General features: G+C 41.4%; 47 protein-coding genes and 1 pseudogene (1 of these 48 running past the window's edge). 8 read left to right on the forward strand and 40 right to left on the reverse strand.

The window, feature by feature from the left end; genetic code table 11:
- Positions 1-10 precede the first annotated feature (10 nt).
- Genes lolE through lolC form a run of 3 tightly spaced genes read right to left on the reverse strand, consistent with a single transcriptional unit; the run spans position 11 to position 3,154 of the window.
- Positions 11-1,258, reverse strand: coding sequence for a lipoprotein-releasing ABC transporter permease subunit LolE (lolE, locus tag M1F05_RS11735; RefSeq protein WP_206086395.1), 1,248 nt, complete (start codon positions 1,256-1,258; stop codon positions 11-13).
- Complete coding sequence (lolD, locus tag M1F05_RS11740) at positions 1,258-1,959, reverse strand: lipoprotein-releasing ABC transporter ATP-binding protein LolD (protein WP_206086394.1); 702 nt, start codon at positions 1,957-1,959, stop codon at positions 1,258-1,260. Before lolD ends, lolE begins: the two co-directional genes overlap by 1 nt.
- Positions 1,952-3,154 (reverse strand): lipoprotein-releasing ABC transporter permease subunit LolC, encoded by a 1,203-nt coding sequence (lolC, locus tag M1F05_RS11745; protein WP_206086393.1) that lies wholly within the window; start codon positions 3,152-3,154, stop codon positions 1,952-1,954. Before lolC ends, lolD begins: the two co-directional genes overlap by 8 nt.
- 276 nt (positions 3,155-3,430) lie before the next feature.
- Between lolC and mfd the strand changes: the two genes are divergently transcribed.
- Complete coding sequence (gene mfd, locus M1F05_RS11750) at positions 3,431-6,874, forward strand: transcription-repair coupling factor (RefSeq protein WP_206086392.1); 3,444 nt, start codon at positions 3,431-3,433, stop codon at positions 6,872-6,874.
- A gap of 51 nt (positions 6,875-6,925) precedes the next feature.
- Here mfd and umoD read toward each other — a convergent pair whose 3' ends face one another.
- The 22 genes from umoD to yceD form a co-directional block, all read right to left on the reverse strand.
- Positions 6,926-7,519 (reverse strand): UmoD family flagellar biogenesis regulator, encoded by a 594-nt coding sequence (gene umoD / locus M1F05_RS11755; protein ID WP_206086391.1) that lies wholly within the window; start codon positions 7,517-7,519, stop codon positions 6,926-6,928.
- Positions 7,520-8,091: 572 nt separating this feature from the next.
- On the reverse strand, positions 8,092-9,396 hold the full coding sequence (locus tag M1F05_RS11760; protein WP_206086390.1) for an NAD(P)/FAD-dependent oxidoreductase: 1,305 nt from the start codon (positions 9,394-9,396) through the stop codon (positions 8,092-8,094).
- Between the two features lie 416 nt (positions 9,397-9,812).
- Complete coding sequence (locus tag M1F05_RS11765) at positions 9,813-11,432, reverse strand: bifunctional metallophosphatase/5'-nucleotidase (protein ID WP_206086389.1); 1,620 nt, start codon at positions 11,430-11,432, stop codon at positions 9,813-9,815.
- 39 nt (positions 11,433-11,471) lie between these two features.
- Positions 11,472-12,824, reverse strand: a complete 1,353-nt coding sequence (locus tag M1F05_RS11770; protein WP_206086388.1) for an OprD family outer membrane porin — start codon at positions 12,822-12,824, stop codon at positions 11,472-11,474.
- Between the two features lie 1,353 nt (positions 12,825-14,177).
- Positions 14,178-15,200, reverse strand: a complete 1,023-nt coding sequence (gene nagZ / locus M1F05_RS11775; protein WP_206086387.1) for a beta-N-acetylhexosaminidase — start codon at positions 15,198-15,200, stop codon at positions 14,178-14,180.
- A 51-nt stretch (positions 15,201-15,251) separates the two neighbouring features.
- Complete coding sequence (locus M1F05_RS11780) at positions 15,252-16,124, reverse strand: phosphotransferase (RefSeq protein WP_206086626.1); 873 nt, start codon at positions 16,122-16,124, stop codon at positions 15,252-15,254.
- On the reverse strand, positions 16,117-16,695 hold the full coding sequence (gene lpoB / locus M1F05_RS11785) for a penicillin-binding protein activator LpoB (protein ID WP_206086386.1): 579 nt from the start codon (positions 16,693-16,695) through the stop codon (positions 16,117-16,119). The genes M1F05_RS11780 and lpoB overlap by 8 nt, the downstream gene beginning before the upstream one ends.
- A 2-nt stretch (positions 16,696-16,697) precedes the next feature.
- Complete coding sequence (locus tag M1F05_RS11790; RefSeq protein WP_241016899.1) at positions 16,698-17,111, reverse strand: YcfL family protein; 414 nt, start codon at positions 17,109-17,111, stop codon at positions 16,698-16,700.
- Entirely contained in the window at positions 17,111-17,461 is a 351-nt protein-coding gene (gene hinT / locus M1F05_RS11795; protein ID WP_206086385.1) for a purine nucleoside phosphoramidase, read from the reverse strand. The genes M1F05_RS11790 and hinT overlap by 1 nt, the downstream gene beginning before the upstream one ends.
- Before the next feature lie 47 nt (positions 17,462-17,508).
- Positions 17,509-18,300 carry a metal-dependent hydrolase gene (locus tag M1F05_RS11800; RefSeq protein ID WP_206086384.1) on the reverse strand — a complete coding sequence of 264 codons (792 nt, stop codon included), beginning with the start codon at positions 18,298-18,300 and terminating at the stop codon, positions 17,509-17,511.
- A gap of 12 nt (positions 18,301-18,312) precedes the next feature.
- Positions 18,313-19,305, reverse strand: coding sequence for a DNA polymerase III subunit delta' (gene holB / locus M1F05_RS11805; protein ID WP_206086383.1), 993 nt, complete (start codon positions 19,303-19,305; stop codon positions 18,313-18,315).
- Between the two features lie 12 nt (positions 19,306-19,317).
- Positions 19,318-19,944: a dTMP kinase gene (tmk, locus tag M1F05_RS11810; RefSeq protein WP_206086382.1), complete on the reverse strand. Its 627-nt coding sequence runs from the start codon at positions 19,942-19,944 to the stop codon at positions 19,318-19,320.
- A 6-nt stretch (positions 19,945-19,950) separates the two neighbouring features.
- Positions 19,951-20,973: an endolytic transglycosylase MltG gene (mltG, locus tag M1F05_RS11815; protein ID WP_206086381.1), complete on the reverse strand. Its 1,023-nt coding sequence runs from the start codon at positions 20,971-20,973 to the stop codon at positions 19,951-19,953.
- Between the two features lie 44 nt (positions 20,974-21,017).
- Positions 21,018-21,848, reverse strand: a complete 831-nt coding sequence (gene pabC, locus M1F05_RS11820; protein WP_206086380.1) for an aminodeoxychorismate lyase — start codon at positions 21,846-21,848, stop codon at positions 21,018-21,020.
- 149 nt (positions 21,849-21,997) lie between these two features.
- Positions 21,998-23,248 (reverse strand): beta-ketoacyl-ACP synthase II, encoded by a 1,251-nt coding sequence (gene fabF, locus M1F05_RS11825; protein WP_206086379.1) that lies wholly within the window; start codon positions 23,246-23,248, stop codon positions 21,998-22,000.
- Positions 23,249-23,326: 78 nt separating this feature from the next.
- Positions 23,327-23,563, reverse strand: a complete 237-nt coding sequence (acpP, locus tag M1F05_RS11830; RefSeq protein WP_206086378.1) for an acyl carrier protein — start codon at positions 23,561-23,563, stop codon at positions 23,327-23,329.
- Positions 23,564-23,718: 155 nt separating this feature from the next.
- Positions 23,719-24,453: a 3-oxoacyl-ACP reductase FabG gene (gene fabG / locus M1F05_RS11835; protein ID WP_206086377.1), complete on the reverse strand. Its 735-nt coding sequence runs from the start codon at positions 24,451-24,453 to the stop codon at positions 23,719-23,721.
- A gap of 7 nt (positions 24,454-24,460) precedes the next feature.
- Positions 24,461-25,393, reverse strand: a complete 933-nt coding sequence (gene fabD / locus M1F05_RS11840) for an ACP S-malonyltransferase (RefSeq protein ID WP_206086376.1) — start codon at positions 25,391-25,393, stop codon at positions 24,461-24,463.
- 18 nt (positions 25,394-25,411) lie between these two features.
- Positions 25,412-26,362, reverse strand: coding sequence for a beta-ketoacyl-ACP synthase III (locus M1F05_RS11845; RefSeq protein WP_206086624.1), 951 nt, complete (start codon positions 26,360-26,362; stop codon positions 25,412-25,414).
- A 9-nt stretch (positions 26,363-26,371) separates the two neighbouring features.
- Positions 26,372-27,412, reverse strand: a complete 1,041-nt coding sequence (plsX, locus tag M1F05_RS11850) for a phosphate acyltransferase PlsX (RefSeq protein WP_206086375.1) — start codon at positions 27,410-27,412, stop codon at positions 26,372-26,374.
- 11 nt (positions 27,413-27,423) lie between these two features.
- Positions 27,424-27,594: a 50S ribosomal protein L32 gene (gene rpmF, locus M1F05_RS11855; RefSeq protein ID WP_047755811.1), complete on the reverse strand. Its 171-nt coding sequence runs from the start codon at positions 27,592-27,594 to the stop codon at positions 27,424-27,426.
- A gap of 12 nt (positions 27,595-27,606) precedes the next feature.
- Positions 27,607-28,131: a 23S rRNA accumulation protein YceD gene (gene yceD, locus M1F05_RS11860; RefSeq protein WP_004911841.1), complete on the reverse strand. Its 525-nt coding sequence runs from the start codon at positions 28,129-28,131 to the stop codon at positions 27,607-27,609.
- Positions 28,132-28,274: 143 nt separating this feature from the next.
- Here yceD and M1F05_RS11865 point away from each other — a divergent pair, with 143 nt between their 5' ends.
- The gene (locus tag M1F05_RS11865) at positions 28,275-28,859 is read left to right on the forward strand and encodes a Maf family protein (protein WP_206086374.1); all 585 of its coding nucleotides are present in this window, start codon (positions 28,275-28,277) and stop codon (positions 28,857-28,859) included.
- A gap of 48 nt (positions 28,860-28,907) precedes the next feature.
- Here M1F05_RS11865 and rluC read toward each other — a convergent pair whose 3' ends face one another.
- Complete coding sequence (rluC, locus tag M1F05_RS11870) at positions 28,908-29,867, reverse strand: 23S rRNA pseudouridine(955/2504/2580) synthase RluC (protein WP_206086373.1); 960 nt, start codon at positions 29,865-29,867, stop codon at positions 28,908-28,910.
- A 541-nt stretch (positions 29,868-30,408) separates the two neighbouring features.
- Here rluC and rne point away from each other — a divergent pair.
- Together rne and M1F05_RS11880 are read left to right on the forward strand one after the other, a co-directional pair.
- Complete coding sequence (rne, locus tag M1F05_RS11875; RefSeq protein ID WP_206086372.1) at positions 30,409-33,642, forward strand: ribonuclease E; 3,234 nt, start codon at positions 30,409-30,411, stop codon at positions 33,640-33,642.
- A 198-nt stretch (positions 33,643-33,840) separates the two neighbouring features.
- Positions 33,841-34,140, forward strand: a complete 300-nt coding sequence (locus M1F05_RS11880) for a putative quinol monooxygenase (RefSeq protein ID WP_206086371.1) — start codon at positions 33,841-33,843, stop codon at positions 34,138-34,140.
- On the opposite strand, the pseudogene M1F05_RS22775 reads toward M1F05_RS11880, so the two are convergent.
- The 4 genes and pseudogenes from M1F05_RS22775 to M1F05_RS11900 form a co-directional block, all read right to left on the reverse strand.
- Positions 34,141-34,443, reverse strand: a pseudogene (locus M1F05_RS22775) (hypothetical protein); the annotation flags it as partial.
- Between the two features lie 530 nt (positions 34,444-34,973).
- Positions 34,974-35,792 (reverse strand): dimethyl sulfoxide reductase anchor subunit family protein, encoded by an 819-nt coding sequence (locus M1F05_RS11890; RefSeq protein ID WP_206082264.1) that lies wholly within the window; start codon positions 35,790-35,792, stop codon positions 34,974-34,976.
- 2 nt (positions 35,793-35,794) lie between these two features.
- On the reverse strand, positions 35,795-36,343 hold the full coding sequence (locus M1F05_RS11895) for a 4Fe-4S dicluster domain-containing protein (RefSeq protein ID WP_206082265.1): 549 nt from the start codon (positions 36,341-36,343) through the stop codon (positions 35,795-35,797).
- 2 nt (positions 36,344-36,345) lie between these two features.
- On the reverse strand, positions 36,346-38,676 hold the full coding sequence (locus M1F05_RS11900) for a molybdopterin-dependent oxidoreductase (protein ID WP_206082266.1): 2,331 nt from the start codon (positions 38,674-38,676) through the stop codon (positions 36,346-36,348).
- Between the two features lie 207 nt (positions 38,677-38,883).
- Between M1F05_RS11900 and M1F05_RS11905 the strand changes: the two genes are divergently transcribed.
- Positions 38,884-39,573, forward strand: coding sequence for a helix-turn-helix domain-containing protein (locus tag M1F05_RS11905; RefSeq protein ID WP_206082267.1), 690 nt, complete (start codon positions 38,884-38,886; stop codon positions 39,571-39,573).
- 57 nt (positions 39,574-39,630) lie between these two features.
- On the opposite strand, the gene tmaR is transcribed toward M1F05_RS11905, so the two are convergent.
- Both tmaR and M1F05_RS11915 read right to left on the reverse strand, forming a co-directional pair.
- A complete protein-coding gene (gene tmaR / locus M1F05_RS11910) occupies positions 39,631-39,963 on the reverse strand; it encodes a PTS system regulator TmaR (protein ID WP_004253179.1) in 333 nt (110 codons plus the stop codon).
- 124 nt (positions 39,964-40,087) lie between these two features.
- Positions 40,088-41,371: an MFS transporter gene (locus M1F05_RS11915; protein ID WP_206082268.1), complete on the reverse strand. Its 1,284-nt coding sequence runs from the start codon at positions 41,369-41,371 to the stop codon at positions 40,088-40,090.
- A 336-nt stretch (positions 41,372-41,707) separates the two neighbouring features.
- Between M1F05_RS11915 and sbcB the strand changes: the two genes are divergently transcribed.
- A complete protein-coding gene (gene sbcB / locus M1F05_RS11920; protein ID WP_206082269.1) occupies positions 41,708-43,135 on the forward strand; it encodes an exodeoxyribonuclease I in 1,428 nt (475 codons plus the stop codon).
- A 58-nt stretch (positions 43,136-43,193) separates the two neighbouring features.
- Here sbcB and dld read toward each other — a convergent pair whose 3' ends face one another.
- The 8 genes from dld to yieE form a co-directional block, all read right to left on the reverse strand.
- Positions 43,194-44,933 (reverse strand): D-lactate dehydrogenase, encoded by a 1,740-nt coding sequence (gene dld, locus M1F05_RS11925; RefSeq protein WP_206082270.1) that lies wholly within the window; start codon positions 44,931-44,933, stop codon positions 43,194-43,196.
- Positions 44,934-45,430: 497 nt separating this feature from the next.
- On the reverse strand, positions 45,431-46,813 hold the full coding sequence (locus tag M1F05_RS11930; protein ID WP_206082271.1) for an APC family permease: 1,383 nt from the start codon (positions 46,811-46,813) through the stop codon (positions 45,431-45,433).
- Positions 46,814-47,400: 587 nt separating this feature from the next.
- Positions 47,401-49,362 carry a catecholate siderophore receptor CirA gene (gene cirA / locus M1F05_RS11940; protein ID WP_206082272.1) on the reverse strand — a complete coding sequence of 654 codons (1,962 nt, stop codon included), beginning with the start codon at positions 49,360-49,362 and terminating at the stop codon, positions 47,401-47,403.
- A gap of 284 nt (positions 49,363-49,646) precedes the next feature.
- A complete protein-coding gene (locus M1F05_RS11945) occupies positions 49,647-50,435 on the reverse strand; it encodes an ABC transporter ATP-binding protein (protein WP_206083004.1) in 789 nt (262 codons plus the stop codon).
- Positions 50,429-51,523: a FecCD family ABC transporter permease gene (locus tag M1F05_RS11950; protein WP_206082273.1), complete on the reverse strand. Its 1,095-nt coding sequence runs from the start codon at positions 51,521-51,523 to the stop codon at positions 50,429-50,431. The genes M1F05_RS11945 and M1F05_RS11950 overlap by 7 nt, the downstream gene beginning before the upstream one ends.
- Positions 51,524-51,542: 19 nt before the next feature.
- Positions 51,543-52,679 (reverse strand): ABC transporter substrate-binding protein, encoded by a 1,137-nt coding sequence (locus tag M1F05_RS11955; RefSeq protein WP_206082274.1) that lies wholly within the window; start codon positions 52,677-52,679, stop codon positions 51,543-51,545.
- A 246-nt stretch (positions 52,680-52,925) separates the two neighbouring features.
- Complete coding sequence (locus M1F05_RS11960; RefSeq protein WP_206082275.1) at positions 52,926-54,416, reverse strand: amino acid permease; 1,491 nt, start codon at positions 54,414-54,416, stop codon at positions 52,926-52,928.
- A gap of 305 nt (positions 54,417-54,721) precedes the next feature.
- Positions 54,722-55,585, reverse strand: coding sequence for a DNA-binding transcriptional regulator YeiE (gene yieE, locus M1F05_RS11965; RefSeq protein WP_206082276.1), 864 nt, complete (start codon positions 55,583-55,585; stop codon positions 54,722-54,724).
- A 191-nt stretch (positions 55,586-55,776) separates the two neighbouring features.
- Here yieE and M1F05_RS11970 point away from each other — a divergent pair, with 191 nt between their 5' ends.
- Together M1F05_RS11970 and nfo are read left to right on the forward strand one after the other, a co-directional pair.
- Positions 55,777-56,856 carry a YeiH family protein gene (locus M1F05_RS11970; protein WP_206082277.1) on the forward strand — a complete coding sequence of 360 codons (1,080 nt, stop codon included), beginning with the start codon at positions 55,777-55,779 and terminating at the stop codon, positions 56,854-56,856.
- 97 nt (positions 56,857-56,953) lie between these two features.
- Positions 56,954-57,671, forward strand: partial view of a deoxyribonuclease IV gene (gene nfo / locus M1F05_RS11975; RefSeq protein WP_206082278.1) — the 5' portion only. 128 nt of this gene lie beyond the right edge of the window; 718 of the gene's 846 nt are visible here — the first part of the coding sequence; its start codon is at positions 56,954-56,956; its stop codon lies beyond the right edge, outside the window.

Here is a 57,671-nt window from a genome sequence, read left to right on the forward strand (position 1 = left end):
TATTATAGCATTATTGGCCGCTTAAAATACGAGCGGGGTCTAATTTACTTGCACGGCGTGCAGGATACCAGCTTGCTAATAAACTTAAAATAATGGTAGTAATTAATACATACACCACATCCATAATATGCAATTCAGAAGGCAAGAAATCGATAAAATACACATCCCCAGAAAGAATTGGATGCCCTAAAACAATCTCTAATCCTTTAATAATACTAGTTAAATTAACCGAAACCAAAACACCAAGCACGACCCCAATCAATGAACCAACTAAACCACCAAGCAAGCCATACCATAAGAAAATGGCACGAATTTGCCCGTCCTTCGCCCCGAGAGTCCGTAATACGGCAATATCGCTGCTTTTATCTTTAACTGCCATGACTAACGTCGATACAATATTAAAGCATGCCACGCCAATCACTAAAATCATCGCTAAGTACATAATACTACGTACCATTTGGATATCATTGTACATATAGCCATAATCACCAATCCAACTTTTCACAATAACGTGGTGCATTGTCTTTAGGCCAGCATCATAGACAACTTTATCCGCCTCAAAAGGATTTTCTGCTTTAATTTCAAAGCCACTAATACCATCACCGTAGTCCAGATATTGCTGAGCATCCTCTAATGGTATTAACGCTAATTGGTGATCAAGTAACCCACTGAGTTTAAAAATACCCGCAACTTGCACACGTATACGTTTAGGTTGTTGAATTTTTAAGCTTTCATCAGTATTGGGGATCATGATGGTCACCCAATCCCCTTGCTTCACATTCAATGCGTCTGCAACACCTTGGCCTAAAATAATCGATTGATTACCTGCGGCAAAATCTTTCCAAGCATCATTCAACACAAATTGCGGCAATGCACTGACCTGTGACTGAGTTTCTGGGGAAACCCCCATCACTTGAATCGCCTTTAAGTTTGCACCGCGCTCAAGCAACCCCGTAAAATTCACATACGGACTAACGCCTTCAACGCCTGGTGTTTTGCGAATAACCTGCTCAGCAAAATCCCAATCTTTATACGGCGGTTTTACTGCGTAAATTTGCCCATGAGGCACCACGGATAGCACGCGATTATTCAATTCGCGCTCAAAACCATTCATGGCACTGAGACCGATAATAAGCACCGCAACACCCAGCACGATCCCTAATGTTGAGACAATCGACACCAAAGATACCATGCCTGTACGCCGACGCCCGCGGCTAAAGCGTATCGCCGCAAGGAGTGTAAGAGGTAACTGAAACATTACCGCGCCCCCAACGTAATTTCCTGCTGTAAATGGCCATCACGCATTTCTAATTGACGAGATAACCGACGAGCGAGCGTCATATCATGGGTTACCACCAAAAATGCCGTGCGTTGCGTGCGATTCAATTCGCCTAATAGCTCAAAAATGGCATCTGCATTGCGCAAATCGAGATTCCCAGTCGGCTCATCCGCTAGTACCAACGCAGGTTCATTCACCAGCGCCCTTGCAATCGCAACACGTTGACGCTCCCCGCCAGATAACTCGGAAGGGCGGTGATCTGCACGATGTTCTAGCCCCACGGCTTTGAGCATTTCTTTCGCTTTAGTAAATGCAATCTCTTTTGCTGTAGCGCCAATCAACAACGGCATTGCTACGTTCTCAAGTGCAGTAAAATCAGGTAAAAGGTGGTGAAACTGATAAATAAAGCCTAAATCTTTATTACGAATGGCTGCGCGTTCATCAGAGGACAATTGATTAATATGTTGGCCACGGAAAATCACATTACCTTCTGATGGCGTATCTAACCCACCCAATAAATGTAATAACGTACTTTTCCCTGAACCTGAACTACCGACAATCGCCATCATTTCCCCTTGCCCCATAGAGAAACTGACATTTTTCAACACTTGCGTCGACAATGAACCTTCTTGATAGGTTTTACTTAAATGTTCACAGACAAGAAGTGGTTGTTTATTCATAACGTAAAGCCTCAGCAGGTTGAACTGCTGCTGCACGCCAAGAAGGATAAAGCGTCGCAAGCAGTGAAATAAGCATCGCAGAAACTGCAATAATTAAAATACCTGAATAATCAAGTACAATTGGCAAAGAAACCCCTTTGGGTAATAACCCAATTAACGGCATAATGACATTGAGTTGGCTTGACAAAAGCGTCCCTAAAACCGTTCCAATCAACGTACCGATAATACCAGCCCCTGCACCTTGGATCATAAATATTGCCAAAATACGCCAACGCTTTAAACCCAGTGTTTTTAAAATTGCCACTTCACCTTGTTTCTCCATGACAAGCAAAGAAAGTGAAGTGATGATATTAAAGGCCGCAACAGCAATAATTAGGCTCAGGAGCAAACCCATCATATTTTTTTCCATGCGAACCGCTTGGAAAAACTCCCCTTTGCGTTCACGCCAGTCCGTCCACACAAGTCCATCAGGCAAAACCTGTTTACTGAGTGTGTCAACTTTCAATGGTTCATTTAAATACAATCGCCACCCCGTGATATTCCCTGTGGGATAACGCAGCATTCTCGCTGCATCTTGAGCAGCAACAATCAATTCGCTAGTATCAGCTTCACCATTTGTTTGGAAAATACCTGCAACCGTAAATAAACGCTGGCTTGGAATACGCCCCATCGGAGTCAGTTGGCTAACACCTGGAATAATTAAACGGACATCGTCACCTCGTTTTACGCCCAATGTGTCTGCTAATTTGCTCCCCAAAAAAACATGGTAGCGTCCTTCTTTGAGGTCACTCCTGTTACCACTAATAAGTTTATCTAGTAGCAGTGAGTCCGCATCAGGTTCGATACCCGCCATTACCCCAACCCCAACATTAGTGCGACTTTGCAGTACCACGTCGGACTGGACGATGGGCGCAATATGGCTCACGCCTTGTAAATGTTGCAAGCCTGTAATAGGGTGTTTTGCTGGGTCAATATTTCCAGAAGCCGATGTTAAAATAGCCTGCGGCATATAGGCAAGTATGCTATCTTGTAGCGAACGTTCGAAGCCGTTCATCACGGATGTCACCGTAATTAAGGCCATGACCCCCAGAGTGATACCAATAGCCGATAAACTGGAAACAAAACGTCCAAATTTATCCGCTGCGCGCCCACGCAAATAGCGCAGACCTATAAATAATGAGACAGATTGGTGCATGAAATCTTTAATGCCCCTGTTGCCAAAGCGAAGTGTTCAGCGATAATAAAGGCTACGATTGATGAATGGAACCACTCAACGGTTTTTTTTCTGCTTTCCCCCCTTTTTTGTCTGAATTTCAGACAAATTACAGGCTAAAATGAGTTGTTTTGCTGTTAATTTTATAGTTTAACTATCGGTTAATTTATTTAAGTGTTAATTATCTAAAGACTGTCTATTATTGTTCTGATGTTTGTTTAACTGCTAACTAATCGCTGTGAGATACCAAAGATTTCTATGTCCTCAAAATTTCGTTATGAACTCCCTAGTCGTAGTGGCGATGTTCGCCATTTAGGTTGCCTTATTGGGGCGGCTGGTGCACTTGAATGTGGAGAAATGATACAACGTCATCACGGGCCTGTTGTCATTGTGACGCGAGATATGCAAAATGCATTACGCTTACGAGATGAAATTCAACAGTTTACATATCACCCTGTAGAGACGCTTTCTGATTGGGAAACATTGCCTTATGATAATTTCTCTCCACATCAAGAAATCATTTCTCATCGTTTATCAACACTTTACCGTCTATCTTCTTTGCAAAAAGGGGCATTAATTCTTCCTGTTAATACCTTGATGCAAAAAGTCTGCCCACCTGATTTCTTAACGAGCCATGCACTCGTCATGTCAAAAGGTGACAAATTATCACGTGACAATTTACGTGATGAATTGGATAAAGCAGGCTATCGTCATGTAGAGCAAGTGTTAGAACACGGCGAGTATGCAACCCGCGGCGCTTTGCTTGATTTGTTCCCAATGGGGAGTTCACTGCCCTTTCGCATTGATTTCTTTGATGATGAAATCGACAGTCTGCGTACCTTCGATGTGGATACACAAAGAACATTAGAAGAAGTCGCTCGCATCAATTTGCTACCCGCTCACGAATTTCCAACAGACAAGGACGCGATTGAACGTTTCCGAAGTCAGTGGCGTGAACGTTTTGAAGTACGCCGCGACCCTGAGCATATTTATCAACAAGTCAGCAAAAATACATTACCTACAGGTATTGAGTATTGGCAGCCATTATTTTTTGCTCAACCATTACCATCACTGTTCGACTACTTACCGTCCTCAAGCCTGATTGTTTCTCAGAATTTACAAGAAGCCGCTGAGCGTTTTCAAATTGACACTCAACAACGTTATGAAAGCCGTGGTGTTGACCCTATGCGTCCTCTGCTCCCTCCAGCAGATTTATGGCTTACCGTTGAGCAACTCAACCAAAATTTAAAACAATGGCCACGAATTCAACTTTCTTCTGAGGCGCTACCTAAAAAAGCGGCAAATACCAATTTAGATTATTTGCCATTACCTGATATCAGCACTCAAGCGCAAAGCAAAACACCATTAGAAAAGCTTCGCCAATTTAGTGAGCAATTTGACGGCACGCTCGTTTTTTCTGTAGAAAGTGAAGGCCGCCGTGAAACAGTAACAGAGTTATTAGCACGGTTAAAAATTCGCCCTGAAATCATTGAAAGCTATACAAGCCCAATTACCTCACGCTTTGCGATTACTATTGGTGCAGCCGAGCGCGGTTTTATTCAATCAGATGCGAATAAAGCGCTGATCTGTGAAAGTGATTTATTAGGTGAACGCGTAGTTCGTCGTCGTACAGATAACCGCCGGGCGATTAACACAGACACCTTAATTCGTAACCTCGCAGAGCTGCGTCCAGGGCAACCCGTTGTGCATATTGAACACGGTGTTGGCCGTTACCAAGGGCTAATCACCCTTGAGGCTGGCGGTATTAAAGCAGAGTATTTAATTCTCACCTATGCAGGAGAAGATAAGCTATATGTTCCTGTTTCTTCACTGCATTTAATTAGCCGTTATGCTGGTGGGGCCGACGAAAATGCGCCACTGCATAAATTGGGCAGTGATAGTTGGGGACGTGCTCGCCAAAAAGCAGCCGAAAAGGTACGTGATGTTGCTGCTGAGCTTCTTGACATTTATGCACAACGTGCAGCAAAAGCAGGTTTTGCATTCAAACATGACAAGCAGCAATACCAAGAATTTTGCCAAGGTTTCCCCTTTGAAACAACGCCTGACCAAGAAATGGCCATCAATGCCGTTTTGAGTGATATGTGTCAGCCACTGGCAATGGATAGGCTCGTCTGTGGGGATGTTGGTTTCGGTAAAACTGAAGTTGCCATGAGAGCGGCGTTCCTTGCTATCAATAATAATAAGCAAGTCGCTGTTTTAGTACCAACCACCCTGCTTGCTCAACAACACTATGATAACTTTAGGGATAGATTTGCAAACTGGCCCGTTCGTATCGAAATGCTTTCTCGCTTTAAAACCGCTAAAGAGCAACAACAAATTATTGCTGATGCTGCTGATGGCAAAGTCGATATTTTGATTGGGACACACAAATTATTGCAAAGCGATATTGTCTGGAAAGATTTAGGCTTACTGGTTGTCGATGAAGAGCACCGGTTTGGCGTTCGCCACAAAGAACGTATTAAAGCAATGCGTGCGGATGTGGATATTTTAACGCTTACCGCAACACCTATTCCTCGCACGCTGAATATGGCCATGAGCGGAATGCGAGATTTATCCATTATTGCGACCCCACCAGCACGTCGATTAGCCGTAAAAACCTTTGTTCGTCAATATGATGAGTTAGTTGTCCGTGAGGCAATTTTGCGTGAAACTTTACGGGGGGGGCAAGTTTATTATCTGTATAATGATGTAGAAAATATCGAAAAAGCCAAAGCACGACTTGAAACGTTAGTTCCTGAAGCCCGTTTTGTTGTCGGGCACGGACAGATGCGCGAGCGCGAGTTAGAAAGAGTCATGACCGACTTCCACCATCAGCGTTTTAACGTTTTAATCTGTACCACCATTATTGAAACGGGTATTGATATTCCAACGGCTAATACAATTATTATTGAACGCGCAGATCACTTTGGTTTAGCACAATTGCATCAATTACGTGGCCGTGTCGGCCGCTCGCATCACCAAGCCTATGCCTATTTGCTGACGCCTCATCCGAAGGCAATGACGACTGATGCCCAAAAACGCCTTGAAGCGATTTCATCTTTAGAAGATTTAGGCGCAGGCTTTGCGCTCGCAACTCATGACCTCGAGATCCGTGGTGCAGGCGAGTTGCTGGGCGAAGACCAGAGCGGCCAAATGACCACTATCGGCTTTACATTGTATATGGAATTATTAGAAAGTGCAGTCGATGCGTTAAAAGAAGGTCGTGAGCCGTCATTAGAAGACTTAACGAATCAACAAACTGAAATTGAATTACGAATGCCTGTCTTATTGCCAGATGACTATATCCATGATGTGAATATGCGTCTTTCATTTTATAAACGTATTGCCAGTGCTAAAGACAATCAGGAACTGAATGAATTACGCACAGAACTCATCGACCGCTTTGGTAGCCTACCCGATGCAGGGAAATTTCTACTGACCTCTGCTGCTATTCGTCTACAAGCACAATCTCTGGGAGTGAAACGTATTGAAGCCCATGAAAAAGGTGGCTTTGTTGAGTTTGGTGAAAAGAACAAAGTTGACCCAAGCTTCTTGATCAGCTTGTTACAAAACCAACCAAAAACGTATCGTTTAGATGGCCCTGTACGCTTGAAGTTTTTCCATGATTTAGCCGATAGAGTCACGCGCCTTGACTTTATCAAACAGTTATTGACTGATTTTGAAGAACACCTGCTTGCTTAACTTATAAAAATAGCGGCCATCAATTTGGTGGCCCTTGTCCTTAAATCGAATTTACTCAAAAAAGCCTAAAGTATTTTTATTAGGTTGTAGCCTCAAGACACCAGAAGTACTGGAGAGTGGCTGTTCGTTTTGGTGTAAACAATAGAATGGTAAAAGTTCTTTAACATCACTACGTACGGTTTCACAAATTGAATTTGAAGGCGATAAATCTAAGCGCCCATCTTCATTTAAGGGTATAAAAATCGAAGGTGCATAAGATGTTCTAACCTTACCAATCGTTTTACCTATCTGATAAACTACATCATAACCAACGGTCACCAGCTCCATCCTTTGTGTCTTCACGCATGTTTTATTTTGATTATCAAATAGAGATGGAACGCCTTTACCTTGGAGGGCTTCAATCATAAAAATTATTTTGCACTCATTTTGTGCAGGATGAAAGCGCGATAAAGACTGCTGATTAAAAGAACCAAGTACCCCCGTTAGCGTACAGTTTTCATATTCAACCAAACGATTCGCCTTTATTGGTTCAACAGATAGGACTGTGGCGAGCTTTGCTTCAGGCTCTCGAATAAACGATGAGACAGCAAACGAAACAAGACAAATCGCTACTACCGCTAATAACAACTTAAATTTTAGCTTCATCAATTTGCCCTTATTAAATACCCGTATATCTATTGTAACGACTAAGTGAGAGAATTCGAACGTTGCTAAGATAATTCACATTTTTTTAGAATTATCCTAACTTAGTGTCAATAAACTATAATGATTTTATTATTCTGATATTCATTATTAGTGTAATATTTAACAAAGTAAATTAACTAGCTGGCATTCAACGTTCATAAACTCGGCCTAGTGTTTTTTCAGTTCTATCTTTGTTTATAAACATACCGCTATATAAAATATAAATAATAAATTTAATAAAACTATTTGTTATTCATAATATATTTCTTAAAACAATTATTAACATTAATAATTTTAATTATTCAAACATCACCCATGATGCTTGTTACAATATTAAACGATTTAATCTTACTGAAGATTGATCTGAATAGGTTTAAATGCAAATACCACTTAACCACATAAAAATAAATAAATTGGCGATTTATATCAACTTCAATAAGCTGAATTGTCCTATCAAAAATTAATGCACTGGATCACCTTTGCAATCAAGTGCATTCTATTATTACGTATGTTTATTTTTCCACCAATAAAAATTAGTGCAATTTAAGCTTTGGCCTAATAATTCGGTTAATACTGCCGACTAACATCATCAAGCCTGTTTTAATATATCCATGCAGTGCAATTTGATGCATGCGATATAACGAAATATAAACAAAACGAGCAATACGTCCTTCTACCATCATATCACCACGCATTAGGTTACCCATTAGGCTACCAACAGTACTAAAACGCGAAAGTGACACTAAAGAGCCATGATCTTTATAGATATAGTCTTTAAGCGGTTTATCTTTCATCATGGCAAGGATGTTATCGTAACATAAACTGGCCATCTGGTGTGCAGATTGTGCCCGTGGCGGTACAAAGCCCCCCTCAGGTTTTGCACAAGATGCGCAATCACCAATAGCAAAAATCATGTCATCCAATGTCGTTTGTAATGTCGGTTTCACAACTAACTGGTTGATTCTATTTGTTTCTAATCCTGCAATATCTTTCATAAAGTCAGGCGCTTTAATCCCAGCAGCCCATACCATAAGATCTGCATAAATTTTGCCATCTTCTTTGGTATTTAACCCATCTGAATCAGCACTAGTCACCATAGTTTTCGTCAATACATTCACACCAAGCTTATTCAGTTCTTGATGTGCGGCTCCTGAAATTCGCGGTGGTAATGCAGGCAAAATACGTTCCCCCGCTTCAACCAACGTCACATTTAAAGCGTCTGTATCTAACCCTTTAAACCCATAACTCGTTAATTGTTCCACTGCATTGTACAGTTCAGCCGACAATTCAACCCCAGTAGCACCACCACCAACAATGGCTATATTCACTTTCTCCTCTGCATTATCACGCACAGAATAGCGCAGGAATAGGTTTAGCATTTCGTCATGAAAACGGTGAGCTTGATGAGGATTGTCCAAGAAAATACAGTGATCTTTCACGCCAGGTGTACCAAAGTCATTCGATGTACTTCCCAGTGCCATCACTAAAATATCGTATTCAAGCTCACGTAAAGGAACCAGTAACTCACCGTGCTTATCGTGCAATTCACCTAACACGACTTTTTTATTTTCACGATCAATATTCGTTAATGACCCTAATTGAAAGTTAAATGCATTATGCCTTGCATGCGCTAAATAACTGATAGCATCCACGCCATCATCCAATGAACCCGTCGCTACCTCGTGTAGTAATGGTTTCCATAGGTGGCTAGGATTACGGTCAACGAGCGTAATCTGCGCTCGTTTCTTCCTGCCTAGCTTTCGGCCCAAACGTGTTGCTAACTCTAAGCCACCCGCACCACCACCAACAACGATGATTTTTGGTTGAGATAAGGTCATAAATTCCTCGAACAAATATATTAAAATTATTTAAGATTTCTAGTGATAAAAACCTTAGATAACAATAATTAACACTCTCATTTGCCCCAAAGAAGTTCAGAATATCATGCTTGGTCTATTGGTAATACCAAATATTGATTCACATCAATTTACTTGATTATTATGATATCGACAACCTGCGTCAAATCATTTCTTATCAGCATATGAATCGAGTCAGCTCGAAACCATTAAATATCAATCATATGATTAAATTCATATCAGTATTAATGATAATAAGAATCATTATTCTATCATTTTTATTTTAATACAAACAATTGATTATCTTTAATTGGTAAGATAACTGGATGAATAACAAACAATAAAAAACCCGAAGCGCTTAGCACCCCGGGTTCCAATCATTTAAATATCAGTTTGGATTATTTGATTTTTTTGATACGCACGTCAGTTGGTACTGAAACTGGTGAGTTATCTTTGAAGTATTGCATTAATGCTTCGTTATCTGGCACGCTGTAAACACGGTCTTTACCTTCATTAAAGGCAGAGAAACGGCTACCCCCCGTTGCTAAAAACTCATTTGCTGCAACACGGTAGGTTTTCTTCATGTCTAACGGTTTACCATTTAACTTCATTGAGCTTTGGATGACTTTATCACCCACTGCGCGGCTGTCATCCCACTCATAATAGAAACCTTTAGACACTGGCATCACTTGTGGACGTGCACGATCCCATTGTTGTTCCAGTGCTTGTTTAATTTGAGCACCTGTCAGCGATTGAGTCACAACCACATTAGAGAATGGCTGAACAGTAAAGATATCGCCGTAAGTCTGTTGACCCGCTTTCATGTCAGCACGAATACCACCACTGTTCATGAAGGCGATTTGTGCCCCACCCGCATCTTTTGCTGAAGCAACATACAACTGACCATCTGCAATAATTTTACCTAACGTTGAGTCCCCACCAGACAATAATTTTTTGTCTGAATCCGCACTCAGAGACCCCATCACTTCTTGCGAAATTGGTAACGCAATTTTTTCGTATTTTTGTACGAAAGTGGTTAGCTCAGGGTTTTTCTCATAACGTTTTGTTTCAACTGGAATGTTTTTCGCTTTAATGCTAACAATATCTTTTGTTTTTCTATCAATTTCAATATTTAGCTGAGACAACAACGTACCGTTAGACTGTGCAGAAATAACCGTTTTACCATTAATTTCACAGTTATACGCCTGATGAGTATGTCCACTAACGACAAAGTCAACAGCACCATCTAATTGATTAACGATATCAACGATTGGGCCTTTGATATTATCACAACGGTTAATATCTTTGACTTTAGTATCAACTTGTTGGGTTGCACCTTCATGGATCAACACACCGATGCTGTTAATGCCTTGTGCTTTTAACAATTTAACTTGATTGTTGATGGTTTCAACTTCATTTTTGAATTCTAAACCTGCGGTGCCGCTAGGTGTCACGATAGCGGGGGTACCTTCTAACGTCAAACCAATAAACGCCATTGGAATACCATCAAACTCTTTAATAAAGTAAGATGGGAACAGGGTTTCTCCTGTTTCTTTCACAATCACGTTTGCCGCTAAATAGTTAAAGTCCGCACCAGCAAAAGAGTCTTTACCGACACAACCTGCAGTTGGGTGGCAGCCACCATTTTGCTTTCTCAGCAGCTCTTCTTTACCTTTATCAAACTCATGGTTGCCTACTGCGCTTGTTTCCATACCAATTGCACTTAATGCTTCGATGGTTGGCTCATCATAGAACATAGAAGACAATAATGGGCTCGCACCGACTAAGTCACCTGCACCTACCACGATAGTTTTATCGTTTTGAGCACGCAGCTGGTTAACTAAGGTTGCGATAGATTCTATCCCACCTAATTTACCATCACCTGGCGCTTGTAATGCACCGTGGAAGTCATTGATACCAATAACTTGTACTTTTACTGTGTCGGCCGTTTTGGTAGCACAACCTGCAAGTAGCGCTCCCGAAATCAAAACGGTCAGTAATCCAATTTTATGTTTCATTTTTCAATCCTTTTATTATAAACAGCACTCAACTACCGACTACATTTTGAAGCGATAAGTTGTGGTCATAGAGCCTGACAACGAGTGTGCACGACGTGAGTGGCCGTCATACAGCTTTGGTGTGGTATAGTCGTTTTCTTGCTGGTGGTGCCAACCCAGACCGCCACTCAGTGACACAGATAAGTTTTCTGTTGGTTTCCAGTAGCTAAACAGACCAAATTGACCTTGCTTTAATCTTTCGCCTTCATATTTGAATTCTGAATAGTTAGTACGCGCACCAACAGACAGCTCTTTGCTTACACGGTATTCTGCCGCTAATGCGACCATGGTTTCACCATCACGTACATAGTCGATATCTGCATATGCTGGTGAGTTAAAGCGGCCACGAGTATTACCAATCGGGTTGCGGGCAAATTGACCTACACCATTCGCTTTTTTCGCTTGGGTATAGGTTAAGCCAGTACTCAGTGTCCACGGTGTTTCTGGTACACGCCATTCAGCGGTTCCTGCATAGTGCCATGCACGTTTATCAAAGTTACGTTTGCCTTTTGCGTCGTTCGTTTCAGTCCGTTTACCGTCACTACCGTACTCGTGATTATAAATTTGTGTGCCGAGCGTTAAGTCAGAAGTCAGCTTATATTTTGCTTCAAGACCCTGCTGACGGAATAAATCGTCCGCTTGACCATAAAAATAATGCACTTTCAGTGGTTTTGTATTGTAGTTAATACCACCAGTGATCACGTGATTAACGTTATGTCGTACACCATTACCATCCGAAAAATACATTGCATCGATATTTGGACTATCACGACGCATGACTTTCTTATCGAGATATAATAAATCCAAGCTCCAATCATCAATCGCTGTATTGGTGTAATAACCACTGTAACTGTTTAAAGAGAGACGTTGTGAGTTAGTAAAAATACCCGTATTTTTTAGGGTAAACCAACCTGCTTTTGCATTAAATTTAACAGGGTCTAAATCCAGTTTAACTTTGGCATAACGTTGACCAATTTTGTTATAACCTTTCGCATGACCATCATCGTTATATAAAATTGCACGAGAGGCGAAGTCTTTACTCGCGCCTAACTTAATACCGCCGTAGTAAGATGCATCAAAGCCAATCACATCAGCAAAATAACCTGATTTAAAATCGGCTTGAAAGTTTTGCCCCCATGCATTAGCGACTTGTTTTCTGTAGCGTTGTTCGTCTTTATCAAAACGGTTTTCTGTTTTCAGGTATTTCCACATATTACGAGTAGACAGCTCTAACTCTGAGTCCGCAATAAATGCGTTTTCTTTGATTGAATTTTCCCAGTTGCTCGCATTTGCCATAGTAACTGCTAAATAGCAAGGAGAAAGCATTAATAGCGCAAGATTTTTAACTTTCATTGGAATTAACCTAGTTAATGATTATTTGAATTAATTTTATGTTGAGTCATGTTGCCATGAACAACAAATCACCATTTTTTATTTTTAGCTTAATAAAACAATTTAACTTAACGATAAACAAAAACGTCCATTTCAAACACTAAAGTCATTTTTTAAATAAAAAAATTCAATACAGCAATTTAGCCGCATGCGTGTTTACTTTTTGAGTTAATAAGGTGTTGCCCCTATTGTTAAAAATTAATTAACTTTAATTATTATCAGAATCCCTTACTCATTTTTAGCGTTTAATTTAGGTTAAGATCAAACAAGGCCAGTCAATTTTCAATCAACATAGAAAGTATTAATTGCACTTAAACTCGCAGTGTTACTTATTCTCTTTTTTTTGGGCAAAACTCCCCCTTGAGAAATAAACATCTCAGAATTTACAGCACTATTTGACTTAATATATTGTTTGCGAATGGCTTTCTTTTTCAATGCACTGTATTTATCAACGCATTGTCATAAAACTATCATAATAGGAATGCTATCGTAATTTTACGTCAATTAAAACGATCACTGTCACAACGTGTTACATAAGTTGCATTAAATATCTAATCAAATGTGACCAAAGTCACATATAAATGACATTTACCTTTTATATAAATTGAGCGACACATAAATAGGAAATCATACTCACCTTAAGGAAATAAGGAAAAAACCTTTAAAATCTGGAAGTAACAACAATCATATGCTCCCATTTTTTCATGTATAGGTTGTTATATCCCCATTCCTTCTGTCAATGCCTTATTGGATTTTGGAATATCAAATAAATATGCACCTTTAATCCAGTTTACTAGGTTGGATAATGTGTTTGGTTTTTATACAAAACGTTTGCGTCAATTAATAACTAAAAATAACAGTAGGTTAATGCACTCAATTTGATTCACTTAATTAATTTAATAATAAGTTAAGCTTATGAACAAAAATAAAATCAATTAAGAAAATAACGGAAGTAAACCTCAGATTATTTCAACCTTAAACAAAATTATTGGTTTAATATTCCTAATTTTGGCACCAGCTCTAATCGCCGTGCTTATAGTTTTTTCTTATTCTTAGTACTATATTGTTTCATTTATGTTCTTTTTCGGAAAAAATTAATTTTCAATATAAAATACGTTTTTTGTTTTTTTATTTATATATAATTTCAAAAAATTTAACCTATATAAAAATTATTTAATACGTTACGGGTAACGCATGAGATACAAAGTTAATACATTCTCCTATTTGAAATATTGCATATTTAGGTTAATTATTGTGCAAAAAAAAGCCAGTCAGATATTTCATCTCACTGGCTTCGTCCGTACTTGTTTTCAATTACTGTTTAAACTCTTGCCATCTATGATGTAATTCAACCAGTTTTTGATTGCTTTCCTGCCAACGTGCCGCACTTTGTAGTTCTTTCAGACTGTATTGCCGGCCACTGTGGTATAGCTTCGACGCTTGACTAGCTTGTTGCTTCGGTAGGTTATCCAATACACTCACTGCACCTTCGCGGTTATTACAAACAAGGATCATGTCACAACCCGCATCCAGGGACGCTTTTGCTCTTTCAGGGTAACTGCCCATAATCGCTGCGCCTTCCATCGATAAATCATCGGAAAAAATAACGCCATTAAAGCCAAGTTGCTCACGTAAAACGGACTTTAACCAGAAAGGCGACCCGCTTGCTGGGCGATCATCAGCCTGCGTATAAATAACATGTGCAGGCATGATGGCATCCAGTAATTCCCTTTGAATAAAATCTTTAAAAATCGACATATCTTTGCCACGGATCACATCAAGCGCACGATCATCCCTCGGTGTTTCTTTATGGGAGTCAGCTTTTACTGCACCATGTCCAGGGAAATGCTTCCCTGTTGTTTTCATCCCAGCGCTATGCATACCTTTAATAAAACGCTCAGCCATCATCATCGCCATGTCGGGATTTTCATGGAATGAGCGCTCACCAATAGCAATACTTTGATGACCTAAATCCAGAACAGGTGCAAAACTAATATCAATATCCATCGCTATCATTTCTGCGGCCATTAACCACCCCGCCTCTTCTGCTAGCTTGGCACCGTCATGCTCATTATTCAGTGCTGCAAATGCTTGTGCTGATGGTAACGCGGTAAAACCATCGCGAAAACGTTGTACCCGTCCACCTTCTTGGTCTACCGCAATCAAGAGCCGATTTCTTGATGCATCCCGAATTTGACGTACCAGTTCACGCAACTGCGCTGCATCATGAAAGTTACGGGTAAATAAAATTAAGCCGCCCACTAGTGGATGAGCTAATATTTCACGTTCTTCATTGTCCAGTTCATACCCTTGGACATCTAGCATTATCGGGCCCATAACCTGCCTCACTTATTTCATTCATTATCTGTATATAGGTTTGCCAGGCATTTAGCCTAACAAACTGAAATATTGTCGTAGTGGCTGAGAGTGTATCAAAAAGTCAGAATGCCGACTTTCATTCCACTGCACTTCATACCACATTAATGTCATATATTTTACCCAAGGAGACCATAAATTACAGTGATGCATTAACTGAAATTTATCATGGTAAGCGCCCTGAATATCACAATATTGCGTCAGAAATTGCTGACGCTGATGCACGGTCAAGTTATTGAATTGAAAATAAGTCTCCAGCGAAAACGCAATATCGGTATTTGCAGTATATTCCCAATCCAATAACATCAATTTGCCATCTTCTTGAATAAGAATATTTTTAGGATGAATATCCATATGGGCAGGTGCCAATTTCAACGTCTTTGGCATCTTTTTTTGTAAAAAGTCTCGGTGAATCCGCTTCCAGCGCGGAGAAAAACGTTGTGGGTCAATACGTTTCCCATAATGGGCAATTTCAGCCCTTAAGGGTAACGTGTAGGTCAATAATGGTGAACAATGCAAAGTAGCAATCGTATTAGCGAGTTCCCGCTGAAATTCGACTGAGCAAAATTTTTTATCGCTAGGGTGTCGTCCTTCACGCCAAGCTAAAACTAACCACTCGGCGTTATGTGCAACCACCGCCTGCGCAAAGGGTAAATGCTGAATTTGCCGTAAGATACGAGCCTCTTTACGCCGAGAGACATACAAGGCACTTTGCCGATGTGTATCCGCTCGAGCAACCAGTTTAAGCAGATAATTGGATTGATGACTTTCAACTAAAAAGCTGCCACCAGACAACCCCGCCAAGGGAGATATTTCCCAGCACTGTGCTGAAATTGCTGGGAAATGTGTCGAAAGTAAAGCAAGTAATGACGGTATGTCACTCAATATTCTTTTTTCCAGTCCAAATGATTTCACCTGTTTGCACTTCCATTAATTGCATCTCAAGGCGACGGTCTTTGTTTGAGCCTGACATCACACTATAAATCACATAATTTGCCTGTACATAACGACCCAAACCAATTGCTTTACTACGAGTCACAAGGCTATCTTCTTGAGATAAACCCAGTGTCTTACGTGCTGCGTTAACCACATCTTGTGGAACGACATTAAAACGCTGCGTATTTTCCACCGCGGACATCATATTTGATGTAATTAGCTGAACAGGAAGTGAACCATTTGTATTATTTTTAACTGAATCAACTAACAAAACTTTACCAGGTTCCACACCATCAGCTGCAACCATTTGTGCGACTAATGGTGATATCGCCGCAGACCAATCCGTTGTTTGTTGTTTAGGTGGTGTTGGTACCTTATCTGGCGGTGGCGGAGGTGTCACCTCTGGTTGTTGTGGCTCAATAGGGACAATCGGTGGTTGCTCAACCGGTTGCTGTGGTGGGTATGACGGACAGCCTGCCAAAATAAGCGTTGCCGCAGCAACCATTAAGATCCGTTTCATTATTATTCTCCGGCCTTAGGGGATAAAAATATATGAATGCGCAGATTATCTGCACGAGGTGAAGAGGTTATCGCACGAATTTGTTCTGTAGAGCTCGGCAATACTAATTGTTCTTCCACTGCCGATGTATCCACCCTCAACCCTTGCTTGTCGTACCAATACAAGCGATAAGCAATATTTACCGCTTTTGATCCCACATTGCTAACATTGATGGTGGCAACATGTTGATGGTTTTCTACTCTGATAATTGGGTTTTCAACAATGATCCCTTGAGCTAAAACAACAGGTTCCATAATCACACGCTGTTGTTCATTAAAAACCAAGCCTTGCGGTTTTTTATAGAGGCAACCACTCAGTGCGGCTACCACTGTAGCAAGTAATGCAATGCGGTTTATTGTTGCACCCAATATTTTCATTATTTTGCCAATAATGGGCCTAATGGGCGACCACCCACTAAGTGCATATGGATATGAAAAACTTCTTGGCCTGAATGTTCATTGCAATTCATGATTAAACGGTATCCGTTTTCTGCAATGCCTTCTTCTTTCGCAATTTTAGCTGCAACAGTAAATAAACGGCCAAGAGCCAGTTCATCATCCTGCGTCACATCGTTTACCGTTGGGATAAGCTTATTAGGGATGATTAAAATGTGAGATGGCGCTTGTGGCGAAATATCACGAAAAGCAGTGACCAGCTCATCTTGATAAACCACATCCGCAGGGATTTCTCGACGGATGATTTTGCTGAAAATGGTTTCTTCTGCCATGTTAATTTCCTTAATAATTCAAGAATGATTTAATTAGCGTGTATTGATTATGCGTTATTCACGCCGACATTTAAATGAAACAATCGATTGAAATTCTGTGTGGTGATATCAGCCATCTCCTCAACACTAACGCCCTTGAGTACAGCCATGTATTCAGCCACATCACGCACATAAGCAGGCTGATTTTCTTTTCCACGGTGAGGAACTGGCGCTAAGTATGGTGAATCCGTTTCAACGAGAATTCTATCCAACGGGACAATTCGTGCGGCTTCGCGAATTTGTTCTGCATTGCGGAATGTCACAATACCGGAAAATGAAATGTACATACCTAAATCAAGCAGCTCGATAGCCGTGTCTTTATCTTCCGTAAAACAATGCAATACACCGCCGCACTCCATCACCTTTTCTTCACGTAAGATTGCCAGCGTATCTTCCCGCGCTGAGCGGGTATGGACGATAACAGGTTTATTGACCTCTCGGCCAATACGGATATGTTGGCGAAAGGACTCCTGCTGTAATACTGCATTTTCTTGTTGATAATAATAATCTAAACCTGTTTCGCCTAATGCAACGACTTCTTGCCCAGCAGCAAGTTGCGCTAAACGCTCGAAATCGTACCCTTCATCCAAATTGAGAGGATGAATACCACAGGAAAATGCAATATTTTCTCGTTCACCAATAAGCGTTTTCATTTTTTCAAAACCTGGCAGCGTAGTTGCCACCGCTAACATAAAACCGACATCACGAGCGGACGCTTTTGCGATGACATCATCAACATTAGCATGTAATTTTTCATAATCTAAACAATCGAGATGGCAGTGTGAATCAACAACAAACATATTTAACTCTTTTTAAAATGAGGGGCTCGCCAGTAAGGCTTCCCATTGTAATAATTGATTAGCCAGAAGCAGTTCCTGATTTAATGCAGAAACGGTCAGTAATTGGTAGCGACAGTACAACCATTGCTCATAAATATCATGAAGTTGTGTACGGTTCATCATGGACGCCAATTGCATCACTTGAGCACTATAGTCCTGGTTAATGCAAAACTGCGCTGCGCCTTGCTGAACCTTGATAGCATCTGCTAATAAGCTCAATAACCAATTTAGAGACATCACTGCATCATCTATATTTAATGAGGGCAACAAACCTAGCATATCGCGATTTTGTAATGCTAATGCCATGTTATGGCATAATGCAGCGCGCTTTTGCCATAGATTATCATCAAGTAGCGCTAATGCCGCGACGGGTGCACCTTGGCAAAGCTTTAAAGCGGTAACCGCATTATCCATAACCAAATTTGGCTTTTGCTTTTGCAGCCAATATAACGCGATTTGTGAGTCTGGCGCAGGTAAAAAGTGGCTCAAACAACGGCTGCGGATAGTCGCTAACAAATTTTCCTGTTTTTCACTCACTAATAAAAAATAAGTATCTTTAGCGGGTTCTTCGAGGGTTTTCAGCAATGCATTCGCCGCTGCATCGGTAAGTGCATCAGTGCTGGGAATATACACCACCTTGCTACCGCCCTGCTGCGCATGACTACTCAAGGTTTCAATCAGTTTTCTAACCGCATCAACGCTGACCGTTGATTTACCTTTTTCCACCTCAATGACATGGTAGTCTGGGTGTGTTCCCGCTAACATCAAACGGCAACTATGGCACTCACCACAGCTTTTCATCCCATCACGATTTTGGCAAATTAACCAGCGGCTAACCCCATAACACAATGCATCTGCACCGTTGCCTGATATGGAATGAAGCAACAAGGCATGGTGACCCCGACCACTTTGGTAAGCCGCAATCATTTGCCGGTAAGGCTCATTTAACCAAGGATACCAATTCATGCCTTCAATACCTTATTTCGCTAACCATTTAAGTAACGCAGTACGAATATCGTTTTGAACTTGCTCAATATTTTGGCTTGCATCAATCGTTATTATGGATTTATCACTCGCTGCAAGTTCCAGATATCTCTCACGTGTTCTTTCAAAGAAAGCCAGCGACTCTTTTTCAATTCTATCTAATTCACCCCGTGAACGCGCACGTTGTAGGCCAAGTTCTGGTGATAAATCAAGATATAACGTCAGGTCGGGTTTAAAATCACCTAGCACTAAATCACGCAAGGACTGCATTAAATGGCGATCAATCTGGCGTCCACCACCTTGATAAGCTTGTGATGACATATCATGGCGATCACCGAGAACCCATTTTCCAGCGGCAAGTGCGGGTTTAATCACGGTATCAACCAATTGCACTCGGGCAGCATACAGCATTAAAAGCTCGGCTTTATCTGTGACTTTATCCCCTTCAATACCTTGTTTGATGAGCTCTCGTAGCTTTTCTGCTAGCGGTGTCCCCCCTGGCTCACGGGAAAAAACGATATCGTTGATACCTGCATGGTTTAAAGTATCAACTACCGTATTGATTGCGGTGGTCTTCCCTGCGCCTTCTAATCCTTCAATAACAATAAATTGGTTTTTCATGTTTTATCAGTTTTGCTGTTCAATTTGACGGTAAACTTTGACGGCACGGTTGTGGTCATTCAAGTTACGGCTAAAGGTATGCCCCCCTTTGCCGTCCGCGACAAAATACAAATAATCTGTTTTGGCTGGATGTGCAGCTGCTTTAATGGATGCAATACTTGGCATTGCTATCGGTGTTGGTGGTAATCCATCAATTTTGTAGGTGTTGTATTCTGTGTAATTATCTAAATCACTACGATAAATTTTACCACGATATTTATCACCCAAGCCGTAAATGACGGTTGGATCGGTTTGTAAACGCATTTTTTGCTTCAAGCGATTGACAAATACCGAGGCAACTTGCGAACGTTCGCTGTCAACACCCGTTTCTTTTTCAATGATTGATGCCATTATCAGCATTTCATACGCATTTTTATACGGCAGATCCCTATCACGCCCCTTCCATTCATCTTCAAGGCTAGCCTGCATGCGCTTATGTGCACGTTTCAAAATCTCAGTATCCGCCGTTCCAGCAGTATATAAATAGGTATCAGGATACAGCCAACCTTCTAAGGTTCCTTCGCCTTTAAAGTCAATCGCATTGTAGAGTTCAGTCGGTGTCATTTCCGTTGATTTATGCGCTAAGTATGGCGCATCACGCAGGATGTTACTCCAATCTACTAAACGATTACCTTCAATAAAGCGAATAGAAAACTGCGCTTCTTTACCGCTTACGATTAATTTTAGTAGCTGTTCTACATCCATGTCAGGTTGCAAACGGTATGTGCCCGCTTTAAGCTGCGCCAATTCAGGTCGCAATTTCAGTAACCATTGAAATTCATTGCCCTGCTCAATCAATTTTTCATTAATAAGCAATGCTTCAAAAGCCACACGTCCAGTCCCCGCAGGCACAGTGAAAATCTTTTCTTCCGTAAGGTTAATCGGTGTTTTAGCGTAATTCAGTACTTGGCGATATTGCAAATAAAGTGCAATCGCCACAACGGTAATCAGAACAACAGCAATTAAAATGATTTTTTTAGCTAATTTCATTTATTGACCACATCAATGCGTATTAGGACTTTAATTTATGCAAACTAGATTTTGCAGCGCAAAAATAAGTATTCGAACAGCTCCCGTGATGCATAATGCAACGGATTTTCTTGTGAAGCTATTTGGATGCTTTTAACGGGTAGAACAGGCATCAACGCATTACACATAATCACTTCATCGCAGTGAGCTAATACTGACGCGAACCGCTCAACTTCTTCAAGATGGTACTGACTCCCTACTAATAACGCTATGATCTTTTGTCTCATTAATCCGTTCACCCCACAATGCGATAATACAGGGGTATAAACAGTTTGCCCGATACGCCAAAATACATTTGCACTACAACACTCAATAATGATGCCATCTGTATCGAGCACAATCGCTTCATCCGCTTGAGCCTCATCGATTTCCTGGCGGATCAATACTTGCTCAAGGCGATTTAAATGTTTCATCCCTGCCAATAATGGATTTCGAGAAACAGGTGTTTGGCTCAATATCAGCTTAGCCCCTTGGCATTGTAACTGAGTATAGTGTGATGGAAAGGGGGAAACACTGACAATAATGGTAGGCTGAGTAAAGCCTATAGAACTATAACCTCGCCCACCTACACCACGGCTGATAATGACCTTTAGAACAAATTCTTCATCCACTTGTTGTGTACAAATTTCCGTTAAATGATGTTCTAATTCACCCCAATCAGGTGCGGTAATTTTTAATCTTAAGCAGTCACGTGTTAAACGCGCAATGTGTTCTTTGAGCATCTGCGCTTGCTGATTCACTCCATGAATGGTCGTGAAACAACCATCCCCGAACGCAACGGCGCGATCAGAGACACTAATTTGTTGACAAGGTTGGCCATTAACCCAATATGACATTGATAATACTTATAATAAAAGCTGATAAATCAGACAGTAATCAGGTAGAACTATCATAAACTAAAGCACAGAGCTGTGCAAAGAAGCTGGCAAAATAAAGCCCCAGTTGCATACACAACTGAGGCTGAATTAATGGTGGAACGATTTGATTATTCTGCGTGGTAACGGCGGAAAATCAATGAACCGTTTGTGCCACCAAAGCCGAAGGAGTTACACAGAGCGTACTCCATGTTCTCAACTTTACGTGCTTTATTCGCAACGAAATCTAACGTACAACCCTCATCAGGGCTGTCTAAGTTAATCGTTGGAGGGACAATTTGATCACACAAAGACAAAATCGTGAAGATAGATTCAACCGCTCCTGCAGCACCTAATAGGTGACCTGTCATGGATTTCGTCGAACTCACTAACACATTTGAATCTTCACCAAATACAGACATAACCGCTTGTGCTTCCGCTAAGTCACCTGCATTGGTTGATGTGCCATGGGCATTAATGTAACCCACTTCGCTCGCCTTAATGCCAGCATCTTTTAGCGCATTTTCCATTGCTAATGCAGCACCTTCACCATTTTCTGGCGGAGATGTCATATGGTAAGCATCACTGCTCATACCAAAGCCAGCAACTTCTGCGTAAATTTTAGCGCCACGTGCTTTCGCATGTTCATATTCTTCAAGAATAATGATACCTGCACCATCACCGAGAACAAAACCATCACGGTCTTTATCCCAAGGGCGACTTGCCGCTTGTGGGTCATCATTGCGAGTTGATAGAGCACGCGCAGCACCAAAGCCTGCCACACCTAATGGTGTCGTTGCTTTTTCAGTACCGCCTGCCAACATAACATCTGCATCGCCATAGGCAATCATACGTGCTGCGTGACCAATATTGTGAACGCCCGATGTACATGCTGTGGCAATAGAAATGCTTGGACCACGTAAACCGTACATAATGCTTAAATGGCCCGCCGCCAAGTTAATGATTGTCGATGGCACGAAGAATGGGCTAACTTTACGAGGACCACCTGCCATCAGTGCTTCACAGTTATCCTGAATTAACCCTAACCCGCCAATACCAGAACCAATCGCTAAACCGATACGAGTAGCATTGGCTTCTGTTACTTCCAATCCAGCATCTTTAAAGGCTTGGAAGCCTGCTGCAATACCATATTGAATAAATGGGTCCATCTTCTTCGCATCTTTGCGAGAGATGTCAAAATCTTCGTAATTGAAATCTTTTACTAAGCCAGCAAATTTAGTTGCGTGGTTAGTAGTATCAAAATGTTCAATGAGGCTGATACCACTCTGTCCGTCACAAACAGCTTTCCATGATGACTCAACTGTGTTGCCGACAGGAGATAACATGCCCAGTCCGGTTACGACTACACGACGCTTAGACACGTATTTCCTCCAAGGAGGGAAAAGTTACAAAAGGAACATAGGCGATCGAGTGATCGCCTAGACATGTTTTTCGTACAATTATTTAGATGCGTTCTCGACGTAGTCAATCGCAGCCTGTACTGTTGTGATCTTTTCAGCTTCTTCGTCAGGGATTTCGCAATCGAACTCTTCTTCCAGAGCCATAACCAGCTCAACTGTGTCAAGAGAATCAGCGCCCAAGTCATCAACAAATGAAGCTGCATTTACAACTTCTTCCTCTTTAACACCCAGTTGTTCAACGATGATTTTCTTAACGCGTTCTTCGATAGTGCTCATACTATTAAAATTCCTATCAAAACTCGCTTTCGCGATGGTTTTCGTAGTTTATGAAATACAGGAAAAGATACAACCCAATCCCGGCTGTTGGAACCATTATTTTGCATTATTTAGCGTTAGATAACACTAATAATGCAAGTAGTCCCATCATTTCTTTAGATCATGTACATGCCACCATTGACATGCAATGTTTCACCTGTGATGTAAGCAGCTTCGTCAGAAGCTAAAAACGCTACAGCACTGGCAATTTCTTGTGCATCACCCAGTCTATCTGCAGGAACCTGAGATAAAATGCCTGCACGCTGCTCATCTGTCAATGCTTTAGTCATATCCGTTTCGATAAAACCTGGAGCAACAACATTAACAGTGATACCACGAGAAGCGACTTCCCGAGCTAATGATTTACTAAAACCAATTAGCCCAGCTTTCGCTGCTGCATAGTTTGTTTGTCCCGCATTCCCCATCACACCCACAACTGATGCGATAGAAATAATACGCCCACAACGTTTTTTCATCATGGCACGCAAAACGGCTTTAGACAAACGGTAAACGGATGAAAGATTCGTGTCAATAATATCTTGCCACTCTTCTTCTTTCATACGCATCAATAAGTTATCGCGGGTGATACCTGCATTATTAACCAAAATATCAATTTCACCAAATTCCTCACGGATCTTAGTCAAAGTTTCTTCGATTGATGCTGCATCAGTCACGTTTAACGCTAAACCTTTCCCTTTACCATCAAGATAAGCAGTAATGGCTTCTGCGCCTTTTTCGCTGGTTGCTGTGCCAATAACGGTTGCACCGCGCGCGATTAATGTTAAAGCAATGGCTTTACCAATCCCACGGCTAGCACCTGTTACTAGTGCAATTTTTCCTTCAAAGCTCATGTCGTCCTCAGCTATTTTCTAAAGCAGTGCTTAATGATACAGGATCATTGGCTGCTACGGCAGTTAAATTAGAGACAATTCGCTTGGTAAGACCAGTCAACACTTTACCTGGCCCCATTTCGATAAGGTGTTCAACACCTTGATCTGCCATCAATTCTACTGTTTCTGTCCAGCGTACTGGATTATACAGTTGACGAACTAACGCATCACGAATATTTTGCGCCGATTGCTCAATTTTAACATCAACATTGTTGATAACTGGATAGACTGGCTCACAAAATTCGATTTTTTCTAACGCTTCGGCTAATTTATCAGCAGCAGGCTTCATTAATGCACAATGTGAAGGCACACTAACTGATAATGGCAGTGCACGTTTTGCACCCGCTTCTTTACACGCAGCACCTGCTCGTTCAACCGCTGCTTTTTCCCCTGCAATGACCACTTGGCCTGGGGAGTTAAAATTCACGGGTGAAACGACTTGACCTTGTGCCGCTTCTTGGCAGGCTTTTTCAATAGATTCATTATCTAAGCCGATTATCGCATACATTGCGCCTGTACCTTCAGGAACCGCTTCTTGCATCAATTTACCACGCAATTCAACAAGTTTAATCGCTTCTTTGAAGTCAATGACACCTGCACAAACTAATGCGGAGTACTCACCCAGGCTATGCCCTGCCATCATTGAAGGCATTGCACCGTTTTTAGCTTGCCAAACACGGAAAATTGCCACAGACGCGGCTAATAATGCGGGCTGTGTTTGCCATGTTTTATTTAATTCTTCTTCTGGCCCATTTTGGACTAATGCCCAAAGATCGTAACCCAATGCTTCTGATGCTTCAGCAAATGTTTGCTCAACCAGCTTATTTTCTTCAGCTAATGCCGCTAACATTCCTAAAGACTGAGAACCCTGTCCGGGAAATACCATCGCAAATTGTGTCATGTCTGTTTTCTCAATAAATTAAAAACGAACTAAGGCAGAGCCCCACGTGAAACCACCGCCAAAGGCTTCTAACAGCACAAGTTGGCCACGTTGGATACGTCCATCACGCACTGCTTCATCAAGTGCAGTTGGGACAGATGCCGCAGAAGTATTGCCATGACGGTCTAAGGTGATAACCACTTTGTCCATAGTCATATCAAGTTTTTTTGCCGTCGCAGAAATAATTCTTAAATTTGCTTGATGTGGCACTAACCAATCAAGTTCTTCTTTTGCAATCCCACTTTTTTCCAGTGTTTCATCAACAATATGCGCTAATTCGCGGACTGCAACTTTGAATACTTCATTACCCGTCATCGTTAAATACGCAGAGTCGTCAGAACAACGGCTACGATTAGGCAATGCGAGTAAATCCCCATAACGCCCATCAGCGTGTAAATGGGTAGAAATAATGCCAGGTTCATTAGACTCACCAACCACAACAGCACCTGCGGCGTCACCAAATAAGATGATGGTACCACGATCTTCTGGGTCTAATGTTTTTGATAATGCATCAGCGCCAATAACAAGGGCCTTTTTCGTCATCCCTGTTTTAACAAACTGGTCAGCAATACTGATCGCATAAGTAAAGCCTGCACAGGCCGCCGCAACGTCAAATGCCGCGCAATCATTGATTCCTAGCATTTGCTGCACTTGGCACGCTGCACTTGGGAATGCATGCGTTGCAGAAGTGGTGGCAACAATGATTAAACCTATCTCGCTGGCCTCAACCTGTGCCATTTCAAGCGCTTTTTGTGCAGCATGAAAACTCATTACAGAGACATTTTCGTCTTCGTTAGCAATTCTTCTTTCATGTATCCCAGTGCGGGTCACAATCCATTCATCAGAAGTATCAACCATTTTTTCCAGATCAGCATTGGTACGAACTTGCGCTGGCAAGTAGCTGCCTGTTCCTAAGATTTTACTGTACATAGCCATAGGTTATTGATCGCTCCTGGGTAAAACAATATTTAATCGCGCTGTTATTCTTTCTGGTACTTGTTTTTCAACAGCTTGCACTGCGCGGTCAATCGCAGCTTTAAATGCACTTTCGTTAGCCGCACCATGACTCTTGATCACAATACCTTTTAATCCTAACAGAGTCGCACCGTTATACTGGTCGGGGTTCATATCCCCAAAACGCTTCATTAAACGTTTTTTTAGCCATTTTTTCGCCAGTTGCATTATCCAACTGCGTTTTTTCTTTTCGTCGTCCGCCGATTTTAACAAGGAGAGAATAACGCGAACGACTCCTTCCATTGTTTTTAATGAGACGTTACCCGCGAAGCCGTCACACACTAATACATCGGTTTTACCTGTCAGTAACTCATTACCTTCAACGTAACCAATATAGTTAATGGACGCCGTTTCTTTTAATATTGCGGCGGCTTCGCGGATATTATCCAGCCCTTTGCTCTCTTCTTCACCGATATTGAGCAAAGCAACTTTCGGTTTTGTGATATTGACCACTTCTTCAGCCATCACTGAACCCATTACGGCAAATTGCACTAACATTTCACTACTGCAATTGACGTTTGCCCCTAAATCCAACACTACCGTTTGTTTTTTCTGCTGGTTAGGTAAGATTGTCATTAGCGCTGGACGCTCAATGCCATCTATCGACTTTAACATCAATTTCGCTAACCCCATCAATGCGCCTGTATTACCAGCACTCACGCACGCTTGTGCTTGCCCTGTTTTCACCAACTCTAAGGCCACTCGCATCGATGTTCCTTTGCTTTGTCTTATTGCGTTTGATGGTTTGGCATCGTTAGCAATAATTCCATCCGCAGGGATAATTTCGACACGCGAAATTTGCTCGGCACTTAGATGTGCAAGCAAGGGTTGAATGGCTTCGGGTTGACCGACAAGCAGTAATTTGAGTGCTAAATTAGATGCCAGAGCCTGCAATGCAGCAGGCACTGTGACGCGGGGACCAACATCCCCGCCCATAGCATCTAACGCAATGGTTAGATTAGCCAAGGTACCAACAATTACTTGCTGATAACCTTACGGCCACGGTAGAAACCGTCTGCAGTCACATGGTGACGCAGGTGAGTTTCACCTGAAGTTTTATCTACAGAAACTAGGGTAGCAGTCAGTGCATCATGTGAACGACGCATACCGCGTTTTGAACGAGTTGGTTTATTCTGTTGTACGGCCATTGACCTTACTCCTTAAGTACTTTTCTTTAAACTGGCTAATACGGCAAATGGGTTTGGCTTTTCTGCCTCAGGAGGCAGTTCACCATACACCATGTCCGCTTCGGACACTTCACAGTGTTCAGAATCATGAACCGGAACAACTGGTAAGGAAAGAATTATTTCATCTTCTATCATTCCCAGCAAATCTATTTCACCAAATTCATCAATTTGAATTGGCTCGTAGAGCTCCGGTAATGCTTCGGCCTTTTCGTCATTGACGACAGGACTAAAACAATACGATACGTAGGCATGATGCTTGAAATTTTTTCCGCAGCGTTGGCATTGGAGGGTGAGATCCACATCGGATTTCCCTTCGATAACCGTGAGACGCTGTTTATCAATATTAAATGATAATTCGGTTTCTACATCACTGTCTACACTGACTACTGATTCTGCAAGACGTGCAACTTGCTCAGGTGTATAACTCCCGACATAGTCGAGGTTTTTCTGAGCTGCACGCTGCGCATCGATAGTCAGGGGTAATTTTACCTTTTGCATAAGGCGCGCATATTAACTTTGTAATGAGCTATAGTCAAAGAAAAAGGCGGGGTAAACTCGCCTTTTCACCAAAAAATCGCAGGTTTTGCGGTTTATAGTTTAAAATGAGTTAACCCTTTTGGCTACGAGTTTTGAGAAAAATCATGAAATCGATTATTTTGGCGTCAACTTCACCCTATCGGCAATCCTTATTAAAAAAATTAGGTTTGCCGTTTTTAGCCTCACCGCCGAACATTGATGAATCACCTGTTTTAAATGAATCGGCTCAAGCTTTAGTCCTGCGGTTATCTCATGCCAAAGCCGCTGCACTGACAGAACAATACGCTCAACATTTAATTATTGGTTCTGATCAAGTGTGTGTTATTGATGGAAAAATTGTCGGCAAGCCCCATACCTTTGAAAATGCATTCAAACAATTGAAAGCAGCCTCTGGTAATAAAATCACATTTTATACTGGGTTGTGCCTATTAGATTCCGCGACAGGAAAATTTAATCTGCAATGTGAATTGTTCGATGTCTATTTTCGAAACTTAACTGACCAAGAGATCACCAACTACTTGTATAAAGAAGAACCGTTCCAATGTGCAGGAAGTTTTAAATCCGAAGGGCTAGGTATAACTTTATTTGATAGGTTAGAGGGACGTGACCCTAACACTTTAATTGGCTTACCGATTATTTTGCTGTTAGATATGCTACGCCAGCATGATGTTAACCCACTATTGGGTTAATAAAAATAATTGGCGGGTAATGACCTTCTACCCGCCAACGAGTGATGCTTACGATGTGGTTTTACGGTTACGTAATACTTTTAAACAATGGTTTAGCTCTGCACCCATTGGCGCTTGCAGCCGCATCTCTTCCCCAGTTTTGGGATGAGTGAATTTTAATGCGCTTGCGTGCAGGAACAACCGATTGAGGCCTGTATCTGCTAATTGGCTATCGAATAATTCGTCACCATAACGGTTATCAAACGCAATTGGATGACCTGCATATAAAGTGTGCACACGAATTTGATGCGTTCGCCCCGTGACAGGACTCGCTTTTACTAACGTTGCATTATCAAAACGTTCTTCGACTTTAAAGCGCGTTTCCGATGGTTTTCCTTCGCTACTCACTTTGACGACTCGCTCACCACTTTGCAAAATATTTTTCAACAACGGTGCTTGAACCACTTTAACATGAGATTGCCAATGACCACGCACTAAGGCCAGGTAATCTTTTTGCATAGTTTTCAAGCGCAACTGCTCATGCAATGCTCTTAAGGCAGAACGTTTTTTCGCAACTAATAAAATTCCTGACGTGTCCCTATCGAGGCGATGAACCAGTTCAAGAAAACGAGCTTCAGGCCGCAAGGCCCGCAGCCCCTCAATAACACCAAAGCTCAAACCACTTCCGCCATGTACTGCTGTACCAGAAGGTTTGTTCAGTACAAGTATGGAATCATCTTCAAATATAATGCAGTTAGCTAATGCCGCCACTTTATCTAATTTAGCGGAAACTGCGGGCACCTCACGCTCAGCGACTCTGACTGGCGGAACACGAACTTGATCCCCTTCGACAAGTTTATACTCAGGCTTAATCCGCCCTTTATTTACACGCACTTCCCCTTTACGGATAATGCGATAAATCATGCTTTTTGGTACGCCTTTAAGTTTAGCGAGCAAAAAGTTATCGATGCGTTGCCCAGCCTCGTCATCGCTGATGTCTATAAATTGAACTTGATTTTGTGTATTCATTCGAAAATGCGTTAACTCTAATTGATTAAAATATGCGCTTATTAACTCTCTCTATCATACCGACTCCACGAATTTTTTTATGTTTTTTTTTATTTTGGTTATTTTCTGCATGATTTTTCCTATTTCTAAATAAAATTTCCATATAACTTCCTTATCGACTTGCTATAATGCACATGGCAATGGAATAATATGCAGTTGCCAAGATGTTTAAAAAACGAAAATTGGCGTTTATAGGATTTCTTATTTGATAGCGTAACAATGCAGCAATGGCGTAAGACATTTAGCAATATCAAATAAATTAGCGAGCAACGAATTTTGGCTTATTGGGTTAGGTACTTCCGTTTTAATGATAATCAACGGCACCCTAATTAAGAACGCTGAATTTTTAATCTAAAAATCAGGTTCACCGAATACTGCGCGTCTCTATACGAACGACTGCCGCGAGGCAGACGGTTTTGTAAAAATCACGAGGCCATCGGTTTACAGTAGCTCTTTCTTTCGCTGCTCTTTATTTAAAAGAAAATAATGAGTAAGTAATAACATGAAAAGAATGCTAATAAACGCAACTCAACAGGAAGAGTTGCGTGTTGCCCTTGTTGACGGGCAACGTCTCTATGATTTGGATATTGAAAGCCCAGGTCATGAGCAAAAAAAGGCGAACATTTACAAAGGTAAAATCACCCGTATCGAACCTAGTCTTGAAGCTGCTTTTGTTGATTATGGTGCAGAAAGACACGGTTTCCTTCCTATCAAAGAAATCGCTCGTGAATACTTCCCAAGCAACTACCACTCTCAAGGCCGTCCTAACATTAAAGATGTGTTAAAAGAAGGCCAAGAAGTTATTGTTCAAGTTGATAAAGAAGAACGTGGTAATAAAGGTGCAGCGTTAACTACTTTTATTAGTCTGGCAGGTAGCTATTTAGTGTTAATGCCAAATAACCCACGCGCAGGCGGTATTTCTCGTCGTATTGAAGGTGAAGACCGTACGGAACTCAAAGAAGCACTGTCTTCTTTAGAAATTCCAGATGGTATGGGTCTGATTGTCCGCACGGCTGGTGTTGGTAAGTCTGCAGAATCCCTACAACAAGATTTACTGTACCGCTTACGCCACTGGGAAGCCATCCAAAAAGCCGCTGAGAACCGCCCTGCACCTTTCCTAATCCATCAGGAAAGTAATGTTATTGTGCGTGCGTTCCGCGATTATCTACGTCCAGACATTGGCGAGATTCTAATTGATAATCCGAAAGTCGTCGAAATGGCTCGTAATCATATCGAAGCGATTGGCCGTGGCGATTTTGCTAGTAAAATCAAACACTACAGTGGTGATGTTCCATTATTCAGCCATTACCAAATCGAATCTCAAATTGAATCTGCGTTCCAACGTGAAGTACGTTTACCTTCAGGTGGTGCGTTAGTCATTGATACAACAGAAGCATTGACTGCGATTGATATCAACTCATCACGTTCTACTCGTGGTGGTGACATCGAAGAAACTGCGTTCAATACTAACCTTGAAGCGGCGGATGAAATTGCCCGTCAATTACGTCTACGTGACCTTGGTGGCCTAATTGTCATTGACTTTATTGATATGACGCCAGTTAGACACCAACGTGAAGTGGAAAACCGCTTACGTGAAGCCGTTCGCCAAGACCGTGCACGTATTCAAATTGCCCGTATCTCTCGTTTCGGTTTACTCGAAATGTCCCGCCAACGTTTAAGCCCATCATTAGGCGAGTCAAGCCACCATGTGTGCCCTCGTTGTATGGGAACTGGGACAATTCGTGATAACGAATCACTGTCATTATCGGTTCTTCGTTTAATCGAAGAAGAAGCACTGAAGGAAAATACGCATGAAGTTCACGCGATTGTTCCTGTGCAAATCGCGTCTTACTTGCTAAACGAAAAACGTAAAGCCGTCAGCGAAATTGAACAACGCCAAACTCACGTTCGCGTTGTTATCGTACCAAATGACCAGATGCAGACACCTCATTTCCATGTAATCCGTATCCGTAAAGGTGAAGAAGTGAATACTCTGAGCTATAACCTAGCTCAATATCACGAAACTGAAACCTTAACTCATACCGATGAAACAACGTCTGAGCGTAAAGTACCTGAGCAACCTGCGATTTCCGCTTTTGCATTACAAGAGCCAGTTGAGCTTTCTTCCGCTAAACCTAAAGAAGTCGCGCCCGTTAAAGCGCCAGTAAAAACAACATCAAATGAACCTGCTCAGCCAGGCTTATTCAGTAAAATTGCTGCATTCTTTAAAGGCCTCTTTGGTGGTGAAGAAGAGAAAGTGGTCGAAGCACCTGCCCCTAAAGCTCGCAATAATAATGACCGTCGCCGTAATAACGATCGTCGTCGTAATAATGATCGCCGTAACAATAATCGTCGTGATCGTGATGATAACGAAAATCGTGATAGTCGCGACAATCGTAATAACCGCAATGATCGCAATGCATCATCGGAAGAAACGAATAATCGTAACAAGGGCCGTAATAATAAAAATACGGCACCGCAAGATGAGCAAACGGCTGAAAATGCAAACCGTGACAACCAGCAGCAACGTCGTGAACAGCGTGCTGATCGCCGTCGTCGTCAAGATGAAAAACGTCAGCAACAAACTGCAAAAACTCAGCAAGATGCACAACAAGATAACGTTGAAGCAACAAATGCAAGAGAAGAAGAACAGCGTCCTGCTGCTCCTCGCCGCCAGCGTCGCCAGTTAACACAAAAAATTCGTGTGACTGATAACGAACAAATGGTCAAAACTGATGTTGCAGAGCCCGTTGTCGCTGTATCCGCACCAGTTGCTGCATTACCAGCACCAGTTGCGGTAGTTAACCAAGCTGAAGGCCAAGTACAAGCTGACGATCTACAAGATTTAACTCATCAAACTGATGGCGAAGAGAAACAAGACACCATCATTCCTCGCCGTTCGCGCCGCTCTCCTCGTCACTTACGTGTAAGTGGGCAACGTCGCCGTCGTTACCGTGATGAGCGTCATCTCAATAGTTCACCAATGCCATTAGCCGCAGCAGTAGCATCACCTGAGCTAGCTTCTGGTAAAGTTTTCATTCATTACCCAATTGTTCAGCCTCAACAAGAGAGCATGGCAATTATGACTAATGAGGAAATGCTTGAACAACAAAATAGCACTGAGTCTGTCAATACAAACACGGTAGAAATAGCTAAGACGGAAAGCCAATCTGAAGCCCTAGCCGTTGTAGCAACACCTGTTGTTGATGTAGTGGCTGCTGATGAAGAAGCTGAACCTGTTGAGGTCGTGTATGTCAGCGAAACTGTTGAACCACAACCTGTTGAAACACATAATGTTATTACTGCAACAGAAACGCCTATCGACAAGGTAAAAACTGACGTAGAAGACGTGATTGTTGCCGCAGATACCGCAATTGAAACGGCTGCTGAGGTTATGGTTGAAGAAAATACTCAACCAACAATCGCTGTAGCCGAAGAGATTGCTGAAACTGAAACCGTTACTGAGCCAGTCGTTGAGCAGCCAATTGCCTCTGTAGAGGTTGAACCAACTAAGGTCGAAGCACCAATAACTGCTAATACTGATGCAACTAGCTTGCATAAACGTCATTCGTACTCACCAATGACCAAAGCCCCTGCCCCTGTAGATGCAGCGGCGCCATTTGAGATTACTGAGTACCAGCGCGAAACCTCTACTTTTGAAGGTAAAGGTGGTGCTGGTGGTCATGTGGCATCAAATGTAGCAACTTCAGAAATGGCGAAACCAGCGAGTTTCTAATCTAAAGTAATGCTGATTAAAAAGCCTTGCTGGGAAACCAACAAGGCTTTTTTGTTGCTTATCTACATTCAAATTATTACTTTACCAATTAAAAAGTTTCATTGATTATCGGTATTCTGCTATTGCGTCAGTGCACTCCCTATGGTTATATAACTGTAATTTCATACAGTATTTAATTCAAAAAGGAAGGAGTCCATTATGTTAAAAGTGATTGCAGAAGATTTTATTAAAGCTGAAGCGATTGAAACAGTTATGCCGTTATATCAGGAGCTTGTAGAAGCGACAAAACAAGAACCCCTTTGTATCAGCTATGATTTATATGTTGACCAAAAAAATCCTGGGCATTTTGTTTTTATTGAAGAATGGCCCGATCAACACGCGCTTGATATTCACTGTGCCAGCGAACACTTCAAACGCCTCGTTCCTCTTATCAATAGTTATAAAAAATCCGACCCAATCATTAAACTGATGAATAGTGCATTTGTCCCTGATAAATAGCTACTGATGCCTTTTGAGTTTTGAGTTTTGAGTTTTGAGCTTTGAGTTTTGAGCTTTGAGCTTTGGGCTTTGGGCTTTGGGCTTTGGGCTTTGGGCTTTGGGCTTTGGGCTTTGGGCTTTGGGCTTTGGGCTTTGGGCTTTGGGCTTTGGGCTTTGGGCTTTGGGCTTTGGGCTTTGGGCTTTGGGCTTTGGGCTTTGGGCTTTGGGCTTTGGGCTTTGGGCTTTGGGCTTTGGGCTTTGGGCTTTGGGCTTTGGGCTTTGGGCTTTGGGCTTTGGGCTTTGGGCTTTGGGCTTTGGGCTTTGGGCTTTGGGCTTTGGGCTTTGGGCTTTGGGCTTTGGGCTTTGGGCTTTGGGCTTTGGGCTTTGGGCTTTGGGCTTAAAAGTATGTTGCTAAAAACATCTTCGACAACAAATAATAAGGCTGAATCTCATTGGCTATTTAATACCAATCCTCTAAATAGTTCGCGTTGTGGCTAGGCGGCAAAGTAAAGGCAGCACAGGGAGCATATTCAAGTATATGACCTGTGTGACTGAACCAAGCTAACACCAACTACAGAGTGAAATATGCCATGCATAACCCTCTAAATAGTTCACGTTGTGGCTAGGCGGTAAAGTGAAGGCAGCAACAGGGAGCATACTCAAGTATGTGACCTGTGTGACTGAACCAAGCTAACACCAACCACAGAGTGAAATATGACATGCATAATCCTCTAAATAGTTCGCGTTGTGGCTAGGCGGCAAAGTGAAGGCAGCACAGGGAGCATACTCAAGTATGTGACCTGTGTGACTGAATGACGCCAACAACGCCACAGCACGAAATATGACGAGGATTTTTAGAACCAAGGTGCTTGGATCATCACCGAACCATAAAACAATGCGCGACCGGCTAGCTCGCCACTAAACATAACCACCATCAATGCTATAAGTAGTGGTACTGATGGCACTTTACCTTTGCCCCCTCTAACAGCTATCGCACAAGGTAAAACCATGCTCATTACCACTTGCCACCATAAGAGATAGCTTTCTCCTTGGCTTGCTGGTATTTGCGATCGGATAACTTGAGATATTAAGACAAGTATGACCCCTAATAACACACCGACTTTAATAGCTTTTGGCACAGGCTTTGCTAAAGCTTGAACAAACAGTGTGATAGAAACGAAGCCTAATACGATTGCAGTACCAATAAAAGCAATTTGTGTTGCTGAGCTATGCCAAAGCGGATGAGCAACCATCTGGTAATAGACTTGAGCAGTGACAAGAATTGCGGCTAGTCCGCCGATACCACTTAACCAGCCCAGCACGATATTACGTATATTTACCGTTGGTTGTAACCAACAAGAAAGTGCCCAAAGCGTGACTAGACCATTAAGCAAGACAAATGTAACTGCTTCTCGACTTAGCCATGAATGGCTTAGTCCAAGTACTGAACGATAAGCTTCTAACGGCACCCCTAAATGTCCCATAGACATAGATGAACCCACCACTTCAATTAACCAAATAATTATCACCGCGGTACGCAGGGATTTACCGACGAGTTTATGTTCCGTACTAACTTTCATTTGGTACAACGTCAATGCAAGTACTGCGCCGATCCCCCACTGACTCATCACAGTAAAAAATACCAATGGGAGCTCCATATGATGAATATTCATGATTAGTCCTCCATTCCAATAATCACAATATTTGGCTGGCTGATTGTGTGATCTGGTATATTGTAGCGTTTCTCCAATACTGCCCAGTTTGTCGTATGTTTTTTACGAAGTTCAGAAATTTCACCAAACTCAATTGCACCTGTAGGACAAGACTCAACACATCGAGGTAATAACCCCTCATCTAAACGCTCAGCACACATATTACACTTACTGGTTTTCCCTTCCGCAGGGTCAAAAACAGGGGCATGGTATGGACACGCCATGATACACATTTGGCAACCGATACATTTTTCATGGTCTTGTACCACAATTCCATCAGGACGCTTAGTGTAGGTATCCGCTGGGCAAACTTTTAAACATTGTGGGTCATCACAGTGGTTACACGACATCGTAATAAATGCCTGTGTATTCGGTGAGTCATCATTGAACTCACGAACACGGCGCCATAAAACGCCAGGAGGAGTGACATTCTCTGATTTACATGCCATAGAACAAGTGCGGCAGCCATAACAATCTTTTGTATTGATTAAAAAACCATATTGCTTAACCATGATTATGCCTCCCTTCTGACATCAACGAGCGTACTATTACAGCAATGGCCTGTTCCTAAATGTTCCACTTGGTCATTTGTCACATGGCTACTACTCCCTCCTTGCTGTTCCCACCAGCCATTATCGAGAGAAATAACACCCTTTTTAATGTGCGTCGTGACCACCGCTATCGCTCGATGCTCCCCTCTATCATTAAACGTTACCGCCCATTCGCCATTTTTAATACCACGAATTTGCGCGTCTTCAGGGTGAATTAACACATTGGGTTGATTACGTTGTACTTCGAGGATCCATTCATTCATCCCATGACTAGAGTGAACACTGCGTGCTAACTTACGTTGCACTGCCATTAATGGATATTTTTTAGCCAGTTCGGGGGATCCCTTCACTGACTCTTTCACTTGATAATAAGCCACCACGGGTGAAAAATTTTTCTTTTGCCAATCCTCAATAAAGAAATGGGCTTTTTTAGTCGACGTTCTAAATACACCATCCTTGAATGGGATCCAATCACCTTCAACAGGTCTTACAGGGCCTTTTTCTAACATTTCACGCGTAATGCCAGAGCCTACAAGGCAAGCATCGATATAATGTTCAATCGGCTTATTAAACACCTCACCAAACCCGAAGCGCTCCGCTAAACGAGCAAAAATCCAGTAATCAGGCTTTGCTTCCCCAACTGGCTCAACCGCTTTTTCCATCAATTGGACATATTGGCTGCGTACCCCTGCCATCAGGCTGGTATCTTCAAAAATCGTCGTCACTGGCAAGACTAAATCTGCATATAACGCCGTTGAACTCATTAAATTATCAGCAACAACAACAAAAGGAACTTTCTTCAGCGCTTCCCGCACTTTGTTGGTATTGGGTAATTGTGTCATTACCCCCATCGTCATAATCCACCAAAAATTAATGGGATGCGGTTTTTCATTCACGATATAGTCACCGACTTTTGCCACTGGAATGGGTGGGATATTTTTTGCATTCGGTGCAGGAGGAACAATGGGACTAAATTTAGCCATCTGTCTTGCACCGCCTGCATCACAGACACCCGCACCGCGTTTGCCGATATTCCCTGTTAGCAAAGCAAGGTAAAACTGGCTTGCAGCCACATATGCACCATGCTCTGTACGCTGTGCTCCAGACATGTTTTGCACAATCATTGATGGCGTAATCGAGGAATAATCTCGCGCAAGACGCACGATAGTTTCGGCAGGCACATCTGTTTCTGCACTGACTCGTGCGATATCCCACTCTTTCGCTTGTCGATAAATTTGCTCAAAAACGGTGGTATAACTAAACTGACTAGGTAATTCATGCTGAAATAATGCAGGTTTAATCCCTGCTGAATCATGGCGAACAAGTTGCTGACTGAGAATATCAAACACCAAATAGCTATCAGGATCTTGGGCGTCTTGCCTAAGTTGCTGTTGATTCTCATCCACTAAATACACAGCGCCAGTGTGTGCACGAAGAAACCCCTCATCAATACGATTTTCCTCAATGATAATTTTAATCATTCCAAGTGCTAACGCAGTATCGGTTCCAGGAATGATAGGGATCCACTCATCTGCTTTTGCTGCAGTCTCATTAAATCTCGGATCAATGACCACGAGTCGCGCACCATTTTTCCGTGCTTGATTATAGTTTTTAAAGTACGCCTGCATGGTTACCGCGGGATTATTTCCCCAACACAAAATATAACGACTATCCGCCACCGTATCTCGCGTGTCAGCGTATCGTAATCCCACCATTGGGATCATTGCCGCTGTTACCGCCGAACAACACAAAGAACCCGCTTGTTTTGTTGAGCCGCCTAGGTAATCAAAAAATGCCTTGCCCATATCATTTTTAATGGAGTCCATGTTTCCCGCATGGGTAGAGATAAATAACCCTTCGTTGCCATACTTAGCGATAGTGTCACGAATATTTTTTTCTATTAGATCAAGAGCTTCATCCCAGCTAATCGGTTTAAATTCAGCTTTACCTTTCTCTCCTACACGTAATAACGGCGTCGTGATACGCTGGTCGTGATATACCCATTTTGTTCGACTCATTCCCCGTAAACAACATTTGACATTAAAGCCCTCTGTTGCCTGTATTTTCATCAACTTACCCTGGTAAGTATACGCTGTTAAGTTGCAGTGTAAGCACTCCATTGCACACGTTGAACGGAAAGTTTTGTAGTCAGATAACCTTAATCGTACTTTTGGCAGAGGCTGGTTATTGTTTCCCTGCGCAAAAGAACACGGTGTGATAGACGCCAATCCAATAACACCAAGTCCTTTTAGGAGTGTTCGGCGTTTTAGGCGTAATTCATTTATTGTTTTCATTATAGTAAACCTCGACATTGCTTTTAGAAGTACACTATATATATACCTCATCCATTAATAGTGAACTTGAGGCTAATCAAAATTTGCTATTATTTATAGGTATGAAATATCTACCTCTTAATGATTAGACTATCCACATTTTCAGTTATTAGCAGGGATCCGTGACTCATGATAAAATAGATGAACTTGTTAAAATGAGGTTTATGTATGTCTACCCTGCAAGGTGTTAATTCTGTTGATATCGCTGTAAGCATTCTGAATTTTATTGCCCAAAATGGCGGGATAGCGCGAGCTGCAGATATTTCCAAAGGTTGTGAAATATCCAAAAGCCGTTTACATAAATATTTGGTATCCCTTTGTCGTACTCAAATGCTTTATCAAGATACACAAACGAGCCGTTATGGATTAGGGCGCAACCTCACTTTTTTAGCGAATTTTGTGGAGCCTGAAGGGTCTTTTATTGAGGTTATCAATAACAGTTTGGTTCAATTTCGTGATGAACAAAACGTTTCAACGGGTGTTGCATTGCGCTCTGGAAAAGTGTTATCACTGGTTAAATACAACCGTAGTTTTAAAAATATCGAAATTGATTTCTTACCAAATACTCCATTGCCCACAGTCAAAAGTGCAGCGGGTCTAATCTATGCGGCTTTTGATAAGCAATTTGTGTGTGATGATTATTCGCAAGATGAACTCAATAAAGTCATTAACCAAGGTTATGCGATTCGTTATGAACCCATAAAAGGGATCCCAGGTGCACAGTCTATCGCCTGCCCTGTATTTAGTCAGAGTGGGGAATTAATCGCGGCGGCCGTTACGATGGGGTTTATTGATAAAACAGAAATGGAGCGGTTAGCGAACGCGCTCATTAAGCAGGTAAAAACACTCACATTATAATTTTTCTTGTCGATTAAAAACTGACAAAAAAGCCGAGATAAACTCGGCTCATTTCTTCTATTTTACGTCAATACGTGGCAGTTCGCCCATCTCTTTCAATTTTTTAGAAATTTCGCGGCGTTCTTTCGACAATTCTGCATTCTTGATAATATAATCATCAACACGGTCATCATAGTCGCTGCGCATATTGGCAATAATCGCCTGAATGTCTTCAATTGACATACCAGGCTTAATATATTCGCTTAAATTATCCAGTAATAAAACACGCTTCTGGTTATCACGAATTTTTTTCTCATTATCGGTAATTTCACGACGAATTTTATTTTTGCGACGAAACATACGCACAAATTCCAGAACATTTTGGAAAGACGGCTTGTTAGCGTTGTCCATGTTTAAAACCCTCTAGTCAATATTCAAAACGCATAATCTCATTACACAATACAATCTAATCGCCTTACGTTACAAGTCAGTTTCACATATTTATTGATTTAATCTCTCGAAAAAGATCATTGGGTTATGCTTTTTCCACCTGTATTTCTTGATTATGTTGGTTTAACTTTGCTGGTTTCTCATTAAGACTAAGCTTTATATCATCAGTTTTATCATTTCTAAGACAAAAAGCAGACAATATCGTTGTGATGACCACAAACATCCCCATAATCAAATAGGTCTGCGCAAAACCAATTTTGTCATACCCCCATCCTGCCAATGGTGATAACACACTAGCAACCACCGAGCTCACACAACTAAACCCAACCAAATAAAGTGTTGAGGACAAGCGTTTATCAAAATGGTGGCTGTTATACTTGAAAATTGCCACCAGCAAGATAGGTAACTCAATGGCATGTAGCAATTTCATAACGGATATAAGAACAGGTCCCTCGACTAAACCTGAGCCGATAATCCGTAATGCCATAACTGAGCTAGCAAATAGTAATCCATTTTTAGCACCTATTCGGTTAACAATGAATGGCGCTAAGAACATCCCACCAGCTTCAAGGAATACTTGCAATGAATTCAGATAACCGTACATCTCATTCCCTAATTTTTCATCTGGGAATTGATGCGAAAAATACACCATAAATTGCTGGTCATACACACTATAAATACATGTGCCTAATACAAATAGTATTAACGCCCAAAAACGTGGTAAAGCAAAAAGTTGCAGTGCATCACGCAATGTAATAGCAGATGAATTACCATGTTCTAAATTATTATAGGCATCTGCATTCGCACTTTTAAGGTTTAATAGAATGATTAAGAAAAGTACACCTGATACTGTAGCCATAATAAAATTATAGTCAGGGTCGATATTAATGTTGCGCCCTGCAAAGAACGTCGCGGCCGCCCAACCAAGAGACCCCCACATTCTCGCCTTACCATATTCAAAATTACGTTGTCGACTTACACGCTCGGTGTAAGATTCAAGAACACCAATTCCTGCATGAAACGTCATACCAATAAATAACCCACCAACAATACTGCCAATCACTATGTTCCAGTGTAATAATGTCCCGAACACCATAAAAAATGGCCCAGATGCAATCAGTAAAACTGCAATAAATAATAATAAGTTTTTGCGTAACCCTAATTTGTCTTGCAAGAAGCCGTACAATGGCTGAGCACATAACGCCACAATTGAAATACAGGCAAAGATAAACCCTGTGTCCGCCCCTTCTAAGCCAACATATTTACGCAGCCAAATGGCGACAACTGAAAATGTAGATGACCATGTAAAAAAGAAAAAAAACAACAATGCGCTCAATGACGCATAGTATTTCCTTGCACTGCTATTCATGTTAATCACCTATTATTAATTTACTTTTGGTAAATGTTAAGGTTAACATTTTTCAATTCCCACTCAAAAACAATTACTTTGTGATGTTAATCACTAATGTTAACGTTAACAATTTATTTATGTGATGAACATAACATTTCACGCGCTATAACCTAATAGTACCCCTTTCTGACACAGAAAATACCTTATTGATATTCAATTTAATTTACCTGCTATTTCAGATGGCCTTGGTTTAGCTTTGATAATAGATAGGGTATCATTGATTTATATAAAATAGTGAGTCTGAAGGTACTCCACTATCAGATTTAAATGCGCACAATTCAAACGGTGATAACGTTGCAAGATAATAAAAAACAACCCTCATTCTTTATTCATGATTACGAAACTTTTGGTAAACGCCCTGCACTTGATAGGCCAGCCCAATTTGCAGGTGTGCGCACTGATTTAGACTTTAATATTATTGAAGAACCTGAAGTGTTTTACTGCGCGCCCGCGGATGATTACTTACCGCAGCCAGAGGCTGTGATGATCACAGGCATCACCCCACAAATAGCATTAGCCCAAGGCGTTAACGAGGCGGAGTTTACTAAACGCATCCATCACGCTTTTAGTGTGCCTAACACCTGTATTATGGGCTATAACAATATTCGTTTTGATGATGAAGTCACTCGCAATATTCTCTACCGTAATTTTTACGACCCCTACGCATACAGCTGGCAACAAAATAATTCACGTTGGGATTTACTTGACCCGCTGCGTGCTTGTTTTGCGCTACGTCCTGAAGGCATTGAATGGCCTGAAAATGATGACGGCTTGCCAAGCATGCGCTTAGAGCACTTAACAAAAGCCAATGGCGTTTCCCACGAGAATGCCCATGATGCAATGTCAGACGTCATTGCAACAATTAGCATGGCAAAATTACTTAAAGCGGCTCAACCACGTATGTTTGATTATTTTTATCAACTACGCAATAAAAACAAGGTAAGCCAACTTATTGATATTGTGGAAATAAAACCTTTAGTACATGTCTCTGGTATGTTTGGTGCATTGCGTTCCTATGTGAGCTTAGTCGCCCCGCTTGCTTGGCATCCTGAAAACCGCAATGCGGTCATTATGTGTGATTTATCCGCGGATATTTCGCCATTATTAACCTTAAATACCCAAGAACTACGTGAGCGTTTATACACACCTAAATCTGAGCTAAACGGTGAGCTTCCCGTTCCTGTGAAATTAGTGCATATCAATAAATGCCCAATTTTAGCCCCTGAAAAAACATTACGTGATGAAGATGCACTACGTACAGGGTTAGATAGGGATCTTTGTCATCGCAATTTAGAGATTTTGCGTAAGACCCCCGATATCCGTAATAAACTCATTGAGTTATTTAGCGAACCACAACAATTTGAAGTTTCAGATGATGTGGATGCACAAATATATAATGGCTTTTTTAGTCCATCAGACCGCTCCACCATGGACATCATTCGTGAAACCCCACCACAAAACTTACCTGCATTAGATTTAAGTTTTGAAGATAAGCGAATGAAAGAACTCTTTTTCCGTTATAAAGCGCGTAATTACCCAGCAACGTTATCTTTCGAAGAACAGCAACGCTGGCTGCAACATCGCCGTGATTATTTCAGCGAAGCTCGATTAACGGAATATATGCAACAAATACAATTCTTATTAGAAGAACATCAACATGATGAAAAACGCTGTCAGCAATTAAAAGCGTTGGTCAATTATGCGATGGAATTAGCGAGTTAAATAAGAAATGGGCAGAATAGAAACTCTCTGCCCATTTTTAGGTTTACATTAATTTAGACTAGTGTTCACCTGATTGACCACAACCACAATCTCCTTCCCAATGTTTACGCTTAGTGGTTTTTCCTAAACCTGGGTTCATTGTGTTAGTCGGGTCTGCATTTTTATAGAAAGACTTTAACTGCGGTGGCGCTTTATATAAATGCCCAACGTTATGCTCCGCAGGATATTGCGCACCACGTTCATCCAATAAAGCTAACATTTTTTCTTTTAGGTCTTTCGGGTTAACCCCTTTTTTCAAAACATAGTCTTGGTGCATAACGTGGCACATAAAGTGACCGCAATACAATTTATGCACTAATAAATCTTCAATTTCAGGGGGGAGTTTTTCAAACCAATCCCTATCATTACGGCGTAATGCGATATCCAGCGGCAATACATCCTCGACATCTTTATTATGAACCGCATGGTAACGAACCGCAGAACCTGCCGCCGCAAAGCGATGTAAAAAGGCTTTTGCTCCCTCTTCTGGAGTGCATTCAAAATAGCCACCATCTGCCTGTGCAAAATAAGATTTTAGCCAAACTTTTGCTTCATCAATTCCATCCCCTGCCATTTTTAGCATTAAATGATGCTCATAACGGTCACGAAATTCTTTCATTCGAGGTGGTAAATGCGATGGCCATAATTTGCTAAGCACCTGCATTGTGCGGTCAATTAAATTAGACGGTAAAAAAGGAACTTTATTTAATACAGCATCAATACGCCCTTTAATAGTAAAGAACATTGGCATTTTATCGGTGCCAAATTTATCAATCATTAAGAAAGTATCTTTACCGTATATTTCCGCGATATCAAAGCAGCCGCGGTGCATATATTCACCTGCAACTGGCAGATTTTTAAATTCACTCAAAATATAGCGACGAATATCTTCCAGTACATCTGGGTTATTTGAGCCGATATAAAAAACCTGCGTTTTTTTATCCGCTGGGAAAGTATCCAAGCGAACCGCAAATACGGCCAATTTACCCGCACACCCTGACGCTTCAAATAAGCGACGTTCATCAGCATTAAAACGCGATGGCGAATCAGCATCAACATCCCGCACACGTTCAGCATATTCATGGTCGGACGCTAATTTATCACTAACTTGCACATCTTCACTACTATAACCGCGGTTTTGTAAGTTGGTTAAAATCTCTTCTGGTGTATTACCTAGATCAATCCCTAAATGGTTAACTAGCTCAACCTTTCCATCATCATTAACACGACCATACAACGCTAGCTCGGTATACGCAGGGCCACGGCGCACTAATGAGCCACCTGAACTGTTGCAAATTCCCCCAACAACAGATGCGCCAATACAGGAGGAACCAATAAGAGAGTGCGGCTCACGCCCAAGGGGTTTAAGGATTTTTTCTAGGTCATATAAGGTGCTGCCTGGCATGGCAACCACTTGGTTAAATTCGGGAAGCACTTGAATTTGGTTTAATCGTAATGTGCTGATAATCACGATATCGCGGTCATAATCATAACCACTTGGTGTCGAGCCTTCAGTCAGTCCTGTATTTGCAGCTTGCATCAAAACAATTTTATCGGCTTCTACACAGGCTTTGAATACATGCCATTGCTCTAGCAAGGTGGTTGGAAACACAACCGCAATCGCATCTCCAGTGCCGGAGCGGAACCCTTTGCGGTAACGTTCTGTTTTGTGTGGCTCAGTGAGAATATTTTTCTTACCAACAATGTTCCTGAGTGTGAGTAATAATCGTTGATTCTCAGGTTTTTGTGCATCTTTCATGTGCGCGCCTTCTTACTCGAATTCATGTTGATTATGAGTTATGCAATATTAGTGCTAACAACAATATCACATAACATTATGATGTTAATAGGCTACACGTTTTATCTTAAAAATTTCTTAACAGGCAAAAAAATAGCGCCTAAGGCGCTATTTTTAATTTCGGACTGATTTGAACGACTTCTCAACGCAAAATATAAAGAATATATTTTATCTTTCTTACACCCTGTATATTCAAAATAGTTCGCGTTGTAGCAAGGCGTGGAGCCAAACGATCATGGGGAGCATACACAAGTATGTGACCCATGTCGTTTTGAGAACGCAAAGACAGCGTGAAATATGAGGAGTCTATTCTGTTTTTCTTACAGGCTGTATATTCAAAATAGTTCGCGTTGTAGCAAGGCGCGGAGCCAAACGATCATGGGGAGCATACACAAGTATGTGACCCATGTCGTTTTGAGAACGCAACACCGCTACAGCGTGAAATATGAAGAATATATTTAGATGTCGCTCATTTGCGGCATAGGCCGCTTAAACATACGCGTCAATACTGCCATATAGATTAAGCCAACAGCCGTCCAAATCAAGCCGTAAACCATTGAATCTTCTTCAATATTTAACCATAAAACGCATACTGTTAGTGTACCGATAATAGGTAAAATCAAATAGTTAACAATGTTTTTGATACCTGTCATACGGCGTTCGCGAATAAAGAACTGGCTGATCACCGAAATATTTACAAAGGTAAACGCGATTAATGCGCCGAAGTTAATTAACGCGGTCGCAAAATCCATTTCAAACCAGATTGCACCTAATGCTAAAACACCGACCATTAATACGTTGTACGCTGGAGTACGCCATTTCGGGCTGACATAACCAAATACTTTCTCTGGGAATACACCATCACGACCCATTACGTACATTAAACGCGCACTTCCTGCGTGAGCAGCCATACCAGAAGCCAATACTGTTACGCATGAGAAAACCAGAATAATTGACTGGAAGAATGCCCCAGCAACAAAGCGCATAATGTCAGGCTGCGTCTCATTGATATTCTTAAAGCGTGATACGTCTGGGAAGTATTGCTGTAAGAAGAATGAAACCGTGATAAAGATAATTCCACCAATTAATGCCGTTAAGAAAATGGCGCGAGGGATCACTTTACCTGCGTTTGGCGTTTCTTCCGATAGTGAACTTAAACCATCGAAGCCTAAGAATGAGAAGCAGAGTATGGTTGCCCCAGCAATCAGTGGGATCATTTCTGTCTTTTCATTGGCAAATGGGTTGAATGTCCAAATTTCGCCCGAACCTTCACCGTTAGAAACACCGTGGATCACCAACCCTGTAAATACTGCCATCACACCGATTTGAATAATCGCAATAACCGTACTTAAATTAGCAATCACGTTGATACCACGTAAGTTTGCTGCGGTCATAACAATGACAAGGCCAACAACAAATATCGCAGGTTCCACGTTAGGGAAAATGTCTTGTAAATAAATTTTAGCCAATAAAATGTTGATCATTGGCATAAAAATATAGGACAGCAATGATGTCCAACCCACAAGGAAACCAATGTGTGGGCTCATTGATTTTTGAGCATAGGTATACGCCGAGCCAGCAGATGGGAAGCGTTTCACCAGCTTGCCGTAGCTCAGAGCAGTAAACAGTATCGCAACCAGTGCAATAATGTATGAAGTCGGGACGTGTCCACCTGTTTTGTCCGATACCATGCCGAATGTATCAAAGATAGTCATTGGCTGGATGTATGCCAGACCGATCATCACGACTTGCACCAAGGTTAAGGTTTTCGCAAGTTGCACGCGGTTATTGGCGCCAGTTTGGTTTGGACCGATGGATAAAGGTATTGAATTATTTGGCATGTCTAAGCCCTCCCATAACTTTCGATTGCAAGCTACTTCGGCTTAATCGACAGTTACTGGGAAGACTTTGCATCTGCCTATAGGCAGAAAAAAACGTAGAAGAGGTTAGAAGAGTGTGTGCGAAGCTGCGCGGAGCTCCGTAGTCATCGATGCGGCAACGACGGCCGCTTGGCCCTGCTGCGATAGCGAAAAAGTAAGCCATAAAAGCATTCCTCAAATCGGTAGCGTAAAATGTTTGCTACACGTAAATATTAAAATTATCTCTCCGGCTCTATGTCCGGCCCCGCTAGAATGAACGTTCCTAAAAACAAAAAAACCGATGCTTAAGTTTATTGAGCATCAGTTATTTTTTAGTTCGCGCATTTTGCACGCCATAACCCCAAATAGCAAGTTAAATTGTTAACAAACCACCCTATTTCCGATGAGAAATTTTGATGGTTTAGCCTATTTTGGCTAGGTAACTAATAACTGCGTTTTTCCCATTATTTTCTTACCCCAAAAACCACTTTTATTTATTTTAACGGCTGTATTTGACGAGATACAAAAAACCCTTTGGCGCAAACCAAAGGGTTTTGATGTAAATTTAATTAAAATGAATATTCACCTGAAATAAAATAGCGGCGACCTTCTTCATTATAACCATAAGTTTCAACACTCTGAGTTTTATCCAGTAGATTTAAGACTCCAGCACGTAGTTTAACGTTATCTGTTAACTTATAAGCACCACCGAGATTCCACATTGTATACCCGCCCTTATTCTTATCAGACTCGCTTATCTTTCTTGCTTTACCTTGATAATTAGCAGTGACATAAAGTGATGCTGCATCAGTAGGATACCAATTTAATGTTGTATTAAATGTATCAAACGGCTTAGTGTTTAGCGGAGTATCATTAGTGCGATCACGAGCATCGGTGTATGAATAGTTAAAGTTTAAATCAAATTGCTTATCTAAGAATGGAACACGCAGTTCCGTTTCAACCCCACGAATACGTGCTTTATCAACATTATAGTATTTGAATACAGGAATTTTCTCGCCTTTACTATTTGTTGTCCAACCCGCAAAGTTAGGATAAGTTGGTGCAATATTAATATCTGAAGTTCTATTAATATTAATCATATCTTTTAAATCATTTTGATAAACAGTAACGTTTGCAGAAACATCCTCAAGAATACCTTCTTGGCCGTTATAATATAAACCTAACTCAACGGTATTGGCTGTTTCAGGATCGAGGTCTGGGGTTCCCACGATGGAACAACCTCCACGGCAAGATGCTGTCTGCCAATCAGGACTCAAATCTAACAAACTTGGGGCCTTAAATGCTGATGACCATCCCCCTTTAACGGTAACCTCTTGAGTTGCGTTATAAACAAGATAAACTCGAGGGCTATAATGTTGACCAAAATCTTCATGATGGTCCATTCGCAAGCCCGTTGTTAAAATCAACGGATCTGCTATATACCATTCATTCTCTGCGAAAAGAGCATATTGTTTTTTCTCAGTAGAACCAGAATTTTTAATATTGATATTATCAGTTAATTTTTCTGTTTTATGCTCAGCGCCAAGTGTTAGCATATCTGCGTGATCAAATAAAGGAATAGTGACTTTCCCATCAATAACCTTAGATTCGGATTTAATTTTAGTTGTTGTGTAATTATCAACATCTTCACCGTAAAAACGTAATTCTGTTGATGCTAAATCCCAGTTACCTTTATGCCCAATAGAGTAAGATGTGCGCTCTAAACGCGTATTGCCCAATGATTCAGACTCACGATCCTGTCGGTTGAACCCATAACCTAAATCTACAGTTTGATTCTCTGCAGGACTCCATTTTAAATCAACATTGCCATCACGTGTTGTATTTCCTTCGATTCCACCAATAGATGTTCGGCCTAAAGATACAGGTTCAACACGGTCTGCTCTACGGTGAGCAAGAGAGCCATATACTTTTATATCTAATTTATCTTTAATTAGTGGCCCTGTAACAAAGAACCCTCCCTTATTTGTATCGCCATGATCGCGTTTTTCTTGAATAGTTGAATCAAAACTTAAGCTACCGTGCCAATCATTACTTTCTTTTTTCGTAATAATGTTAATAACACCACCTAATGCATCCGCACCATAAAGCGATGACATTGGGCCTCTAATAACTTCTATACGTTCAATTGCAACTGTCGGTATCCAGCTTAAGTCATAGTCATTATGGCGAAAAACTGCATTTCGAGAATTAATTCGCTTGCCATCTACAAGGATGAGATTATAGCCGCTGCCTAGCCCACGGATACTGATCCCCTTACGATTATCTCCTTCAGATGTAAATTGAACACCTGGCACTTCACGTAAAATATCAACAAGGTTTTGTGATGGTTTACGTTGAATTTCCTCTTGCGTGATCACTGTCACTGTTGCAGGTGCATCTACAACAGACTCCTTAGACACAGAAGATGCTGTAACTATCATCTTGTCTTCTTTATCATCAGCAAATGCAGGTGATGCAGCGATAGCAGCAATAATGCAAATCGCCACTTTTCTTTTATTAAAAACAACCATTCCCAACTCTCCAAGAAATATTCTGTTTTATATATGAATTGATATGCTCAACATTGGTTTCTTTGAACCTAATAATTATGATTATTTTTATTATTTGGATAATAAATACCCATAGGAAATTTATGGTAAAAACCATTTCCTAATACAATTAAATTTCCTGTGGGTAATTAATCTTTATTAATTAATTTCTGCGAGTAAATATTTAATAATCTTTTTTATTTCTGCTCCTGTGGATTATTAAATATGCTTGCAGAATAACAAGCATATTTATTATTAATCACAAATTAACTGGCGAGTTTATCCACTAGCCCATCAATCAACACTTGCGGTACACCTTGAGAGCAGCGTTCTATGCGCCCTCTTACACCATAGACCTCAGCAAGACTTTCTGGCGTAATCACCTCGGCAGGTTCACCTTGTGCAATTAATTTGCCTTGTTTTAACATCAATACATGTTCTGCGTGTTTCAATGCAATATTAATATCGTGAACGACCACGACAGTAATAATATTTCGGCGTTTAGTTTCTTTCGCCACTAAATCCATAACATGATATTGATAATTTAAATCCAGTGCACTCAGTGGCTCATCCAATAATAATAAGTTAGGTTGGCGAATTAACGATTGAGCCAAACCCACTAATTGTTTTTGCCCACCTGAAAGCTGGTCTAAATAACTTAATGCCAGATGTTCAATACCTAATTGGCGCAATAAGTGCATCACTTCGTCTTTATGGTTTTCATTGCTTAAACCGCCAGAAGCGCGCTGGGCAACAATCACCGACTCTAAAACATACAGGTGCACACCTGCGGGTAATGTTTGGGGTAAATACACCACATTTTGTGCACGCTGGGCAAAATTTTGCTGCGTAAGATCTAAGCCATCCAACAGTAATTGCCCCGTGGCTTTGTTTAACCCTGCCAATGAACGTAATAAGGTGGATTTACCGCTACCATTTGGGCCAAGCAATACGGTGATTTTGCCCCTTGGCAACACATCCGTCGTCAGGTTCTCAATCACTGCGCGTTTTGGGTAGCCCGCATTAAATTGGTTAATAATCAGGCCACTCATGATACGTTACCTCGATGACGTAAAATAATACTTAAGAAGAACGGTACCCCTACTAATGAGGTGACAATACCCACAGGAATAATTACACCAGGGATAATGTTCTTCGAGGCAATTGAAGCCATCGATAATATCAACGCACCAATTAATGCACTTGCAGGTAAATAAAAGCGGTGATCTTCACCAAAAATCAAACGTGCAATGTGCGGCGCAACTAAACCAATAAACGCTATCGGCCCAACAAATGCCACAGCTAACGCAGATAAGATACTGATCCGTAATAAGGTAGTCAGTCTTAAGCGACGGACATCAATACCAAAACTAATCGCTCTGTCTTCACCCAGCCTTAATGCTGTTAATTTCCAAGAGCTCATCATAGCAATCGGGAAAATCAGTGCAAAAACCAGCGCCATTACACCTAACTTCACCCATGTTGCTTTTGATAAACTTCCCATCGTCCAGAACACAAGGCCTTGTAATGTGTCTTCTGTGGCGATGAATTGCATCATCGAAACCAATGCATTAAAGGTAAATACTAACGCGATACCAAATAAAACAACGCCTGATGTTGCAACGCGCGTCCAGCGAGTAACGGCATCCAACATTAATGCCGCTAATAAAGCAAAAATAAATGCGTTCGCTGAAATCACCCATTGGTCAGGAACGCCTGGGATCGCAATCCCCGACACAATGGCGAGTGCAGCACCAAACGCCGCCGCATTAGAAACCCCAAGTGTAAATGGGCTCGCTAATGGGTTATTCAATATGGTCTGCATTTCTGCACCCGCTAACCCCAGAGACATACCGATGACCACCGCCATCAAGGCGTAAGGTAAACGGATATCCCATACAATCACACGGGTCCCTGCATCTACGGCTTCTGGCGTCATCAAGGTTTGCCATAATCGCTCTAAGGATAGGCCTGATGGTCCTAACGTAAAATCAATAACCAGCGACAATAAAATTGCCGCAATAATTACCACTATCCATGTAAAACGACGGCGCAACATATTTTGATAATGTTGTTTCACACCATCATCAGCCTGTTTAGCGGCTTGTTCCACCGCCGCTATTGGCTCGCTTGTAATACTCATTAATTCTTACCTACTCTCATTACTTTTCGCTAACCCAATATACACCAGTTGGCTCTACAGCAAGAAACTCTCTGTGCAATTCTTCCAGTGTTTTTTGTGGATCAAGGCCTGAAAACTGCTCAGGATAGAACCACTTGGCGAAAACTTGTGTCGCAATGACGTTATAGGGTGAATTATAATAATTGTGCCAGATAGCATAATCTTGCTTATCTTTAATAGCGGATAATGAACGAATGCCTTTACGATCTGTGATCTTTTTCAGACTTTCTTTAGCATCTTGCAATGTACTTTGTGCGCCTAATTGTACGCCCGCATCTTTACTGCCTGGTGCTTTTGCGCCACTTGCAATATAAATATTCGGGTCTGCAGCAATGATTTTCTCTAAATTCATAGTGCCTAATGCGCCAGGTAAAACACCTTTCGCGATATTTTTACCGCCTGCTAAGTCAATAAAGTTACCCATATTACCGTCACCTGCGGTGCCACAACAATCTTCAAAGGCGCCTGCACGTAACTCAATAAAGACACTTGGCTTTTTGTCTTCTGGAATTTTTGATGTGATATCCGTGACAATTTTTTGGTTTCTTTCATAAAAATCTACATATTTATTTGCCACTTGCTCACGGTTTAGTGCTTTACCTAATAAACGCATACTTGGTAGGGTATTTTCTAATGGGTTGTCTCTGAAATCGACAAAAACAACAGGCACCCCTGCCTTTTCCAATTGATTGACTAATTCGCTGTTTTTACCTGGTCCGTGGCCTGATAAACCAAAAATAGCGATATCTGGGTTTAAGGTTAATACTTTTTCAGAGCTGACGCTGTCTGCGCTGGTATTACCTATCAATGGGATATTGTCAATCGCAGGGAACTTGGCTTTATAAGCCGCATAAGTTTGTGGGTCTAATTTACGCAAATCCCCTTGCCACCCTACGATACGTTCAATCGGCTTGTCGCCTTCAAGTAGAGCAACCGCACTAAATAGGCGGCCTTCACCAAGTAAAATACGGTTAACATTATCGGGTACTTCAACGGTTCTTCCCGCCATGTCAGTCACTGTTGCTGACCACGCGCTCAAACTGGCACTGGCTAATAACGCTAAACCTATTCCCTTTACTACCGACCTAGCTACTGACTTCTTGGCTACCGACGACATAGTATTAAGCTCCACAATTAAACTCATTGACTTACATTTTAATGCGGTAACAATAAAGCAAATAAGAATACTTATCAATACGATTATTGATTTAATAATGGGTATAGCGAATGGAATTGTGTGAGCTACCTCGAAAAGCAAAACATTTAGAAGAACTAACCCGCAAATCGTGGGTTTATTGCGCTATATACAAAAAAACAGCACCCTATAAAGGATGCTGTTATTCAACCCATAAATAATGATCGATTATTTATTTAAATTCTCGCGGTAGCTTGGAAAACTCATATCTTTATAGCGAATAAAGGTTGTTTTCTTGGCAATTTTATAACCAAACCAAATGGCTAAAAAGAGTGGGAGACCAATATACGTCGCTGTAACACCAATCCAATCAATATTATCTTCTAAGAAGGCTTGGTAGTTCTGGCCCAGTGTTATTGTTAAACACAAAATAAAGGCAAAAATTGGCCCAATTGGGAAGAAACCAGAACGATATGGCAAGTCATTTAAGTCTTTACCTTGTGCAATATACCCTCTACGGAAGCGGTAATGGCTGATAGCAATCCCTAACCATGCAATAAAGCCTGTCATCCCTGAGGTATTCAATAACCAGAGATAGACCGTTTGGTTACCAAACATGGAACTTAAGAAGCACAGCCCCGCAACAACCGTCGTGGCTAACAATGCATAACGTGGTACGCCACCTTTTGATAACCGAGCAAAAATGCGCGGCGCTTTGCCTTCACGCGCTAAGGTATACAGCATACGGGTTGATGCATACATACCTGAGTTACCCGCAGACAATACCGCGGTTAAGATAACCGCATTCATGACTGCCGCTGCTGATAATAACCCTGCATTTTCAAATACTAAAGTAAATGGGCTCACGCTAATGTCTTTAACATCATTGCGTAGCAAGTTAGGATCAGTATAAGGAATGATCAAGCTAATAATTAAGATGGCAAAAATATAGAACAACAGGATACGCCAGAATACTTTACGTACCGCTTTAGGAATATTTTTAGCAGGGTCTTTTGACTCACCCGCTGCAATACCAATTAACTCAGTACCTTGGAAGGAAAACCCGACAATCATTGCCACACCGATCATGGCAGAAAAACCACCAGCAAATGGCGCATCACCAATTTCCCAGTTATGCCAACCTGCGTTTTCGGCCCCATTCATGATGCCAAAAATCATTAATACGCCCACAACGATAAAAATAATTACGGTGGTGACTTTGATCAGCGAGAACCAATATTCTGCTTCACCAAAACCTTTAACAGAAATAAAGTTCAATAAGAAAATGATAGCAAGGAATATAGCACTCCAAATCCAACCAGGCGTATCAGGGAACCAATAGGTCATCACCAATTGTGCGGCAACGAGGTCAACTGCGATGGTTACCGCCCAGTTGTACCAGTAGTTCCAACCTAATGCGAAACCAAAACCTTCATCAACATATTTTGCGCCATAAGTAGCAAATGAGCCTGAAACTGGCATATAGGCAGCCAATTCGCCCAAGCTCGTCATTAAGAAATAGACCATTAAGCCGATGATGGCATAAGAGAGTAGTGCCCCTCCGGGGCCTGCTTGTGCAACGGTTGCACCCGATGCCACAAATAAACCGGTACCGATAGAGCCACCGATAGCAATCATCGCAAGGTGACGCGCTTTTAATTCACGGCGCAACTTTTGTGGTCGGTCTTGCGTGATAGTATTGGTATGTTGTTCTGACATTTGTTCCCTGTATTTTATTATTCAGCCAATATCGAGTGAATTCTAGCAAAATAGGCTGTGAGAACTAAGTAACTCTTCACTGTTATAAGATACCTTCATAATTCACGCAGAATTATAAGTAAAACGCGTTATTGCCAAAAAATTAAACCGTGGCTTTTAATAAAGAAATACCGTCTCTAATCCTCTAAATATTTTGGCTTGCTGCTAGGCGGCATATGAAACTACCCAAGGAGCATACATCAGTATGTGACTTGGATAGTCGATTGCAGCCAACAACGCGGCAAGTTAAAAGATAACGAGGATTTTTAATTACAGTAGGCTAGAAGATTAGTAATCGCACTCGAAAGATGCTTTTGACGGTGATAAATCAAATACAACGTTCTTTCTAATTGAAGTTCGTCTACCTCAAGCTCAACTAGAGTACCATTTTCTAGTTGCTCGGCTATCACCCTTCTTGATAAACAGCTAATGCCCATCCCAAAACGCACTGCATGTTTAATTGCTTCTGAATTGCCCAGTTCCATTAAGATATGGAAACCTGGTAGATGTGCAAACAGCAGTTGGTCAAGCACGTCTCGCGTTCCTGAACCGCGCTCACGTAAAATCCATGGTGCGTCTTTAAGTTCTTTTAATGACACCTTTTTGTTTGCTAATGGGTTTTGTGGTGAAGCAAAAACAACCAGCTCATCTTTCAACCAAGATTTCGAAATCAATTCAGGGCTATGACAAACCCCTTCGATAAGTCCCACATCCACCCTAAATTCCATCACCGCTTTAATAACTTCTTCAGTATTACTAATAAAAAGCTCTAGAGGGATATCAGGATGGTCATGGCGGTAACCCGCTAAGATCTCTGGCAACATGTAATTACCAATTGTGGTACTCGCCGCCAGACGCACTGCGCCCATCTCTTTTTTGAATAATTGCTCAACTTCTGCCCCTTGCTCTAATAAAGCTAATGCTTTGGGATAAAGAAGTCTTCCATGCTCGTTTGTAACAAGTCGTTTACCCACACGGTCAAAAAGCTGAACGCCAAGTTGACCTTCTAAATCCGTTAGCGACGCGCTGACCGCTGATTGGGACAGCGCTAATAATTGAGATGCCTGCGTCGTGGAGCCACTTTTCAATACTTCTGTAAAAACCTCAAGTTGCCTAAGTGTTATTCGCATAAAGGTCGCCCCAACGTGTTTTTAGTCGTTGTAATAATATTGTTAATATTAATGATTTATTAGCAATATTCCAGAAGAAACTTATAATCACTTTTTTTGATAGATTATATATAAACAATCAATTTAAATTATTATATTTTTTATTATATGCTTATTACCAAATCATATAAGCAGCAATAAAGAGCATTATCATGGATAAAAGCGACATTCACACCCTAAATCAAAATAGCTTTCACCCTGTTTTGAAATTATTACCAGGGCTCTTATTAGCAGGTATTTTAACGGCTATCGCCATCTACCTTGGTGAACAATCATGGTTTATGGATATAGGTCTAGGTGCGTTAACACTCGCCATTTTATTGGGGATTGTTGTAGGTAACACCTTTTACCCAACAGCAAGTAAATCTTGTGATACTGGTGTCAAATTCGCCAAACACTATTTTTTACGTGCAGGGATCATCCTTTATGGCTTCCGTTTAACATTCCAACAAATTACTGATGTCGGTGCCACTGGCGTTATTATTGATGCATTGACCCTAACATCAACCTTCTTATTAGCCTACTGGCTAGGAAAGAAAGTTTTTGGTTTAGATGATGAAACAACCATTTTGATCGGCGCAGGCAGTAGTATTTGCGGTGCAGCTGCGGTTATGGCAACAGAGCCTGTTGTGAAAGCGTCAGCTAGCAAAGTCGCTGTTGCGGTTTCTACTGTCGTCATTTTCGGCACAATTTGTATCTTTGTTTACCCTTGGATTTATCAATTAAATGCGCACTTTGGCTGGTTCCCAGCGACCCAAGAAACATTCGGCATTTATATTGGCTCAACAGTGCATGAAGTCGCGCAAGTGGTTGCCGCTGGTCATACTATTGGGACTGATGCAGAAAATGCGTCAGTTATCGCAAAAATGATTAGAGTTATGATGCTTGCACCATTCTTAATTATTTTATCTGCATTTTTAAGCCGTAAAGCGGCGGCCAAAAGTGGCAATTCAACAGAAAAAAGCAAAATTACTATTCCTTGGTTCGCCGTGTTCTTTATCTTAGTGGCAGGGTTTAACTCATTACATTTACTACCACAAGCATTAGTCCAACAAATCATTGCGTTAGATACGATTTTACTTGCTATGGCCATGGTGGCATTAGGTTTAACCACCCATGTAAGCGCAATTCGACAAGCAGGTATTAAACCATTATTAATGGCACTGATTTTATTTGCTTGGTTAATCATTGGTGGTTTATTAATTAATCTGCTGATACAAAATATCTTTTAATATGTACCTCCGACTTTAGCCGCTTTATTAAGCGGCTTTTTTGTTGATTTCATTTGTGCGCATATTAATGGCATACTTCCATAAAAAGGAGTCAAAAATGAAATATGTTGGAGCACACGTCAGCGCCTCTGGCGGCGTTGATCAAGCCGTTATTCGCGCCCATGAGATTAATGCAACGGCATTCGCATTATTCACTAAAAACCAACGTCAATGGAAAGCGGCACCATTGAGTGAAGAGGTTATCCAAAAGTTTAAAGCAAACTGTGCAAAATACGGCTATGGTAAACACCAAATTCTGCCCCACGACAGTTATTTAATTAATCTCGGCCATCCTGAATTTGAAGCTTTAGAAAAATCACGAGTTGCCTTTATTGATGAAATGCAGCGTTGTGAACAACTTGGCATTGATTTATTGAATTTCCATCCGGGCAGCCATTTAAAACAAATTGAGGTGGATGATTGCTTAGCACGTATTGCTGAGTCAATTAATATTGCGTTAGCCGAAACCGAAGGTGTCACCGCTGTCATTGAAAATACCGCAGGACAAGGGACTAACTTAGGCTTTGATTTTACACACCTCGCAAAAATTATCGAAGGCGTAAAGGATAAAAGCCGTGTGGGTGTGTGTATTGATACCTGCCATGCCTTTGCCGCAGGTTATGATTTACGCACGATTGAAGATTGCGATAAAACATTTACGCAGTTTTCAGAGATTGTGGGGTTTGAATTTTTAAAAGGCATGCATCTGAACGATGCTAAAAGCGAATTTGCCAGCCGCGTTGACCGCCACCACAGCTTAGGTGAAGGTAATATTG

This window comes from Providencia sp. PROV252 (genome assembly GCF_033676005.1).
Taxonomy (GTDB): Bacteria; Pseudomonadota; Gammaproteobacteria; order Enterobacterales; family Enterobacteriaceae; genus Providencia; species Providencia vermicola.

Excerpts from the sequence above, each read along its gene's own strand:
- rpmF (WP_047755811.1), bottom strand. The coding sequence starts at position 27,594 with ATGGCCGTACAACAGAATAAACCAACTCGTTCAAAACGCGGTATGCGT.
- yceD (WP_004911841.1), bottom strand. The coding sequence starts at position 28,131 with ATGCAAAAGGTAAAATTACCCCTGACTATCGATGCGCAGCGTGCAGCT.
- umoD (WP_206086391.1), bottom strand. The coding sequence starts at position 7,519 with ATGAAGCTAAAATTTAAGTTGTTATTAGCGGTAGTAGCGATTTGTCTT.
- fabG (WP_206086377.1), bottom strand. The coding sequence starts at position 24,453 with ATGAGCTTTGAAGGAAAAATTGCACTAGTAACAGGTGCTAGCCGTGGG.
- M1F05_RS11950 (WP_206082273.1), bottom strand. The coding sequence starts at position 51,523 with ATGAGTATTACAAGCGAGCCAATAGCGGCGGTGGAACAAGCCGCTAAA.
- M1F05_RS11895 (WP_206082265.1), bottom strand. The coding sequence starts at position 36,343 with ATGGTTAAGCAATATGGTTTTTTAATCAATACAAAAGATTGTTATGGC.
- lpoB (WP_206086386.1), bottom strand. The coding sequence starts at position 16,695 with ATGAAACGGATCTTAATGGTTGCTGCGGCAACGCTTATTTTGGCAGGC.
- nagZ (WP_206086387.1), bottom strand. The coding sequence starts at position 15,200 with ATGGGCCCGATAATGCTAGATGTCCAAGGGTATGAACTGGACAATGAA.
- mltG (WP_206086381.1), bottom strand. The coding sequence starts at position 20,973 with ATGAAATTAGCTAAAAAAATCATTTTAATTGCTGTTGTTCTGATTACC.
- hinT (WP_206086385.1), bottom strand. The coding sequence starts at position 17,461 with ATGGCAGAAGAAACCATTTTCAGCAAAATCATCCGTCGAGAAATCCCT.
- holB (WP_206086383.1), bottom strand. The coding sequence starts at position 19,305 with ATGAATTGGTATCCTTGGTTAAATGAGCCTTACCGGCAAATGATTGCG.
- M1F05_RS11845 (WP_206086624.1), bottom strand. The coding sequence starts at position 26,362 with ATGTACAGTAAAATCTTAGGAACAGGCAGCTACTTGCCAGCGCAAGTT.
- M1F05_RS11790 (WP_241016899.1), bottom strand. The coding sequence starts at position 17,111 with ATGAAAATATTGGGTGCAACAATAAACCGCATTGCATTACTTGCTACA.
- M1F05_RS11970 (WP_206082277.1), top strand. The coding sequence starts at position 55,777 with ATGGATAAAAGCGACATTCACACCCTAAATCAAAATAGCTTTCACCCT.
- fabD (WP_206086376.1), bottom strand. The coding sequence starts at position 25,393 with ATGACACAATTTGCGATGGTATTTCCCGGACAGGGTTCTCAGTCTTTA.
- M1F05_RS11865 (WP_206086374.1), top strand. The coding sequence starts at position 28,275 with ATGAAATCGATTATTTTGGCGTCAACTTCACCCTATCGGCAATCCTTA.
- M1F05_RS11880 (WP_206086371.1), top strand. The coding sequence starts at position 33,841 with ATGTTAAAAGTGATTGCAGAAGATTTTATTAAAGCTGAAGCGATTGAA.
- dld (WP_206082270.1), bottom strand. The coding sequence starts at position 44,933 with ATGAAAGATGCACAAAAACCTGAGAATCAACGATTATTACTCACACTC.
- M1F05_RS11930 (WP_206082271.1), bottom strand. The coding sequence starts at position 46,813 with ATGCCAAATAATTCAATACCTTTATCCATCGGTCCAAACCAAACTGGC.
- M1F05_RS11765 (WP_206086389.1), bottom strand. The coding sequence starts at position 11,432 with ATGAAACATAAAATTGGATTACTGACCGTTTTGATTTCGGGAGCGCTA.
- rluC (WP_206086373.1), bottom strand. The coding sequence starts at position 29,867 with ATGAATACACAAAATCAAGTTCAATTTATAGACATCAGCGATGACGAG.
- yieE (WP_206082276.1), bottom strand. The coding sequence starts at position 55,585 with ATGCGAATAACACTTAGGCAACTTGAGGTTTTTACAGAAGTATTGAAA.
- M1F05_RS11760 (WP_206086390.1), bottom strand. The coding sequence starts at position 9,396 with ATGACCTTATCTCAACCAAAAATCATCGTTGTTGGTGGTGGTGCGGGT.
- M1F05_RS11905 (WP_206082267.1), top strand. The coding sequence starts at position 38,884 with ATGTCTACCCTGCAAGGTGTTAATTCTGTTGATATCGCTGTAAGCATT.
- cirA (WP_206082272.1), bottom strand. The coding sequence starts at position 49,362 with ATGGTTGTTTTTAATAAAAGAAAAGTGGCGATTTGCATTATTGCTGCT.
- tmk (WP_206086382.1), bottom strand. The coding sequence starts at position 19,944 with ATGAAAAACCAATTTATTGTTATTGAAGGATTAGAAGGCGCAGGGAAG.
- rne (WP_206086372.1), top strand. The coding sequence starts at position 30,409 with ATGAAAAGAATGCTAATAAACGCAACTCAACAGGAAGAGTTGCGTGTT.
- M1F05_RS11915 (WP_206082268.1), bottom strand. The coding sequence starts at position 41,371 with ATGAATAGCAGTGCAAGGAAATACTATGCGTCATTGAGCGCATTGTTG.
- mfd (WP_206086392.1), top strand. The coding sequence starts at position 3,431 with ATGTCCTCAAAATTTCGTTATGAACTCCCTAGTCGTAGTGGCGATGTT.
- pabC (WP_206086380.1), bottom strand. The coding sequence starts at position 21,848 with ATGTCATATTGGGTTAATGGCCAACCTTGTCAACAAATTAGTGTCTCT.
- M1F05_RS11890 (WP_206082264.1), bottom strand. The coding sequence starts at position 35,792 with ATGAATATTCATCATATGGAGCTCCCATTGGTATTTTTTACTGTGATG.
- lolE (WP_206086395.1), bottom strand. The coding sequence starts at position 1,258 with ATGTTTCAGTTACCTCTTACACTCCTTGCGGCGATACGCTTTAGCCGC.
- M1F05_RS11800 (WP_206086384.1), bottom strand. The coding sequence starts at position 18,300 with ATGTTTGTTGTTGATTCACACTGCCATCTCGATTGTTTAGATTATGAA.
- M1F05_RS11960 (WP_206082275.1), bottom strand. The coding sequence starts at position 54,416 with ATGTCAGAACAACATACCAATACTATCACGCAAGACCGACCACAAAAG.
- M1F05_RS11770 (WP_206086388.1), bottom strand. The coding sequence starts at position 12,824 with ATGAAAGTTAAAAATCTTGCGCTATTAATGCTTTCTCCTTGCTATTTA.
- M1F05_RS11955 (WP_206082274.1), bottom strand. The coding sequence starts at position 52,679 with ATGTCGTCGGTAGCCAAGAAGTCAGTAGCTAGGTCGGTAGTAAAGGGA.
- acpP (WP_206086378.1), bottom strand. The coding sequence starts at position 23,563 with ATGAGCACTATCGAAGAACGCGTTAAGAAAATCATCGTTGAACAACTG.
- lolD (WP_206086394.1), bottom strand. The coding sequence starts at position 1,959 with ATGAATAAACAACCACTTCTTGTCTGTGAACATTTAAGTAAAACCTAT.
- M1F05_RS11900 (WP_206082266.1), bottom strand. The coding sequence starts at position 38,676 with ATGAAAACAATAAATGAATTACGCCTAAAACGCCGAACACTCCTAAAA.
- lolC (WP_206086393.1), bottom strand. The coding sequence starts at position 3,154 with ATGCACCAATCTGTCTCATTATTTATAGGTCTGCGCTATTTGCGTGGG.
- tmaR (WP_004253179.1), bottom strand. The coding sequence starts at position 39,963 with ATGGACAACGCTAACAAGCCGTCTTTCCAAAATGTTCTGGAATTTGTG.